This window comes from Acinetobacter sp. SAAs474 (genome assembly GCF_032823475.1).
Lineage (GTDB): Bacteria > Pseudomonadota > Gammaproteobacteria > Pseudomonadales > Moraxellaceae > Acinetobacter.
In genome coordinates, this window is record NZ_CP127915.1 from 2537545 (window position 1) to 2595215 (window position 57671).

Annotated in this window: 52 protein-coding genes (2 of these 52 only partly in view); 21 read left to right on the plus strand and 31 right to left on the minus strand. The window is 37.6% G+C overall.

All coding sequences use genetic code 11. The annotated features are described in order from the left end of the window. On the plus strand, positions 1-488 hold the 3' portion of the coding sequence (locus tag QSG86_RS12890) for a Maf family protein (RefSeq protein ID WP_317031867.1). It extends 106 nt beyond the left edge of the window; 488 of the gene's 594 nt are visible here — the last part of the coding sequence; the start codon falls outside the window, past its left edge; its stop codon occupies positions 486-488. Between the two features lie 130 nt (positions 489-618). Here QSG86_RS12890 and aceI read toward each other — a convergent pair whose 3' ends face one another. Next, entirely contained in the window at positions 619-1050 is a 432-nt protein-coding gene (gene aceI, locus QSG86_RS12895; protein ID WP_317031868.1) for a chlorhexidine efflux PACE transporter AceI, read from the minus strand. Positions 1051-1147: 97 nt separating this feature from the next. On the opposite strand from aceI, the gene QSG86_RS12900 reads away from it, so the two are divergent. The 4 genes from QSG86_RS12900 (at position 1148) to QSG86_RS12915 (ending at position 5066) form a co-directional block, all read left to right on the plus strand. Then, on the plus strand, positions 1148-2041 hold the full coding sequence (locus QSG86_RS12900; protein WP_317031869.1) for a LysR family transcriptional regulator: 894 nt from the start codon (positions 1148-1150) through the stop codon (positions 2039-2041). 84 nt (positions 2042-2125) lie between these two features. Beyond that, the gene (tal, locus tag QSG86_RS12905; protein ID WP_317031870.1) at positions 2126-3115 is read left to right on the plus strand and encodes a transaldolase; all 990 of its coding nucleotides are present in this window, start codon (positions 2126-2128) and stop codon (positions 3113-3115) included. 76 nt (positions 3116-3191) lie between these two features. Next, positions 3192-3839 (plus strand): leucine efflux protein LeuE, encoded by a 648-nt coding sequence (gene leuE, locus QSG86_RS12910; RefSeq protein WP_317031871.1) that lies wholly within the window; start codon positions 3192-3194, stop codon positions 3837-3839. 57 nt (positions 3840-3896) lie between these two features. Continuing rightward, entirely contained in the window at positions 3897-5066 is a 1170-nt protein-coding gene (locus tag QSG86_RS12915) for a benzoate/H(+) symporter BenE family transporter (RefSeq protein ID WP_317031872.1), read from the plus strand. A 92-nt stretch (positions 5067-5158) separates the two neighbouring features. Here QSG86_RS12915 and QSG86_RS12920 read toward each other — a convergent pair whose 3' ends face one another. Further along, complete coding sequence (locus QSG86_RS12920) at positions 5159-6874, minus strand: AAA family ATPase (protein WP_317031873.1); 1716 nt, start codon at positions 6872-6874, stop codon at positions 5159-5161. 226 nt (positions 6875-7100) lie between these two features. Here QSG86_RS12920 and QSG86_RS12925 point away from each other — a divergent pair, with 226 nt between their 5' ends. Further along, a complete protein-coding gene (locus QSG86_RS12925) occupies positions 7101-8066 on the plus strand; it encodes an alpha/beta hydrolase (protein ID WP_317031874.1) in 966 nt (321 codons plus the stop codon). A 157-nt stretch (positions 8067-8223) separates the two neighbouring features. Here the strand turns inward: QSG86_RS12925 and QSG86_RS12930 are convergent, their stop codons facing one another. Beyond that, positions 8224-8856 carry a hypothetical protein gene (locus QSG86_RS12930; RefSeq protein ID WP_317031875.1) on the minus strand — a complete coding sequence of 211 codons (633 nt, stop codon included), beginning with the start codon at positions 8854-8856 and terminating at the stop codon, positions 8224-8226. A gap of 113 nt (positions 8857-8969) precedes the next feature. On the opposite strand from QSG86_RS12930, the gene QSG86_RS12935 reads away from it, so the two are divergent. Continuing rightward, positions 8970-9353, plus strand: coding sequence for a DUF3144 domain-containing protein (locus QSG86_RS12935; RefSeq protein WP_317031876.1), 384 nt, complete (start codon positions 8970-8972; stop codon positions 9351-9353). A gap of 186 nt (positions 9354-9539) precedes the next feature. Here QSG86_RS12935 and QSG86_RS12940 read toward each other — a convergent pair whose 3' ends face one another. Together QSG86_RS12940 and QSG86_RS12945 are read right to left on the minus strand one after the other, a co-directional pair. Continuing rightward, positions 9540-12302 (minus strand): pitrilysin family protein, encoded by a 2763-nt coding sequence (locus QSG86_RS12940; RefSeq protein WP_317031877.1) that lies wholly within the window; start codon positions 12300-12302, stop codon positions 9540-9542. A gap of 439 nt (positions 12303-12741) precedes the next feature. Beyond that, positions 12742-13563, minus strand: a complete 822-nt coding sequence (locus QSG86_RS12945; RefSeq protein WP_317031878.1) for a PhzF family phenazine biosynthesis protein — start codon at positions 13561-13563, stop codon at positions 12742-12744. Positions 13564-13826: 263 nt separating this feature from the next. Here QSG86_RS12945 and QSG86_RS12950 point away from each other — a divergent pair, with 263 nt between their 5' ends. Beyond that, positions 13827-14309, plus strand: a complete 483-nt coding sequence (locus QSG86_RS12950; protein WP_317031879.1) for a peptidylprolyl isomerase — start codon at positions 13827-13829, stop codon at positions 14307-14309. A 144-nt stretch (positions 14310-14453) separates the two neighbouring features. After that, complete coding sequence (phrB, locus tag QSG86_RS12955) at positions 14454-15887, plus strand: deoxyribodipyrimidine photo-lyase (protein ID WP_317031880.1); 1434 nt, start codon at positions 14454-14456, stop codon at positions 15885-15887. A 129-nt stretch (positions 15888-16016) separates the two neighbouring features. Here the strand turns inward: phrB and yaaA are convergent, their stop codons facing one another. Next, positions 16017-16790, minus strand: coding sequence for a peroxide stress protein YaaA (yaaA, locus tag QSG86_RS12960; RefSeq protein WP_317031881.1), 774 nt, complete (start codon positions 16788-16790; stop codon positions 16017-16019). Positions 16791-16945: 155 nt separating this feature from the next. Here yaaA and QSG86_RS12965 point away from each other — a divergent pair, with 155 nt between their 5' ends. From QSG86_RS12965 to QSG86_RS12975, 3 genes are all read left to right on the plus strand, one after another. After that, a complete protein-coding gene (locus QSG86_RS12965) occupies positions 16946-17584 on the plus strand; it encodes a hydrolase (protein ID WP_317032574.1) in 639 nt (212 codons plus the stop codon). A gap of 157 nt (positions 17585-17741) precedes the next feature. Beyond that, a complete protein-coding gene (locus QSG86_RS12970; protein ID WP_317031882.1) occupies positions 17742-18245 on the plus strand; it encodes a DinB family protein in 504 nt (167 codons plus the stop codon). Between the two features lie 378 nt (positions 18246-18623). Then, positions 18624-19145, plus strand: coding sequence for a DUF1440 domain-containing protein (locus QSG86_RS12975; protein WP_317031883.1), 522 nt, complete (start codon positions 18624-18626; stop codon positions 19143-19145). Positions 19146-19643: 498 nt separating this feature from the next. Here the strand turns inward: QSG86_RS12975 and QSG86_RS12980 are convergent, their stop codons facing one another. From QSG86_RS12980 to pheA, 4 genes are all read right to left on the minus strand, one after another. Next, a complete protein-coding gene (locus QSG86_RS12980) occupies positions 19644-20012 on the minus strand; it encodes a hypothetical protein (RefSeq protein WP_317031884.1) in 369 nt (122 codons plus the stop codon). 130 nt (positions 20013-20142) lie between these two features. Continuing rightward, positions 20143-22392 (minus strand): bifunctional prephenate dehydrogenase/3-phosphoshikimate 1-carboxyvinyltransferase, encoded by a 2250-nt coding sequence (locus QSG86_RS12985; RefSeq protein WP_317031885.1) that lies wholly within the window; start codon positions 22390-22392, stop codon positions 20143-20145. Between the two features lie 3 nt (positions 22393-22395). Then, the gene (hisC, locus tag QSG86_RS12990) at positions 22396-23487 is read right to left on the minus strand and encodes a histidinol-phosphate transaminase (protein WP_317031886.1); all 1092 of its coding nucleotides are present in this window, start codon (positions 23485-23487) and stop codon (positions 22396-22398) included. A gap of 62 nt (positions 23488-23549) precedes the next feature. Further along, the gene (gene pheA, locus QSG86_RS12995) at positions 23550-24659 is read right to left on the minus strand and encodes a prephenate dehydratase (RefSeq protein ID WP_317031887.1); all 1110 of its coding nucleotides are present in this window, start codon (positions 24657-24659) and stop codon (positions 23550-23552) included. A 424-nt stretch (positions 24660-25083) separates the two neighbouring features. Here pheA and QSG86_RS13000 point away from each other — a divergent pair, with 424 nt between their 5' ends. Continuing rightward, positions 25084-26088, plus strand: coding sequence for a glycosyl transferase family protein (locus QSG86_RS13000; RefSeq protein WP_317031888.1), 1005 nt, complete (start codon positions 25084-25086; stop codon positions 26086-26088). 55 nt (positions 26089-26143) lie between these two features. Here the strand turns inward: QSG86_RS13000 and QSG86_RS13005 are convergent, their stop codons facing one another. Both QSG86_RS13005 and QSG86_RS13010 read right to left on the minus strand, forming a co-directional pair. Then, positions 26144-26410 (minus strand): YeaC family protein, encoded by a 267-nt coding sequence (locus QSG86_RS13005; RefSeq protein ID WP_317031889.1) that lies wholly within the window; start codon positions 26408-26410, stop codon positions 26144-26146. A 3-nt stretch (positions 26411-26413) separates the two neighbouring features. Continuing rightward, entirely contained in the window at positions 26414-27343 is a 930-nt protein-coding gene (locus tag QSG86_RS13010) for an NAD(+) kinase (protein WP_317031890.1), read from the minus strand. 244 nt (positions 27344-27587) lie between these two features. Between QSG86_RS13010 and mrcB the strand changes: the two genes are divergently transcribed. Together mrcB and QSG86_RS13020 are read left to right on the plus strand one after the other, a co-directional pair. Then, positions 27588-29951 (plus strand): penicillin-binding protein 1B, encoded by a 2364-nt coding sequence (mrcB, locus tag QSG86_RS13015; RefSeq protein WP_317031891.1) that lies wholly within the window; start codon positions 27588-27590, stop codon positions 29949-29951. Between the two features lie 42 nt (positions 29952-29993). Beyond that, positions 29994-30548, plus strand: a complete 555-nt coding sequence (locus QSG86_RS13020; protein WP_317031892.1) for a tetratricopeptide repeat protein — start codon at positions 29994-29996, stop codon at positions 30546-30548. 105 nt (positions 30549-30653) lie between these two features. On the opposite strand, the gene QSG86_RS13025 is transcribed toward QSG86_RS13020, so the two are convergent. Next, complete coding sequence (locus QSG86_RS13025) at positions 30654-31553, minus strand: NUDIX domain-containing protein (RefSeq protein ID WP_317031893.1); 900 nt, start codon at positions 31551-31553, stop codon at positions 30654-30656. 142 nt (positions 31554-31695) lie between these two features. Between QSG86_RS13025 and hemP the strand changes: the two genes are divergently transcribed. Then, positions 31696-31863 carry a hemin uptake protein HemP gene (gene hemP, locus QSG86_RS13030; RefSeq protein ID WP_317031894.1) on the plus strand — a complete coding sequence of 56 codons (168 nt, stop codon included), beginning with the start codon at positions 31696-31698 and terminating at the stop codon, positions 31861-31863. A gap of 93 nt (positions 31864-31956) precedes the next feature. Here the strand turns inward: hemP and QSG86_RS13035 are convergent, their stop codons facing one another. From QSG86_RS13035 to tsaA, 4 genes are all read right to left on the minus strand, one after another. After that, positions 31957-33327: a HAMP domain-containing sensor histidine kinase gene (locus tag QSG86_RS13035; protein ID WP_317031895.1), complete on the minus strand. Its 1371-nt coding sequence runs from the start codon at positions 33325-33327 to the stop codon at positions 31957-31959. Then, entirely contained in the window at positions 33327-33986 is a 660-nt protein-coding gene (locus QSG86_RS13040; protein ID WP_317031896.1) for a response regulator transcription factor, read from the minus strand. The genes QSG86_RS13035 and QSG86_RS13040 overlap by 1 nt, the downstream gene beginning before the upstream one ends. A 280-nt stretch (positions 33987-34266) precedes the next feature. Further along, positions 34267-34626, minus strand: coding sequence for a NirD/YgiW/YdeI family stress tolerance protein (locus QSG86_RS13045; protein ID WP_317031897.1), 360 nt, complete (start codon positions 34624-34626; stop codon positions 34267-34269). 584 nt (positions 34627-35210) lie between these two features. Further along, on the minus strand, positions 35211-35933 hold the full coding sequence (tsaA, locus tag QSG86_RS13050; RefSeq protein ID WP_317031898.1) for a tRNA (N6-threonylcarbamoyladenosine(37)-N6)-methyltransferase TrmO: 723 nt from the start codon (positions 35931-35933) through the stop codon (positions 35211-35213). 102 nt (positions 35934-36035) lie between these two features. Here tsaA and QSG86_RS13055 point away from each other — a divergent pair, with 102 nt between their 5' ends. After that, positions 36036-36815, plus strand: coding sequence for a ferredoxin--NADP reductase (locus QSG86_RS13055; RefSeq protein ID WP_317031899.1), 780 nt, complete (start codon positions 36036-36038; stop codon positions 36813-36815). Between the two features lie 136 nt (positions 36816-36951). On the opposite strand, the gene cueR is transcribed toward QSG86_RS13055, so the two are convergent. After that, positions 36952-37344 (minus strand): Cu(I)-responsive transcriptional regulator, encoded by a 393-nt coding sequence (gene cueR / locus QSG86_RS13060; RefSeq protein WP_317031900.1) that lies wholly within the window; start codon positions 37342-37344, stop codon positions 36952-36954. Positions 37345-37397: 53 nt separating this feature from the next. Beyond that, the gene (locus QSG86_RS13065; RefSeq protein ID WP_317031901.1) at positions 37398-39890 is read right to left on the minus strand and encodes a heavy metal translocating P-type ATPase; all 2493 of its coding nucleotides are present in this window, start codon (positions 39888-39890) and stop codon (positions 37398-37400) included. 152 nt (positions 39891-40042) lie between these two features. Here QSG86_RS13065 and QSG86_RS13070 point away from each other — a divergent pair, with 152 nt between their 5' ends. After that, positions 40043-40243: a heavy-metal-associated domain-containing protein gene (locus QSG86_RS13070; RefSeq protein WP_317031902.1), complete on the plus strand. Its 201-nt coding sequence runs from the start codon at positions 40043-40045 to the stop codon at positions 40241-40243. Positions 40244-40351: 108 nt separating this feature from the next. Here QSG86_RS13070 and QSG86_RS13075 read toward each other — a convergent pair whose 3' ends face one another. The 10 genes from QSG86_RS13075 to QSG86_RS13120 form a co-directional block, all read right to left on the minus strand. Continuing rightward, the gene (locus QSG86_RS13075; RefSeq protein ID WP_317031903.1) at positions 40352-42292 is read right to left on the minus strand and encodes an ABC transporter permease; all 1941 of its coding nucleotides are present in this window, start codon (positions 42290-42292) and stop codon (positions 40352-40354) included. After that, entirely contained in the window at positions 42289-43407 is a 1119-nt protein-coding gene (locus QSG86_RS13080) for an efflux RND transporter periplasmic adaptor subunit (protein WP_317031904.1), read from the minus strand. The genes QSG86_RS13075 and QSG86_RS13080 overlap by 4 nt, the downstream gene beginning before the upstream one ends. A gap of 1276 nt (positions 43408-44683) precedes the next feature. Continuing rightward, positions 44684-45028 carry a YcgJ family protein gene (locus QSG86_RS13085; protein ID WP_317031905.1) on the minus strand — a complete coding sequence of 115 codons (345 nt, stop codon included), beginning with the start codon at positions 45026-45028 and terminating at the stop codon, positions 44684-44686. Between the two features lie 155 nt (positions 45029-45183). Continuing rightward, the gene (locus QSG86_RS13090; RefSeq protein ID WP_317031906.1) at positions 45184-45639 is read right to left on the minus strand and encodes a 2-amino-4-hydroxy-6-hydroxymethyldihydropteridine diphosphokinase; all 456 of its coding nucleotides are present in this window, start codon (positions 45637-45639) and stop codon (positions 45184-45186) included. Further along, positions 45596-45976, minus strand: coding sequence for a dihydroneopterin aldolase (gene folB, locus QSG86_RS13095; protein ID WP_317031907.1), 381 nt, complete (start codon positions 45974-45976; stop codon positions 45596-45598). The genes QSG86_RS13090 and folB overlap by 44 nt, the downstream gene beginning before the upstream one ends. A 341-nt stretch (positions 45977-46317) precedes the next feature. After that, a complete protein-coding gene (locus tag QSG86_RS13100; protein ID WP_317032575.1) occupies positions 46318-47619 on the minus strand; it encodes an ABC1 kinase family protein in 1302 nt (433 codons plus the stop codon). A gap of 111 nt (positions 47620-47730) precedes the next feature. Beyond that, complete coding sequence (locus QSG86_RS13105) at positions 47731-48498, minus strand: HesA/MoeB/ThiF family protein (protein WP_410487469.1); 768 nt, start codon at positions 48496-48498, stop codon at positions 47731-47733. Positions 48499-48854: 356 nt separating this feature from the next. Then, positions 48855-50498, minus strand: coding sequence for an AMP-binding protein (locus QSG86_RS13110; protein WP_317031908.1), 1644 nt, complete (start codon positions 50496-50498; stop codon positions 48855-48857). A gap of 227 nt (positions 50499-50725) precedes the next feature. Beyond that, positions 50726-51862 (minus strand): acyl-CoA dehydrogenase family protein, encoded by a 1137-nt coding sequence (locus QSG86_RS13115; protein ID WP_317031909.1) that lies wholly within the window; start codon positions 51860-51862, stop codon positions 50726-50728. A 147-nt stretch (positions 51863-52009) separates the two neighbouring features. After that, positions 52010-52780 (minus strand): SDR family NAD(P)-dependent oxidoreductase, encoded by a 771-nt coding sequence (locus tag QSG86_RS13120; protein ID WP_317031910.1) that lies wholly within the window; start codon positions 52778-52780, stop codon positions 52010-52012. A gap of 151 nt (positions 52781-52931) precedes the next feature. Between QSG86_RS13120 and QSG86_RS13125 the strand changes: the two genes are divergently transcribed. Continuing rightward, positions 52932-53951: an AraC family transcriptional regulator gene (locus QSG86_RS13125; RefSeq protein ID WP_317031911.1), complete on the plus strand. Its 1020-nt coding sequence runs from the start codon at positions 52932-52934 to the stop codon at positions 53949-53951. A 109-nt stretch (positions 53952-54060) separates the two neighbouring features. Here QSG86_RS13125 and prmC read toward each other — a convergent pair whose 3' ends face one another. Continuing rightward, on the minus strand, positions 54061-54888 hold the full coding sequence (gene prmC / locus QSG86_RS13130) for a peptide chain release factor N(5)-glutamine methyltransferase (RefSeq protein WP_317031912.1): 828 nt from the start codon (positions 54886-54888) through the stop codon (positions 54061-54063). Further along, positions 54888-55976 carry a peptide chain release factor 1 gene (prfA, locus tag QSG86_RS13135; protein WP_317031913.1) on the minus strand — a complete coding sequence of 363 codons (1089 nt, stop codon included), beginning with the start codon at positions 55974-55976 and terminating at the stop codon, positions 54888-54890. Before prfA ends, prmC begins: the two co-directional genes overlap by 1 nt. Positions 55977-56625: 649 nt before the next feature. Between prfA and QSG86_RS13140 the strand changes: the two genes are divergently transcribed. Both QSG86_RS13140 and QSG86_RS13145 read left to right on the plus strand, forming a co-directional pair. Next, positions 56626-57042: a glycine zipper 2TM domain-containing protein gene (locus QSG86_RS13140; protein WP_317031914.1), complete on the plus strand. Its 417-nt coding sequence runs from the start codon at positions 56626-56628 to the stop codon at positions 57040-57042. 409 nt (positions 57043-57451) lie between these two features. Then, positions 57452-57671, plus strand: the 5' end (the start) of a protein-coding gene (locus QSG86_RS13145; protein ID WP_317031915.1) for an LLM class flavin-dependent oxidoreductase. The gene runs 782 nt beyond the window's last position; the window shows 220 of its 1002 coding nt (coding positions 1-220); its start codon is at positions 57452-57454; the stop codon falls past the right edge of the window.

The window sequence follows — 57671 nt, forward strand, 5'->3', positions numbered from 1 at the left end:
CTCCTCGCGATGACGCTCATGCTGACGATCTGGCAAAACGCTTGGCTTTTGAGAAAGCAGCACATATTTCACAACAATATCCAGATGCTATTGTGATTGGTTCAGATCAAGTCGCTTGGCGTGAAGGTGCACCAGATGTTTTTATTGGTAAACCGCTATCAGAAACGAAAGCCATTCAGCAGTTACAAGCCAACTCAGATAAAATTGTGTATTTTAGTACCGCACTTAGTGTACAACTACGCGCGCAACAGTTTGAACATACTATTGTTGAACATTATAAAGTTAAATTTAGAAAACTGAACTTAGATGAGATTCAACGCTATGTCGCCATTGAACAACCACTGCATTGTGCTGGAAGCTTTAAATGTGAAGGTTTGGGGATTAGCTTATTTGAAGAAATGAATGGTCTAGATCAAACCACACTAATGGGTATGCCCATGATTCAACTGTGTAATATTTTAAGAAAACTACATTTGGCCATACCTTAGAAAGGTTCTTCATCAATCCAAAAATTCATATGCTTAAAAATATTTATAAAAAAAGTGTATTGAATATCAGTACAATTTTACTCAGATTGATGCTTACAGAGCCTTATCTGAGTAAAATTCAAGCGGCTGATTAACTTTGACGATATTCAGGTTCATAACCTAATTTATATTCAATGTGGTCATAACACCATTGGAAAATGAACGTATAAATTAAAATACATAAGGTTAAACCAAAATCAAGTAATACCGCATCAAAAAATGACATATTCAATGCATAGGCAATCATGGGAATGGTCGCGATCATCAAACCACCTTCAAATCCAATCGCATGTAAAATACGTACAGCCAATGTTCTTTTTAATTTTCTACGTGCTTCAAATTTTTCAAAAAAATGGTTAAACAGCATATTCCAAAGTACCGAGGTCACTGCCATCGCAACACCTAATACACCGGTAACTTCCATTGGAATAGCAAAGATATAACTTAATGCAATAGCAATGATGACCAATAGGATAATCTCATAACTTAATGCATGAACAATCCTTCTTTTGGAAATCAACATTTAAAAACTCGCTTTATAATTTAATTAAGCCTTATTATATGTATATTTAATTGATAAATTAAGTTAGATTCTTTCAAAATAATTGATAGGTTGCACTATGAATATTCATCAAGAACAATTAATCATTTTTAAAACCGTCATGGAAACTGGCTCATTCTCAGCTGCTGCACGTGCTTTAGGTAAAGTACCATCAGCCGTAAGTATGTCGATTGCTAATTTAGAAATTGATTTAAATCTAAAACTCTTTCAACGTGTTGGTCGAGAGCCGGTTGCCACACCCGCAGCACAGATTCTATATGAAAAAACACAACATTTACTGATAGAGATGAATCAATGGAAACAACATGCTCAGTCATTAAGCCAAGGTCTAGAGGCTGAATTAAATATTGTCATCGTCTCTGAGCTGGTCCATACCGAGTGGACTAAATATATTGTATTATTGGCCACACAGTTTCCTGACTTACAAATTAATATTTTCTCTGCACCGCAAGAAGATGCTATGAAAATGCTTCTTAATAATTCAGCACAACTGGCTTTAATGTTTGAACGTGAACAATTAAATAACAGTGAACAATTTGTTGAGCTAAAAAGAGCAACCTTAATTCCTGTGGTTGCGATACAACATAAACTGGCACAATATGATCAAATTAGTTATGAACAACTACGACAAAGTCGACAAATTGTCGTCGCGAGTCGAGATCGTAATATTAAACCAGAATTACTTTTTTCCAAACAAGCATGGCGTACAGATAATCACCACTCTGCTTGCAGCCTAATTTTACAAGGTTTGGGCTGGGGTGTTTTACCTTCTGAGATGTTTAATGAAAATGCATATCTTCGAAAAAAACTGAAGATTTTAAACATTAGCGATTTTACCCCTGCATTTGAATATTTTGTCGATTTAGTATGGAATCGTGAACATGAACTTGGATTGGCTGCACACTTCTTAATCAATCACATCCGAAATCAAAGAAAACAGCAATTAATTTGATAGAAAACAATCCAGAAAGACTTTTACGCCAAAAAGTTTATGTTATAAGTAAATTAAAGTAACAACGCTTAAGAACTAAATAAAATGACATTATCCGCTTTAGATCAATTAAAAACACAGACCATCATTGTTGCCGACAGTAGCGACCTAAATGCCATTAAAAAGTTTCGTCCACGTGATGCAACAACCAACCCATCATTAATTACAGCCTCAGCCAGTCAACCTGAAAATATCAAATTAATTGAGGCGGCCTATCAACAAGCCAAAGACGAAGCTTATACTGATGATCAGCTCATTGAACGTACTATTGATATTCTCACTGTTCAATTCGGTATCGAAATTTTAAAGCTGATTGATGGACGGGTTTCAACTGAAGTGGATGCTGCACTGTCTTATGATACTGCTGCAACTGTGGCCAAGGCCAAAGATCTTCTTGCTATTTATCAATCACATGGTATTGATCAAGAGCGTATTCTAATCAAGATTGCGTCAACATGGGAAGGCATTCAAGCAGCCAGACAACTTGAAGCTGAAAATATTCATTGTAATCTCACTTTGTTATTTGGCATGCATCAAGCACAGGCTTGTGCCGATGCTAAAGTCACGTTAATTTCACCCTTTGTTGGAAGAATTTTAGATTGGCATAAAAAATTTGAAAAATTAGATCACTACCCAATCGAACAAGATCCGGGCGTACTCTCGGTTAAACAAATTTATTATTTCTATAAACAACATGAAATTAAAACGGAAATTATGGGGGCAAGCTTCCGCAGTATTGAACAAGTACTGGCTTTAGCAGGTTGTGACTTACTGACTGTTGCGCCAAATCTATTAGCTGAAATGCAACAAGATGATCGTCTTGTAACCCCACAGCTTTCTTTAAATCATATGAGTACTCCTCATCCTTATCAGGCACAATCTTTAAATGAAACTACATTTAAGATGCTGGTACAAAATGATTTAATGACCACTGAACTATTACAGGGTGGTATTGATGGCTTCATTAAGGCACGGGAGCAATTAAAAATTTTACTCCGCCAGTCTTGTGGTCTTGATGCTGAAATTAAAGTCTAATCGCTAAATATTCACTATGCATATCAGCCGATGAGGTTATAATATCTCTCGGCTTTTTATTTAGGATCATTGTCCTGTGTTGGGGATCACCGATTTAACCACATTTATCATTGGTACTATTTTAATTGTGATACTCCCTGGCCCTAATTCTTTATTTGTGATGTCAATTGCATCAAAACATGGGATAAAAGCAGGTTATCAAGGTGCTTTAGGCGTCTATACTGGTGATTTAATTCTCATTTTGTTAACAGCATTGGGAGCCGCCTCTTTACTGCATACCTTTCCTTGGTTATTTATTCTGCTGAAAATTATTGGCGCAATCTATCTCAGTTATTTAGGCGTGAAATTGTGTCTAGCTGCAATACATACTTGGAAGGCTGTTGCAACACCAGCACAACTTCGTCAACCGCCATCCTTGGAACAGCTTAAACCCTTTCGTACCGCGTTAACGATTAGTATTTTAAACCCCAAAGCCATTTTGTTTTATCTGTCATTTTTTGTACAGTTTGTTGATCCTGCTTATCCTTATCCTGCCATTACATTTGCCGCTTTAGCAACTGTATTACAAATCATTAGTATGGGCTATTTAACACTTTTGATCTTCTCAGGTGCAGCATTGGCACGCTATTTTTCATATCGTTATAAATTTACTGCAATCTGTGTGGCAAGTGTAGGCGTCTTATTTTGTGGCTTTGGTATAAAACTTGCAACTTCAACCTTATAAAAAGAAAGCGTATGATAGCAAAATCCTGTTATTTTTATCTGACCATGCAACGGAACTATGCCTAAAATAATTCAAGATTTATCAATCCCTGCCATTTTCGCTGGCTTTATTACCTTTCTTGTAGGAATTAGTGTTTCATCAGTACTGGTGATTCAAGCAGCACAGCTACTTGGCGCAAATCAAGCACAAATTACCTCATGGTTTTGGGCCTTAGGAATCGGCATTGGTTGTTGCGGCTTAATACTTTCTTGGAAATTTCGCTATCCTGTTGCCACATCATGGTCAACCGCAGGCCTCGCCTTAATCATTGCTTCAGCGCAAGGTTATAATTTATACGAAGCGATTGGTGCTTTTTTGTTATGTGGACTTATAACTGCCCTATTCGGTTTTATGGGCATCTTTACCAAAATTTTGCACTATATTCCGCAGAGTTTAACCAGTGCTATGCTGGCTGGTGTGCTACTCAAATTTGGTATTGATATTTTTATAGCCATGCAAACACATTGGGGATTTATTTTATCTCTATTAACTGCCTATATTCTCTCAAAACGTTTATGGCCTCGTTATAGTATTGTGATGACTGTTGTGGCTGCAATTATTTTAATTCCATTTTTTGTTGATTTTAAACTCGGACATATTCAGCTCAGCCCAGCAACGCCCATACTGATGCTACCACATTTTTCATGGTCCGCATTTTTTGGACTCGCATTACCTTTATTTGTCATTAACATGGCATCGCAATACTTACCTGGGCTGGCTATGATTAAAAGCTATCATTATGAACCCCATGTTAAGCATCTCATTGGTTGGACAGGTACTGCCCAAGCAATATTGGCACCTTTCGGCTGTTTTAGTGTGAATATTGCGGCAATTAGTGCAGCAATTAGTCTAGATGATCAGGCCCATCCAGATCCAACTAAACGTTATATTGCCGGTATCAGTTGTGGTTTTTTCTACATTATAATGGGTATTTTTGCTGCAACATTGACCAGTCTACTGCTCTCCTTTCCTAAAATTCTAATTATTGCACTGGCAGGTATCGCATTATTTGGTACGATTGGGCATAACATTGCTCTGGCATTTAAAGAACAAACAGAGCGTGAAGCAACTTTACTGACTTTTTTATTTAGTGCTTCTGGTGTGCAATTTTTTGGGATTGGATCTGCATTTTGGGGATTACTTTTTGGTTTAGTGGTGTATAAAATTCTTCAAGTTAAAAAGTACTAATGTTTTGTATTACCGTGAAATACTCATCATCAAGCGCCTCATCGCTTATATCAGGCGCTTGATCGATGATGAAATCAAAATAACCAACCACTCTATTCAACAAATAATAATGCTAAACGGACTTGATCATAAGCCATTTTAGGTTGTGTTAATTCAACAATCGGGCGTAATTTAATTGAACCATCATCATTAAAATGCTGGCCATCTTGACGTTTGATCAACCGTTTATAAATCTTGCGTACCTGTTCAACGATTTCGTCACCAGGACTGGCTACTGTAATATCCAATCCTTGCTCTTTATGTAAGCGGCCTAAATGATTAATAATCGTAGCAGGCGTTAAGCCACGTTCATGTGCAATATCTTGAATTTCATATCCTGCTTCAAATAAAGCCCGTGTTTCATCTAATGTGGCTGTTGCATAACTTTCTTTTGCTGCATTTTTTGCAATTTTACGTGCATTACGATCAATCTCAGCTTCATTTAGTGTTCCACCACAATGGCGAATAAATGCTTTATGTTGTAGCGTTAAATCAATATGCTGAAATTTTTCTTCAGCTTCAGCAGATAACTCTTGAAAACGACGATCCGCTTTAATGGCTAAACTGTCTAATTCTAATGCTTGCTCATTAAATCCTAATAAACGCAAACCATCTAAACACTTTAAGCGAGATAAAGCCACATAGCCTTGACCCTTTTCAAAAGTATGACTTAAATTAATTTCTGCTGCTGCTAAAGTCATCCCTTGTGATTTATGAATCGTAATAGCCCATGCCAATCGTAATGGAATTTGTTGAAAGCTAGCAATCGTTTTTCCAGCATCATTGTCTACAGACCAAGTTTCAGGCTCAACCAATAGAATACTGCCATCTGTTAATTTTACTTTAGGCAAACACCCATATTCATCATCATCCTCAAAGCCAATCACCTCACCCAAACTGCCATTGATATAGCCCAGATCAAAATTATTACGGACAAACATCACTTTGGCCTGTTTTTTTAAGACCAATACTTCAGGTGCTCGAATTGATGATTTAAGGGTCTCAATTAATTTATCATTCCCATCACATTGCGCATCAAACTGACGTATATCTTGATCAATTTCATTTAAATGTTTGAGATTCAGTGTATCCACATCCATGTTATGGGTATAAAGACGTGTAAACGTTTCACCAATATCCTGATGCCTAGTATTTTGTAAAGCAATAATATGTTGTTGTTGAATAGACTGATGACGAATCGCATTTAAAATATCATTTAAAATATCATTTCCTTGACGATATTGTTCTGTCAAATAACACACTCGAAATTTTGCCTCAACCCAAGCATCAGACATAAAACAGAACTTATCTCTATTTTTTTCATCATTTTTACCAACAGGAGGTAATTGGAAAAAATCACCTGCGACAATAACCTGAATTCCACCAAAGGCCTGATCACTTTCTTTAAAGTATTTTAAAACTTGATTGACCAGATTTAACTGTTTGGCATGAAGCATTGAAATTTCATCAATAATCAAGACTTGGGCATTTTCTAAATGTTCTTTTAAATATTTTCGTTCTTTCATACGCTTCAGATCATCATCTGTCAGCATATCTTTAATCCCAATACCTGCCCAAGTATGAATCGTCATTCCATTCATATGTGTCGCAGCAATTCCAGTCGATGCTGTAATCGCGACAGGAACCTTACGTGCTTTTAAATAATTAATATATTGATTTAAAGTATAGGTTTTTCCTGCACCAGCAGAGCCTGTTAAAAAAATATTTTCACCTGCTTTCATAAGCTTTAGTGCAGTTTCTTGTTTCATAAGACCTATACCATTCAAAAACTGTTATAGCCTACAATCTTTTGTTAAAAAAGTTAAGTCGAACTAATTTTCTCCTCATCTATTTTAAAAGAACAATACACCGCATATTCTCGACAATATGATGAGCAAGAGTTAGCAATTCATTACTTTTTATGGTTTTATTTTATAAAGCCAATTTGCTACAAATAAATATCCATACCATGTACTCTTTTTTATAGGCATTGCAATGATCAAGAAAAAAAATCGATCTTATCGTCAAGATATTTTAGGCGCAGAATATGAGCGGATGGATTTACCCTTTCCTGATGATGAGGATGGTCAAGTCATCGCAACACTGATTCGAAAAAAAGCAGTCACACCAACAAAAAAAGCAGTACTTTATCTACATGGTTTTATAGATTATTTTTTTCAGACTGAAATGGCTGAAGCTTTTAATCAACATCATTTTGACTTTTATGCACTCGATTTACGTAAATATGGTCGATCACACCTCGCTCATCAAAAATTTTATGCCGTCCGCAACTTATCTGAATATGATGCAGAAATTTCAACAGCACTAGCCATTATTGCAGAGGAACAGCATGATCAGGTTATATTGTCGGGCCATTCAACAGGTGGCTTAATTAGCACCTTATATATCGCACATCATATCAATCATCCCTTAATTAAAGGCTTATGGCTAAATAGTCCCTTTTATGACTTTAATTTACCTCACCTACAAAAAATGCTTGCTATTCCTGTTTTAAATCAATTGGGTAAAAAATTTCCTGACCTGCAAGTTCCCAATCCAATGAACCAATATTATATTGCAAGTTTACATCGACTATTTCATGGTGAATGGAATTTTAATCTTGAATGGAAAAAAGACAAAGTCCCCTATATTCCATTAAGTTTTATTCATGCAATTTATGAAGCACAACAAGAGATCCATCAAGGTCCTTATTTAAGTGTACCTACACTGGTGATGTATTCATCACAAACTACTGCACCAAAACAGTGGAATCAGCAAGCACAAACCAGTGATATTATATTAAACGTTAAAGATATTGAAAAATGGGCAGCCCATTTAAAAGGCCATGTCACTCTATGTGAAATTCAAAACGGTATACATGATTTAGTTCTTTCTAGTGCGCCTGTTCGAAAACAGGTTTATCAAGCTTTATTTGCATGGCTGCAATATCATCATCTTTGACATCCTCTCCGACCTCAAGGACGGAGATTCCTACTGCTAGACGCTTATGCCCTGAGAAACACTATTGTTCACGCATAGATGGGAAATTTAGCACAATTCGCTAAATACAAACTCTGCTTCAGTATATCTGGCAACATTTTTTATCGCTAACGTCCCATTAACGATATTTACCAAAGATTTTCCACGTCTGATTATCTGCAAGTGGATCACAATAACGATCATTACGCTGTTTACGAGGCTTATCTCGTGCATCAATTAATTTAAAATCATCCTCAACACTTAATACGATACCATTCACATAAAATCGTGTTCTGGTGTACTCACTTTGTCGATGTTGAAATACATAGGTTCTTAAATCAATAAACTCGCGATGTGCAACCAATACTGCAGATTCATCATGATCTAACCAATGATGCATCGCTGTGATTTGTTGAGCTTCAAATTGACCGCATTTATCTAACAATCTTGCCACACCACGAAATGTTTTTGATTCCTTGGCACGTGTTTTATTGATACGAATTCGATCTACATGAAAATAAAATAAGGGTAAATTTAAATGGCTCGGTAAATGAATTTCATCGAGAACCTCATCGTCCATAAAAGGTTGAAACAAATCTTGAGCACGTTCAATCAATCCTGTCCATTGTTTATAATAATCATCTACCTCAGATTTAAGTCCATAATAAATCGGTAAACCTTCCACATTGGCTAAATTGACTGGTGGCCAAATATTCTGACGTAATAAGGCAATATCACTTTTTAAAGTTTGTACCGCAATACTCTCTTGCATACTATCACCCATGACTTTTTTATATACTTAGGCTATTTAAGATTACGCGAAAGGTTTAGTTTCTGCAAGGCTTTGCCTATAATGCAGCATTGATTTTAGATTAGGAAAAGTTCATGGTGCAAAAAATTGAAGCAACGGATGTCACCGAAGAAGAAGCTTTAAATGCCATTTTTTTTGAACGTGCAGATGAGTTTATTCAACAAGCAAATGATTTTTCTCGTATTGAAAAAGGTAGTCAGGAAAATCCGAGTGACAAACGTGGACAAGTCAGTGCTGCTATGCTGTTTGCAACCGCACGTTTTAATACATGGGTCGCTGCCAATAATTTTAAAGATGGCAATGAAATGCGCGATGCGAAACAACAAGTGATGTCATATATTCTGCAGCAATTTCAAATGATGCTAGAAGATAATTATGATGAGTATTGTGAGCAATTCGAAAACTATTTACGTTTCCGTCATAATGAGGAATTTCACACCAATAAACACAATCATTGATTATCCTGCACGCTTTTGATAATGCCTGATTTGATGGTCGTCTGTGATTTATCCTCTTATCTATATGGATCAATCCATAAAGATCAAAATACACTCAAAAATGGCGTTTATCGTTAAACGCCATCATCAATCTAAACACTACATATAAGGACTGATCAATACCATCATCATCCGATACTAATCTCCCTAAGGCTGTGTGGTTCCATATTGGTCTGCCATCACTTCAACTAAATTGTTAGGTTGAATATATTTTTTAATCACAGCATCAATATCTGCTTTACTTAATCGTGCAATTGCGAGATCTCTCTGCTCACGAAATCGTAAATCACGATTTAACTTCAATTGCGGTACTAACATACGATGAATACGGCGCTCATCTTCTAATGCAGTAACACGCTTTTTCATAATATCTGCTTTTGCAGCAGCCAACTCTTGCTCAGTTACACCATTTTTAATCAAATCATTGAATACATCATGAATGCTTTGTGAAACTTGTGCTGCTTTACCTGCGGTATATTGTGCATCAATCGCTAAAGCACCTGAATCTTGATATTGATTAAAATTAATTGTACTGCTAAAGCCATAGACCAAGGCATTCTTTTCACGCAACTCTTTTGCTAGACGAGAAGATAATTGTGATTCGCCCAAAATATTACGCAAAACAGTCAATGCTGGCATATCTGGATGATCCGCACCGACTGGAAAAACCAATACTGCAGCATAGCTACCAAATTCACGCTGCTCCGCTAAAGCATGAATCTTTTGCCCCGGATAAGCTTGATAAGGTGAATCGAGTCGTTCATACGGCTCCTGCCCATTCCAATTGGCAAATTCTTGTTGCAGAAATTTTTGCATTTTCCGTGGATTAAAATCACCAGTAATTGCAATTTGCGCATGATTCATTGCAAAAAATTGCTGATAAAACTGTTTAACTTGTTCATTCGTCGCAGCATTAATCTGTGTTCTGACCAATTCTGGTTCGAAATGATAACGTAGATCACCTGGCTGATATTTCTCCAAAACACGAGATAATGTCATACCTGCCACAACAGCTGGTTCTGTATAAGGACGATCGAGACTGGATAATGTTTGCTGTTTAATTAAATCAAATTGACTCTGTTCAAATTTTGGATTTTTCATCACATCAATCATGAATTTAAAAAAACGGTCAAATTGATCTTTTTTAGCCACAATAGCAATATTCATACCATTTTGAGCAGAGGATGCGCTTGCACCACCACCGGCTTCAATTGACTGGTCTGCAATGTCTTGTAAACTATATTGATCAGAACCACGCAGTAACAAATATGCAGTTAAATCAATTAGTTCAGCCTTATTTATCAAACTTTTTGCCTGACCAAAATCAACATCAATAAAAGCATAAATTTTGTCGTCGCGAGTTGATGTTGGAAATAAAGCATATTTCATACCATTGGCCAATTCACCACGCTGAATTTTCTTTTCTGCATTCAATAAATGTTGCTTAGAAGTCACGACATTTTGTGCAATTTCTCGCTGATAGGTACTGATATCTTTTAATACTTCAGGCTGTTGTGGTGTTTGATCTAAAGTTTTAGTCAATATTGGCTGCTGCTGGGTTAACGCTTTTTTTTGTGCTTCAGGGGTTGGTTTAATATCGCCTTCAATACGATTTTGTGCTTGAATAAAATCATTCAGATTTTGATTAACTTGCTCTACAGTCAAACCTTGTAATTGCTGTTGATCCGTAAAATATTGTGCCCAATTACCTTGATATGAAACAACGTAATCACTGAGCATTTCTCCCACTGCTGTTGAATTGCTCAACATACTTTCCTGAGAATTTTTAATCAGATTTTTGACGCGTTTTAACTCACTCTCATTAAATGTTTGATGTTGTTCAACGCTTTGAATCAGTGTATCAGCAACTTTCTTCTCATCATCTGTTGGTGAAAATACAGCCCCCATAAATATCACATTAAAATCCCGATCTAAATAGGATGAGGCTAAAACATTGGTTGCTATTCCCGTTTCAACCATACGCTGATATAAATGACCACTTGGCTGTAAAGTATACAGTGCTGGTGCGATTGCTAAAGCAGTTTTAATCTTTTGATTTGGACCATTTAAATAGATATTAAATTTGGCCAAATCACTACCTTTTTCTACTAAAAATTGACGTTGTTTAATTTGATTTGTATCTAATGGAGGAACTTGTACTTGCGGTGGTACTGCCCTCGCAGGAATAGAACCAAATTGTTGATCAATCTGTTTTAAAACTTCAGCTTGATTAAATTTTCCAGCAATAATCATTACAGCATTATTGGGTGCATACCATGTTTGGTAAAATGAGTTTAACTCTTGCATATTAATCGATTGCAATTCATCTAGATCACCAATCGGTAGCCGACCAAAATACTGTTGACCATATGCCGATTTCCATACCTGATCCATTAAAACTGCAAATGGCTGATCCATACGTACTTCACGCTCACGTTTTACAATAGCGATTTCAGCCGGTACAAACTTTTCTTGTAGAATCAGTTTATCCATCCGTTCTGCTTCTAAATGAATCAGTGCATTAATTGACTTTTGTTCTGGACGAATGGTATTAATATATTTGGTTGCATAATAACTGGTGCTGGCATTATTGGATAAAGTATGCTGATCTAGGCGGCGCTGAAACTCTTCCCCCGGCACATTTTGGGTGCCTTTAAATGCTAAGTGCTCCAGTAAGTGCGCTAATCCTCCTTTACCGTTAGGATCATTTAAAGATCCCGTAAAATAGACTGTATTCATATACACTTTATTTTCTTTATCATTCGGTGCAAGAATCACCCTGAAGCCATTATCAAGTTGATATTCCTCAATTTTTTGTTGTTTTTTGACTAAAATAGGCTGTGCCAAAATGGGACTGCTTATTCCGATGATGAATAGTGAAATAACAACCTGATTAAAACCAAACAGCATAATGACTCCATATCAAAATAGTCATGGCAAAGTAAATATTCATGATGACTATAAATCTTAATTTAAATACATTAGAAACAAATGAGAATGATAACAATATTCATTTTATTTTACTTAAAAATTAAATTGATTTATGATCAATCAGTAAGAATAAAAGATGATCGGTCATCATAAAATCTGTATTTTATCTATTTTACTGCTGAATGCGTCCATTCAATTAATAATGACAAAATCAAGCCTGATCATAAGCCAATCATTAAAACTATCGTGTAATTAGCTACAATACAAGATGATTAATCTCATTATTCACCTATATCCTAGGATGTTTGCTTGAACTCAACTAGGAATTTGTAATCCCAATACGCTGATGATTTTATATCCATTGTTATGCCAACTATAGATGTAAAATCATCACCGGTGAATTTCATATCTCAATCAATTAAAGATACAGTTCAGCCTGTAAATATAATTGTGCATAACCTGAAATTTCAATACGATTATCTGCGAGAATTTCACAATATAATGTTCCACCTCGCGCAGAAGCCTGATAAGCCATAATCGATGTTTTCGCTAATTTTTCGGCCCATAAAGGTGCAATCGCGGTATGAATTGAGCCGGTGACAGGATCTTCATTAATCCCATTGGCTGGTGCAAAATATCGAGAGATACAATCATATTGTTGTGATTGAGCGGTGATGGCAAGATCCAAACGAGAAGCATCTGCAGTAATTGCTGTACGATACTGTGCCAATTGTTTTAATAACTCAAAATTAGGTTTCTCATCTAATACATCTTGTACGGTTTCATACTCAATAATATAAGCCTGTGCATTTAAATAAACGGCTTTAAATGGCTTACTCAATGCTTGTCTCAATAATGGCGGATAATCTGATAATTTTTCAGCAGGGCGAATTGGGAAATTCATACAAATTCGACCATCTTCAGCATGTGAAACGATAAAAACACCCAGTTGTTTAACATGAAAATAAATCGTTTCAGGCACAGCATAATATTGAAATAAAACAAAACTACTGGCCAAGGTTGCATGGCCACAAAAATCAACTTCTGTTGTTGGTGTAAACCAACGAATAGCAAAATTTTCTGCATCTATTTTCTTTACAAATGCCGTTTCTGCCAAATTATTTTCCAGTGCAATATTTTGCATCAACTCATCACTCAGCCATTCATCTAAAACCAACACAGCGGCTGGATTACCTTTGAATTTAACTTGTGTAAAAGCGTCTACTTGATACATTTTCATTAATTGTTCCCTTTTTCTAGATACACCTGATGTATTTGGTCATATCAGCGCTATGATCATCTATACACGAACACTCAGTCATTACAACCATTCACTCACAACAAATATAATAAAAAAACCAAGAAAGCATTGAATTAATTTATATAACCCCCATACAATGTAAAACATCAGTACTATAAAAGCACTTTAATAAAAATTTGCTTCTATAACATTGGCTTTTTGCCATTATGATGTCCAACTTAAGATTGAAATGGATCAATAACATGACTGCTATTGCAAATAACCACGTGGTTTCATTCCACTACACATTGACTAACGCAGAGGGTGAAACTCTCGACCAATCTCAAGGTGAACCACTTGCCTATTTGCATGGTGCTGGGAATATCATCCCTGGTTTAGAAAAAGCACTCGCAGGTAAAACAGTGGGTGAAAAATTTACTATCACGATTCCTGCTGCTGAAGCATATGGTGAATATAATCCTGATCTCGTACAAGAAGTTCCAGCACAAATGTTCCAAGGTGTAGAGAACATTCAGCCGGGCATGCAATTCCAAGCACAAACAGATGATGGTGTACAAATTGTAACTGTGAAAGCCGTAGAAGGTGACAACATTGTCGTTGATGCTAACTTCCCTCTTGCTGGCCAAGACTTAACGTTTGAAGTTGAAATCGTTGAAATTCGCGATGCTTCTGAAGAAGAGCTTGAGCACGGTCATGTTCATGGTGCAGGTGGTCATCACCACTAAGATCATATAGATCATTAAGGCCAAGTTTTTACTTGGCCTTTTTTATGTCACAATATTCTACTTATTTCTCATAAAATTCACATCATTTTGACGTGTTTAAAGACTAAAATAGCGATAGGTATTTGATCAAAGTACATAAATGCTATGCAAAAAAAATCATTAATATGGTTTAGACAAGACTTACGTGTGAGCGACAATAGTGCGCTTTGGTATGCACTACAAAACCAGACGACGATTGCCTTGGTGATTTTATCTCCAGCACAATGGCAACAGCATCATGATGCAGCCATTAAAATTGACTTTTATCTGCGACAATTGCAACAATTAAAACAGCAACTACAAAAACTGAATATTCCTTTGCAAATTGAAGTCATTCCATGGTGGCGCGATATCGCCAATTTTATCTGTGAGTTTTGTAGCAAACATGATATTCAAAATGTCTACGGCAATATTGATATCGGCATCAATGAGCTGCAACGTGATGCTATTGTACAAAAAAAGCTCAACAAAATCAATAAAGATTTTATTCTATATCATGACCGAACCATATTTCCTTTAGGTTCAATTCGCAATCAAAACCAACAACCTTATCAAGTTTTCAGTGCGTTTAAAAAAAAATGTATTGAACAACTGATTATTTCACTACCACAACCTTTTTTGCAACCTGAAGCTCAATCGAGCGTGCAGAATGCAGAACAATTCACGGCAGAGATTCCAACCCTAGAAGAATTAACAGGAAATACAATTCCAATCGAAAAACAGGCACTTTGGCCCGTAGGTGAGTCATATGCACAAGATATGCTCAACAATTTTATTCAAGATCATATTCAAGATTATCATCTCAAAAGAGACTTCCCTGCAAGCAAAGGTAGCAGTCTTCTTTCTCCATATTTAAATTCAGGACTACTCTCTATTCGTCAATGCTTAGCAGCACTGTTTAAAACAAACAATGCTCAATTTCATATTTATCATCAAGGTCAAGAAACTTGGTTAAATGAATTAATTTGGCGTGAATTCTATCAACATATCCTATACAGTTTTCCTCGATTATCTCGATACCAACCCTTTAAATTAAATACCCAACATATTCCATGGCGTCATGCCGATTTAGATTTTGAAGCATGGAAATTGGGACAAACGGGTATTCCAATTGTAGATGCTGGCATGCGTCAGTTATTAGCCACAGGTTGGATGCATAATCGAGTTCGAATGATTACTGCCATGTTTTTAACCAAAAACCTATTGATCGATTGGCGTCAAGGTGAGCAGTGGTTTATGCAAAATTTAATCGATGGTGATTTAGCGGCCAATAATGGCGGATGGCAATGGTGTGCTTCTACAGGAACAGATGCTGTGCCTTACTTCAGAATTTTTAATCCAATCAGTCAATCAGAAAAATTTGATCCTAATGGCGATTATATTCGCCAATGGTTACCAGAATTGGCCCATTTAAATGCCAAAACCATTCATCAACCTTATGCAAAAAACCCGCATATTGCGTTAAAATACCCACAGCCCATAGTTGATCTTAAACAAAGTCGTTTAAGGACTATCGATATTTTTAAAACCCATAGCTAAATTAAAGCGCTCATCTCAGCCATGGCCTTATGGTTTTTTAGTGCGACCTTGTCTGTTCTTCACCGACAAGGTACATTTGAGCAAGCATTGGTCAAAATGCAAATTTAATCCATAGCTCATCACGATGACTTATATTTCATCACGTTTAAAAACCAGCTCTCCGGCAAGTGAGCTTTCTGCTGCATAATAATAGCCTTCTGCTTGAAATGATTTTAAATCATCTAGATGGCTTAGTTGATTTTCAATGATATAGCGTGCCATTAAACCACGGGCTTTTTTAGCATAAAAACTAATGACTTTATATTTGCCATGCTTCTGATCCAAAAATACAGGCTTGATAATTTCTGCATTAATTTTTGATTCAATCACAGCTTTATAATATTCATCAGAGGCAAGATTGACCAATAATGATGAATTAGACTGGGCTAAATCAGCATTGATTAAATCTGTAATATATTCTCCCCAAAATGCATATAAATGAGGACCACGAATGTTATTTAAACGTGTACCCATTTCTAAACGATATGGCATCATTAAGTCCAATGGACGTAATAAACCATATAAACCCGAAAGCATCCGTAAATGCTGTTGCGCAAATTGAATAGATTTTTCATTTAAATCATAAGCATCTAAGCCAGTATAAACATCTCCTTTAAATGCAAATATGGCTTGACGTGCATTGGTAAGATTAAAATCAACATGCCAATCTTGAAAACGTGCATGATTAAGTAATGCTATTTTTTCACTGACTTTCATCAGTGCAGCAATTTCACTTACCGATAATTTTTGACAATCTTTAATCAATAATTGACTATGTTGTAAAAGTCGGGGCAAAGTAAAATGATCCGTTGGCAACGGCGTTTCATAGTCTAACGTTTTTGCTGGGGATATAAGGGCAAGCATAACAAACCTGTTTAAATTGTATGAATTACAATATCACGATACATAATGAATCAATCGCCAACTATAACAGCAGTATTATTTTAATACCAATTCATGTTTTTAGTGAAAATGATCGGTAAAATAGTTAAGTGTTACCTATTATGCTTACTCCCATGATGTCTAAACAAATTTTTATTTCTGGTGATGCTGGAAAAATTGAAGTCTTGGTCGATTACCCTTCACAAGAGATTAAAGGATTCGCAGTGGTGTGTCATCCTCATCCTTTAGAAGGGGGTACACCACAGCATAAAATACCCACCCTTTTGGCACAAACCTATCTCGCACATGACTGTGTTGTTTATCGCCCTAGTTTTAGAAGTTCAGGACAAACCGAGGGACATCATGACCATGGTATCGGAGAAACTGAGGATATCTTAGCGGTGATTGCCTATGCACGTCAGCAACACCAAGGATTATGCTTTTATGCGGCTGGTTTTAGTTTTGGTGCCCATATCATCGCCAAAACGCATGCACGACTTCCGGCTGAGTTACAAGCAAAACAAATGATTTTATGTGCTTTACCAACAGCAACTGTCGCCGATAGCCGCCATTATGTTACACCGGCAATTCAAGGAGATATCTTATTGATTCATGGCGAGGAAGATCGTATCACCACACTTCAAGATTTGATTCAATGGGCAAAGCCACAGCGACATTCAATCACTATTTTACCTGGTGCCAATCATTTCTTTACTGGCTATTTAAAAGTATTGCGCATTACGATGTCTCGTTTTTTAAGTCTACATGCTGATTAAAATATCCGATCCATATTTTTCATATTGATCGTCTTATACACATACTATGGCTCCACAATCAATTCAATGCGTTATATACAAGGCTGATCATAGATTTTTCGCCAACTCCTGATACAGTAGATCGCATTGATGGTATCTACTGCTCAGTGAGTCATTTATGGATTTAGCAATGTTTAAATTATTGGCACGGTACAATATTTGGGCAACCTATAAGTTAAATCAACAATTACGCCAATTGACCGAGCAACAATTTAATGCAGAATGTGGACTGTATTTTAAAAGTATTTCTGGCACATTAAATCATTTACTGGTCGGAGAACATTACTTATGGTTTGCCCGCTTTTGCTCCCAACCCACACCAGCCCTAGCATTAAATAGCATCATAGAAGCTGATAAAGATCAGCTTCTCAATCAATTAGAACAACGTGCCCAACATTGGCCAGATTTTTTAGCAACCGTAGATGTGAAGAAATTTAAACAGCAATTAACCTACACCACATCAAAAGGCCAAATCATTTCACTCCCCTATGCAGCAACATTACTTCACGTTTTCAACCATGCAACTCATCATAGAGGACAAATTACTGCTGCACTCAGTGGTATGGGCTATGATTGCCCTGAACTTGATTTGGTCTATATGCTGGTTGAAGAAAATACATGATTACTTTAGCGCAATGATCTACTACACGATCTAAATCTAAAGTCGTCATAACCATAGGTTGAGTTTTTTAGTCAGCATCACAATAGTACAACAACAAATGGATGATAAAACACCCTGATGCAAATCAACATTATAAAACCGCTATGATATGTGTATCACCAGCCTGAGCATCACAATACAGAGAAATTGCAAAGTGATTTGATCATTACAGCTAATCTCCTCAATTCATCATTGCTGTATTCAATCGCATTTGGCTACAAAAATACATCAGTTGAAATATTTATCTTTTTATACTGAATACGATATAAATCCTTTAAATACTAAATCGAATGATGACTAAAAAATCATCACCACAATAATACTAACTTGAGAATAATCATGTACAATTTATTTCAAACACGTGACAAAAATACTCGGCATATTTATCTAGCGATTTATATTGGTATTATTGCCGGCATTATTTCTGCACTGGTAAAATCAGGCTTTGAAGATTTAATTCCTCCAAGAACCCCAGAAACATTACCACCACCGATGGTATTACTGGATAAGTTAGGCTTTCATAGCAGTGATATGGTCTATCATTGGATGGATTACACGGTAAATTGGGGCGGTAATGGTGTTCATATTTTATTTTCAATTGTGATCGCTATTATTTATTGCGTACTAAATGAATATTTTGTTAAAGCAAGAATGCTACATGGTATTATTTTTGGTATTGGAGTATCTGTTTTTGCACATGGTTTAGTGGTGCCATTACTGGGCCTATCAGGTTGGTTATGGACAGCAGGTTCTGAAGCATTAATTTCTGAATTTGTCGGTACCGCTTTTTGGATATGGACCATTGAGGCAATCCGACAAAATCTACGCAGTCGTTTTACTCAACAACATAGCTACGATTAGTGGATATGGATTCAACTTAATGATCGGATGAGATAGGCACCTAAATTTAGTTATCATTGCCCTAACCCAATGCAGCATATCTATCAATCAATCGCTCATTTATAGCGTTTGATCTTTGCATGCAGCATTTTAAGACCACATGCCGATAGCATTGCACCAGATCACAACCAAATAACCATGTATATGTGCTCATAACATGGCTGTTATCCCTCAATCGCCTATCATTATTCTCGATCAAGTAGAAATATGGCAGATCTTCAATCATAAGAGCATCTTCATGTAAAATACAGTCACAGATCAATAGGCACTTTTAATTAAAGATGATGCGGTATTGATTCTTTTTTTCATACAGCAGCATGATGTGATGTTATACCGAGTCAATCCAGTGTTTCAGAAAAAGTCGCAACTGATCGACAACCTATGCTGCATGTTTTGCAGCAACATCGTGTTGTCCACCTGTAATAACAGATAACTGTGCTTGTTGACTTGGCGATTAAACTATACTGAAGACCATTCAAACTCACTCAAGGCTTGATTTTTCTTTAAGGTATTTTCTACAGCCTGCGCCAACTGGTTGAGCAAACTTTGCTCAGTAATACGCTCAAGCCAGTCTTGATCTTCTGCTGGATATGAGGCAATTTGACAGACCATATGACCATCTTCGCTACGAGCTTCACAGGTGATCGATAAAGGTAAAGCGCGTTCATCAACACTCACTGCAACCTGTGCACCACTTTGCGCCAATGTTGCAAAACCCTGTTGGCAAAGTTGCTCTGTCAAAAGATGGGCAATATATTGTTGTACATCATCTGGCGTATGATATTGATTTTTAATTTCGCTTTTGGCTACAAATTTTAATTTACGCATGACATAACCTATAGGCATTATTATAGTATGGTTTTAGCATATTTAAAAACAAATAGCCAAGTCAATACTTGGCTATTTCACAGAAAACGATGCATCATTTCGCCATCAGGGCGATGCCAATGATAAAGTATTATGCACTAACGTGGATTGCTAATCCGGCTTGGGTCGCTAATTCTGTAAAGGTTGGGAAACTCGTTGCCACAGTTTCAGTACCCAGAATATTAATTTCACCAGAAGTACGTAAACCAGCCATCGAAAAACTCATGGCGATACGATGATCATGATGCGATTCTATTTCGCCTCCTGTAAAAATATCACCCCACTCACCTGAGCGTCCCTTACCTTCAATGATAATACCATCAACGGTAGGCGTACAATCAATCCCCATAATTTTCAGCCCATCTGCCATTACCTGAATACGATCAGACTCTTTAACACGAAGTTCTGCAGCACCTGTCAGTACTGTTTGCCCTTCAGCACAAGCAGCAGCAATAAATAAAGCTGGAAATTCATCAATCGCCAATGGTACTTGATCTTCAGGAATATGAATGCCTTTTAAGGTTGTTGAACCTTTGATTCGGATATCCGCAATCGGTTCACCACCTGCAATACGCTCATTTTCAACAGATAAATCTGCACCCATCTGTTTTAAAATCTCAATAATACCTGTACGTGTTGGGTTAACACCCACTGCTTGCAAAGTAATATCCGCACCTTCAGTAATGGCAGCACCTACCATAAAAAATGCCGCAGATGAAATATCCGAAGGAACTTGAATATGAGTTGCCAACAGTTTACCGCCACCTTGTAATGAAATACGATTGGCATCTGTCTTCACATCATAACCAAATGCTCGTAACATACGTTCAGTGTGATCACGTGTAGGTTCTGGTTCAGTGACTGAGGTTTCCCCTTCTGCCCATAGACCAGCCAGTAAAATACCTGATTTTACTTGCGCAGAAGCCATGGGTAGATCGTAATGAATACCCGCCAAAGCTTGATTGCCCGTAATCGAAATTGGCGGTGTACCGCGCTCACCCGTGGTTTGAATATGTGCACCCATTTCACGCAATGGTTTTGCAATCCGCTCCATTGGACGCTTGGACAATGATGCGTCACCCGTCATCACTGAATCAAATTTTTGTGCAGCCAATAGTCCAGACAATAGGCGCATGGATGTTCCTGAGTTACCCATATACAATGCACTGGCAGGAGCTTTCAAGCCATGCATACCGACACCATGAATAGTGACTTCACCATTTTTAGGGCCTTCAATACTTACCCCCATATCACGAAATGCTTGTAATGTTGCTAAAGCATCTTCACCTTCCAGAAAACCTTGTACATGTGTGGTTCCTTCAGCAATTGCGCCAAACATAATCGAACGATGTGACACAGATTTATCGCCTGGCACACTAAATTGACCCTGAAAATGCTTTTTACCAGGTAAAATTTTAAATTGCTGTGTCGTCACTTTATTGTTCTCCATTAACGGTTTTTTTGCGAGCATATGATTAAAATGCTGGCGCGCAGCTTGCGCATGTCCTAACAAACCCATTAAAGCTTGCGAGTCTTCATTTTCAATTAATTTACGAATAATGGCCAATTGAGCTTCAAAACCATCTACAGCATTTAAAATGGCTTTTTTATTGGCAAAGAAAATATCATGCCACATTTGTGGGTCACTTGCGGCAATACGCGAAAAATCACGAAATCCGCCTGCGGCATAACGGAAAATATCGAGATTATCCTCACGATTTGCCAATTGCTCAACCAAATTAAATGCCATTAAATGCGGAAGATGACTGGTATGTGCAAGTACTTCATCATGTTTATCAACGGCCATACAAATAACTTCAGCCTTTGCTGCTTGCCACAGTTGAATCAGTTTTGTAATGGCCCAATCTGCACTGCTGTCCAAAGGCGTAAGAATGACTTTATGATTGACAAATAAATCTACTTTACCTGCATGTACACCGGTATGCTCAGAACCTGCAATTGGATGTCCTGGTACAAACCCTGGGGGGAGTGCATCACCATACACCGCTTTGGCAGCATCGACAACATTAGCTTTTGTACTGCCAACATCTGTAATGATGACATGTTCAGCTAAATAAGGGCGTATGGTTTGTAAAACCTGTTGCGTAGCACGTACAGGCAAAGCCAAGACCACCAAATCAGCCCCTTGAACTGCTTCAACTGGATCGCGATAACCCGCTTCAATTAATCCCAGTTTTTTTGCATCTTCAAGCGTTTTTGCTGAACGTGTCGAAGCCACAACATGATGCGCTAATTTTTCTGCCACAATGACACGGGCAAGACTTGAACCAATCAGTCCAAGCCCAATAAAAGCAACTTTTTCAAACAATGGTGCAGACATTTTTTAAGCTTTTGCCTCTAAACCCAACACCTTTGCTAAGGCGGTTAAGAATTTTGCATTTTCAGCTTCTGTACCAATAGAAACACGAAGATGATTCGCAATGCCAACAGGACGTACAATTACACCTTCTTGCAATAATGCATTAAAAGTTTGTACTGCATCTGTTTGTACATTGACTAAAATAAAATTAGCACGCGAAGGAACAAATTCTAAGCCTAAAGCCTGAAATCCTGCTTCAAGTTGAGCCATACCTTGTTTATTGACTAAGCGTGAACGTGCAATAAAAGCATCATCTTTTAATGCCGCAACTGCCGCAACCATAGCTAAATGGTTGACATTAAAGGGTTGACGAATACGATTTAAAAAGTCAGTAATCGCTACAGAAGACAGTGCAAAACCAACACGTAAAGCAGCCAAACCATAGCATTTTGACAAAGTACGACTAATAATTAAGTTGGGATACAAAGTTAAAAACGGTAAGCTATTAAAGTTTTCAGGGAAATACTCTACATAAGCTTCATCAAGTACGACCGGTATATGACGCGGAATTTTTTGCATAAATGCTTCAAACTCTGACTCTTCAAACCATGTCCCAGTTGGATTATTTGGATTTGCAATAAAGATCAATTTAGTATTGTCTTGCACGGCAGCAGCCATCGCATCCAAATCATGTGCAAAACCTTTGGCAGGAACTTCAATGGCTTGAGCTCCAATGGCTTGAGTAACCAAACCATATACAGCGAATGCATGCTGACTATAAACCACAGAATCCTGCTCTGAAACAAATGCACGTGCAAAAATTTCGAGCAGATCATTTGAACCATTACCCAATGTAATACGGTTATGCGCAATACCAAACGTCTTCTCGATTTGATCTTTTAAAATAAAACCGCCACCATCAGGATATCGGCCAATTTCAGTAAGTTCAGCAGCAACGGCTTTCTTCACTTGCTCCGAACATCCTAGCGGATTTTCATTTGAAGCAAGTTTAACAATATTGGTGATACCCAATTCGCGTTCAAGCTCACTAATCGGTTTACCAGGCTGATAAGGTTTTAATTGCGCAATACCCGCATTGGCTGGGACAAATGTCATGTTACAACTTCCAAGTTTTATAGGACAACAAAGGGTTAATCAATGATTAGCCACCATAAGCATTACAATACGGCAATTGGATAAGAACCCAAAACACGCACTTCTTTGACAAACGGACGAATCTCTTCAATGGCTGCTTTAACATTTTCTTGATCAATATGTCCTTCCAAATCAATGAAGAATACATAAGCCCATTTTTCTGGTAATGCTGGACGTGTTTCAATACTGGTCAAGCTAATATTATGTTTAGCAAATGGCGCTAAAATTTCAAGTAATGCACCTGCACGATCATGGGCTGAAATCAGCAATGATGTTTTATCATTACCACTTTGTGGTACTTTTTCGCGACCAATCACCAAGAAACGTGTTGTATTTTCCGGATTATCTTCAATATTGTGGTGTAAAATTTCGAGATTATAAATTTTTGCAGCAACTTCAGATGCGATTGCAGCTGAATGCCACTCATTACGAATACGACGTGCAGCTTCAGCATTTGAACTGAGTGCAACACGCTCTACACCAGGATAATGCGCATCCAACCAACTACGGCACTGCGCAAGCGTTTGCTGATGTGCATAAATCTGCTTAATACTGTCTTTGCGTGTATTTTCCGACACTAAGAATTGATGATGGATACGTAATTCTACCTCACCAATCACATTCAGATGAGAAGATTTAAAACAGTCTAAAGTATGATTCACAACACCTTCAGATGAATTTTCAACAGGAACTAAACCATAATGTGCACTTCCTGCTTCAACTTCACGGAAAACCTCATCAATTGTCGGTAAAGGACGTACAACTGCATCCTGTCCAAAATGCTTTAAGACAGCAGAATGGGTATAAGTACCAACAGGGCCTAAAAAGGCAATACTCTGTGGTGCTTCTAATGCGAGGCAAGCAGACATGATTTCACGGAATAAACGTGCCATGGTTGCATCAGATAAAGGACCTTCATTACGTTCCATAACATGACGTAAAACTTGTGCTTCACGCTCAGGACGGTAAAACAAAGGGTTCTCTTCTGCCGCAAATTTCGCCTTGGCAACGGCTTCTGCCAATTTTGCACGACGATTAATCAGCTGCTGAAGCTGTTGATCGACAGAGTCAATATCCTGACGAATTTGAGCAAGGTCAAGAGAAGGTGTAGTGTTTTGATCGTCGTTGATCATTGTTATGATGCCCTTTAAAACAGATTTTCAACAGTATAACAATAGTAAGCTTTGAATGGTTGCGCAACAAGACTTTGTTATTTAAAGTCTGAAAAACACCCAGTTGGATTATTCAACAATGCAGCACATGATGGCAACATACTGCTATCTTCAGATAATTCAAGACTTTTGTATATTGAAAACCATTTATGAATGTTAAAAATTTAAGTGATATCAAGCAAGCATGGCTGTTATGCGCATTAACTTTGCATATAGATTTGATCAAACTTGGTTAAAAGCATATGAATAAACTCATTTTTGTTTTAAATTTTATGGCATAGTAGTTCAAGATTGATCTTGCATCGAAAGCCTATCCTACTTAGGCAAGTTAATAAATTGTCAATCTCTCCTATTGGCCGCGTATCACACATGATGATTGAATTGAATGAATACTGAAAAGAATCTTTATAAAGACTTTGAACACCCTTTTGCACAGTTTATTCGAATTATTGGCAAGGGTAAAAATGGTGCACGTTCTTTAAGTTATGATGAAGCTTATCAAGCATTTACCATGATTCTCAAGCAAGAAGTCCTCGATGTGCAATTGGGTGCTTTTTTAATGCTGTTACGTGTAAAAGAAGAATCTGTTGATGAGCTAGCAGGTTTTGTTCAAGCCACCAAAGATCAGCTTGACTTTAAACCCCTAGCTGTGGATCTGGACTGGTCGTCTTATGCTGGTAAACGTAAACATTATCCGTGGTTCTTACTGTCCGCATTATGCCTAGCACAGCATGGTTATAAAATTGCTATGCATGGTGCGGCAGGCCATACCATTAATCGCCTCTATACCGAACAGGTTTTATCTTTTCTCGGTTATCCTATTTGTCACAATCAACAACAAATTGCACAGCAGTTAGAACAGCAAAACTTTGCCTATTTTCCTTTGGCGGTCATTTCTCCAGTATTAAGTGATTTAATGCTGTTACGTAATATTATGGGACTACGTTCTCCTATTCATACCCTTACACGTTTAATCAACCCCTTTAATGCCAAAGCAACGCTACAGGCTATTTTTCATCCAGCCTATCGTAGCTCACATCAACAGGCAGCTTTTCAGCTAGGTTATCATCATAGTGCTGTAATTAAAGGTGAAGGTGGCGAGTTTGAGCGCAATCCAGATGCAAGAACCCTAATTTGCGGCATTAGAGATGGGGTATTATATGAATATGAATTACCCAAATTAACCGAACAACGCAGTGCAGCAGAAGAACAACTTGATTTACAACAGTTTAAAGCGGTTTGGTTAGGTCAGCAACAACATGAATATGGTGAAATTGCGGTCATTGAAACCATGGGAATCGCGTTGTATACCATGGGTGTGTGTCAAAACTACCCAGATGCCATGCAACAAGCCCTACACTTATGGCAAAATCGCCTACACAACAAATAAAAAAATAAGGCATTGAAAATCAATGCCTTATATTAAAATTCATCATTAAACTGTATTAAACAAAACGAATTGGCTTAAATTCTGGCTCTTCTACGTGTGAATCACAGTGCTCATCTTCTTCTTTACTGCCACGATCAATATAACCACTACGTTCAGTTTCTGGTAAATGTTTAGCTTCCCATACATATACCGCTTGCATACAAATTTGACGCTGTTCTTGCGTCAATGCTACACCATTGGGCCATTTTCCAATTTCAATTGCTGTTTTTAAACGACTAACAATGTCAGGATCAAGTACCGCTAGCATTTGTTCAATATTCATAAATTAATCCTGCTGTTGATGCAAAGAGTCAAAATCTTGATTCCAGCCTAACTTTGTACGGCATGCCATATAAAAGTCATAGCCAGGTGGATGAAGTAAGTTTAATTTATAAGGATGTTTACGAATATGCAAACTATCACCCACACTTAATGACACACTATGCTGCCCATCGGCACTCACCATCGGCAACACACGATTTTCTTGGATTTCTATTTTAATTTCACTTTGCCCCCCCACCACAATTGGTCGTGAAGACAAGGTATGTGGATGCATCGGAACCAATGCTATCGCATCCATACTTGGATGTAATATAGGTCCACCACCCGATAAAGCATAGGCTGTTGAGCCTGTTGGTGTTGAAACGATTAATCCATCACTATGCTGCCGATAGACATATTGACCATCTATATGTAAATCGAAGTCAATCATATGTACCGATTTACCTGAATGCAATACAACATCATTTAAAGCAATTGCTTCATAGATAATTTCACCTTTAGAACGGATTTCCATCTCTAATAAAAAACGGCGATCTAATTGAAACTGCCCATGTAAAACTTGATCAAGTTTAAAAATCACTTCTGTAGGCTTAATATCGGTTAAAAAACCTAAACGGCCTCGATTAATACCAATCACGGGGGTATTAAACCGAACCAGTGCTCGTGCTGCATGTAACAATGATCCATCACCGCCGACCACAATAACCAGATCAACGACTTCGCCCAATAAAGAACGGCTGACGGTTTGTGTATTGCTATAAGAGACCAACTCAGCAGTTGCCATATCAAAAATAGGATGTAAGCCTAAACTTAATAAATGATCATGAATGAGACTTAATGTTTCTCCTACTGAAGATTTACCAGGTCGACCAATAAGTCCAATGTTTCTAAAGTTCTTATGTGAAATTTGCTGCACTGGTAATATCGCTCCCATACGACTTAGTGACTATCATAACATTAACCCACTTAATTTTAAAAAAAATTAAAATCATAAAATATCGCGATATTAAAGTTTAATGTCGCGCTATCATGAGTCGTGTGCTTAAAAATAGCGTGTTTTAAACAACAATGATGACTCAATAAAGCAAATGCTATTGCTAATATTCACAGATTAAATATTGCAAAATATCGAAAAGCTTCGCATGATTAGCAAAATGATTAGAGTTTGATTTATTAATATGAAGTCTGAACGTGGTATTGGCTTATTTGCACTTCTGTTTTCAATTATTGTCATTGGCGCATTTGTTGCCTTTAGTATTTACTTAATTCGGATGGATAATGTTGTCCGGGCAAAATTTGAAGGCAAACGTTGGGATATTCCTGCAAAAGTTTTTGCCCGTCCTTTAGAAATATTCAATAATGCGCCTATCAGTCAAGCTGATTTGATTGAAGAGCTTAAATTACTGGGATATAAAAGTTCAAGTAACTATGCACAAACCGGCCATTATTTTACCGATGCCAACACACTTTATATTCATACCCGTGGCTTTGACTTTGGTGATAGCGTAGAACCAGAACAAGTCCTCAAACTCACCTTTAATCAAGATCAAGTTGTTGAAGTCAGTGCAACCAAACCTTCGAGTACTGGAATTGCACGTCTAGAACCACTGTTAATTGGCGGAATTTATCCACAGCACAATGAAGACCGTGTATTAATTAAGTTAAATAAGGTTCCAAAAACACTGATTGAGGCTTTAATTGCGACCGAAGACCGTAATTTTTATCAGCATCATGGCATCTCCATTCGTGGTACTGCACGTGCTGTTGTCAGCAATATTACTGGTGGTAAACGTCAAGGAGGGTCAACACTCACCCAACAACTGGTTAAAAACTTTTATTTAACGCCTGAAAAAACTTTAAAACGAAAAGTAAATGAAGCACTTATGGCAGTATTAGTGGATTTTCATTATTCTAAAGATGAAATTCTAGAAGCCTATTTAAATGAAGTTAATTTAGGTCAAAATGGCAATTATTCAATTAATGGTTATGGCTTAGCCTCACAATTTTACTTTGGTTTACCACTTAAAGAATTAAATATTGCACAACAGGCTTTTTTAGTCGGATTGGTACAAGGTCCTTCCTTATATAATCCATGGCGCAATCCGGAAGCGGCACTTAAACGTCGTAATATCGTTTTAGACAATATGGTTGTTATGGGCTACCTTTCTGCTGAACAATACAATATTGAAGCTGCACGACCTTTAGGCGTTGTCAACAAACCTTCACTGAGTACTGCCCGTTTCCCTGATTTCCTCGATGTAGTACGACGTCAATTAAAGACAGAATACCAAGAAAGTGATCTCACCAATCAAGGTCTACGTATCTTTACCACCTTAGATCCAGTCACCCAAATTAAAGTCCAAACCTCATTTAAAGCAGCCGTGAATCGTTTATCGAATAGTCAGCCTAAACGATTAAAAGCATTACAAGGTGCGGTGGTACTGACACATCCAGAAAATGGTGAATTAGTTGCTGTTGTTGGCTCAACACAGGATTTTACTGGCTTTAACCGTGCTTTAGACGCAAGACGCCAAGTCGGTTCACTGTTAAAACCAGTGATTTATCTAAATGCCATTGATTCTGGTTTATACAATTGGGCAACACTGATTTCAGATAGTGCTATTTCAATTCCTGTTGAAGGAAAAGCGTGGACACCGAAAAACTATAGTGGTCGTGAACATGGTATGGTGCCAATGGTGCAAGCACTGGCTCACTCTTACAACCTTGCTGCTGTACGTTTAGGACAGGAATTTGGAACAAATGCTTTTAAAAATCAATTAGTCAAATTTGGTATTAATGCAGATCGTATCCCTAATTATCCATCTATCTTTTTAGGTGCTGTCGATTTAACCCCAATTCAGATGGCGACCATTTATGGTAATTTTGCAACTGGTGGTTTTAATTATCCAGTCAAAGCCATTCGCAGCGTTATCGATGCCAAAGGCAGAGTATTAGATCATTACGGCTTAAGTGTACAACAGACCATTAACCCATCTTCAGCGTATATTTTAAATTATGGCTTACAACAGGTCATGAATAGTGGTACAGGTCGTTCAGCTTATAATAGCCTACCAAATGACTTAAAATTAGCAGGTAAATCAGGTACCACCAATGATACCCGCGATTCTTGGTTTGCTGGTTATTCGGGTAATTATACTGCCGTGGTCTGGTTAGGTTTAGATAATAATGCCATTACTGGACTTACTGGCTCATCAGGTGCACTTCCTGTTTGGACCAGTGTCATGAAACAATTAAGACAAAAACCGGTTAACTTACGTCAACCAGATGATGTTGCATGGCATTGGATTGATGTATCTTCAGGTTTACTTTCTGCACAAAGTTGTGCTGGTGCACTTTACATTCCTTTACAAGTCAATAAAGTACCACGTCAAGCAACACCTTGTGGTTTACCTCATTATCAAGTTGATCCTGTCTATGATCCAAATACAGAACAACCCAATACCACTGAACCGGAGTCCGATAGTATTGAGAACTATATTCGTCAAAATGACAGTAATGCGACAGATGACAATCCATTTTAATGATTCAATCCATAATTAATTGAGTGATGACTTTTATAGACAATGAAAAAAATTATTTTAACCTCAGTGCTTAGCTTAACGATGGTCGGCTGTCAAAGCCTATCAACATCGCAGCTAGAAACTCAAAAACCGCCTGTGGCTGTGAGCACAGCACCCGCAGCAACACCGCCATCATCTGGGGTGAAAATTAAACCTTATGAGCAAGAAGAAATTCAACGTAAAAGTATTGCCTTACCGCCTAATGAGCCCAGTAAGGTGACACCACCTCAACCAACACCACCCAAAATTATTTTGCCACAACAACAACAAAATCAACAAAATTTTGATGATGGTCATCAGGTTCCTGCTGTGCGAGGATTATTGCAACAAGCTGAGATAGCCTTACAGCAAAAAAATATTAATCATGCGGAACGTTTAACGCTACAAGCACAGCGTCTAGCACCACAATCTGCACAAAGTTATTTGATTTTGGCGAAAATAGCCTTAATTAAAAATAATCCAGCCAATGCACGTTCACTGGCACAGCGAGGTTTAAGTTTTGCACAGGATAAAAATATACAACGTCAACTCAATCAAATGATTGAACAAACCCAGTAAAACATCCTTGTGTTGGTTGTGATGATCATCAACAAATATACCATTGCTGATGATCAACCATCTATCGATCAGCACTATTGGTGCTGATCGATTAACACTGATCACTTATAAATGTCGAATACCCGCAATACCATGGGCATAATGCTGTAGCGCAACATGTAAATCTTCCGCTTTTACACCACCTAATGCATATACCGCTAAATCAGCTTGCTGCGCTAACTGTGCAAAACCAGACCAACCTAACCCCTTACTATCTGGATGCGATTCGGTTGCCAAAACTGGACTGAGAAATGCTGCTTCACAACCTATTTGCTGCGCATAAGATAAACTGATCTGATCATGACATGATGCAATAGCAGGTATATCTCGTGATAAATCGCCCAACTTAAGCTGCATCAATTGATCATGCTTAATTTGTATTGCTGCAACCATATTTTGTTGTAATTCAGACAATTGTTTCCATACATCAATATTAACGATTAAACATGACAACTGTTCTGGACTATAATCTGCTAATAATTGAGCATATTTAATCTCAGTTGCAGGACGCCAATAAAAATATTGACCAGCATTTAACTGATTCAAGGCGCGAATATCTTCAGAAATTTTAATCTGTTTAGGCCAACTTAAACGCTTAATCATACGTTTATTGGCTGTAGGAAAATTTAAATCTACTAATTCATCACGGCGATACCAAGCCCATGGTGCTTGAATCACATCAAGATCTGCAGCGTGCAGATAACTTAAAAAGAAATGTAGATGTACAATAATATCTTCATATTCATGAGCAATACAATTTAAAGCAATCAACTGCTTTAATTGTACTCCTACTTCTTCAAATACTTCTCGAACACAAGCATCCCTAGGTGTTTCACCAACTTCCACTTTACCGCCGGGAAACTCATATTTATTTCCTTGATGCTGATCTGCTTTTCTCCAACCCACAAGAATGCGATTCTGATGTATCAAAATAGCGATTGATACATGTAAATCAGGCTTGGCCATATACTTTTCCAATTGCGATGAATGACCTTAGTTTAAGCGAATCTTATTTTTTTATAAATTATCTCAAGAATAGATTGACGATCTATTCGATAATGATTATCATTTAAATCGTTCAAATAACTATACCACGGAGCCAACAGCCATGAATACACCATTTAGCTTATTTACACGTAATACTTCTGCACATTCATTACCCATGCTACATTCTAATAACCTTTTTGCATTAGGTCGTGAAATCCGCATTATGCATGCAGGAGAAGAATATCGCTTACGTTTAACACGTAACAATCGTTTAATTCTCACTAAATAAACATCTAATAACTTTATATTTTATAATAATAATCGTGGGAATAAGCAGTATAGGATCACACTATACTGTTTTTTTTATTAAGATATCTGCTGATCACATCTCTGCGACATCACAAAGCGATGATCTCGGTAGACTCAATACCACTTTTAAGCCGCCATAAGATACTGAAGATTGAAATATGATATGGCCTTGGTGTAACTCCATAATCTTTTTACAAATTGATAATCCCAAACCAGAACCTGATGTTTTAGTCCCGAGAGCACGATAAAAGCGTTCACCTAAATGCTCTAGCACTTGCGCTGTTAACTGTGTTCCTGAATCTTCAATACATACTTCAACCTGATCTGCAGTTATATGAAAACTAACCACAATGTGTCCATCCTCATTTTCATAGCGTATCGCATTATCCAAAATATTACGGATACAGGTATAGATCAGTTCTTGATTGGCCACAATATGTAACTGTTGATCTTGTATGCTGTAACTCAGCCGTTTTTGCGTCATAAAAGGTTGTAAGCTTTTAAAAGCTTCCATTGTCACGTTATACAAGTTCACTGTACTCTTGGGTAATTTAGGCGATCCTGTTGGATCTAAACGGGCCAAAAGAAGCAAATTTTCAAGAATATGTTGACTGCGATTCATATCAGTTTGTATTTGCTTAATGTCATATTGCAAATCAGGATATTGTTGATATTTTCGTTGCAACAGCTGCAACCGCATTTGCATGGCAGACAGCGGAGAACGTAATTCATGTGAAGCATCTGCAGTAAAGCGCTGCTCTGCTAACATCGATGCTTTTAACTTGAGTAATAATTGATTTAACTGTGCGACTATCGGCTGTAATTCAACGATTTGAACTGGTTCCTGTACAATTGGTTCTAAATGTTCTGCATCTCTTTTAGCAATCTTATTTGATAAACCATGAATATTGGAAAAGTGTTTTTTAATTGCAAAATGTACAAAGGCCCATTGTAAAAACCAAAGTAAAATTAAAGCAAACAAATAGAGACTAATACTTTGCAATAACTCTTCAAACCGAAAACTCAAGGGTTGCATTGCCAATGCATAAAATTGTGGATCATCTTCATAATTCTTGTAGATTCGCCATAAACCATGCTCAAACCAGATATATGAATAGCCAGAATCTAACTGCGCTAACTTGGCCATCTCTTTATGATCAGGAAAATCTTTTGATGCTGTTAACAGATGATCTTGATGGATTAATTGATATGCAATTTCAAACTCATCACTTAAACCATCAATTTGTGTGCCCGTATGATCACTCAGGTCTGTCGTTAATAGCACATCTGTAATTTCATCCATAATTTCATCATTAATGGACATCATTTGATATGAACTAATCGCCAATAGCAAAATAAAAGCCACAAAACCAGCAGCAACAGAACTCAATACTGAGCTTTTGACCAGTTGTTTTTGTAGCGAAATTTTATGAATTCTGTGCATTATTCTAGACTCATCTGATAGCCTAACCCTCGAATGGTCTTAATTGCCTTTGCACCAATTTTCTTTCTTAGTTGATAAATAAATACTTCTATTGCATTACTTTCAATTTCACCCCCCCATGCATATAACGATTCTTCAAGCTGCTCTCGAGTAATGACATGTTGTGGTTTTTGCATTAATTTATATAAAATTTGAAACTCTTTGGCTGTTAAGCTCACCATCTGACCTGCAACAAAAACCTGTTTTGCTTGAGTGTCTAATACAATCGTGCCACATTGAATTTGTCTGGTTGGATGACTTTGTTTTTGTCTTAACTGGTTACGTATTCGAGCAGACAATTCTTCTAAACTAAAAGGTTTTACCAAATAATCATTGGCCCCGAGATCCAGACCTTGTACACGATCATGAATACTGTCTTTCGCTGTAATAAAGATGATGGCGACATCTGGTCTTTGATGGCGTAAATGCTGTATCACTTCATCACCTGTCAGTTTGGGCAATCCCCTATCTAATAAAACACAGTCATATTCATGTTGAGCTATAGCAGCTAATACATGATCACCCTGTTCAACCCAATCAACACTATAGCCATCCATTTCTAACCAATGTTTAATACTTTCAGCCTGTGATGGATCATCTTCTGCCAGTAATATTCTCATCACAATCCTCCTTTTTCACTGATATGACGTTCATCTTGATCGTATACAATCATCCAGTATGATTTTTATGATGATCTATCAGCGATTCCATCAACATCAAAACCAAAAGATAATGACTCACAGACCAAGCATAGTGCAGTAGTTCGAATAAATATAGATTTTTTGTCTATAGCGGATGCTGTTAAATAGTCTTTCTATTGTTTTAATAATAAAAAACCACATGCCAGACATGTGGTTTTTATGATCAAGGATTATATATCCTTAGATCACTCAGCATAATTTAGTCAAACTTGACAGCATCAACATCGATTTCAACGCGTTTAAGTGGTTTATAATCAACATCTACCTCTCCGATCAGTGTGACTGGCGTTTTGGCTGAAATAGGTTTACCCTGCCACAACTCATCATCGATATCCACTGTAATACTGCCCGTACGATCTTTAAACTGATACTTTTCATCACCCATCGATTTTACGACATAGCCTTTAAGTTCAACTTGACTATCATCTTGCATATTCAATGCTTGATTTACTGTCACTTTTTTATGTATAGCATTTTGGTTCACTACGGTATTTGCCAAAGTCAATGTGGTGACAGACACTAACGCCAAACTTAAAATCAATGTAGAAACTAATTTCATAATTGTTACCTCTTGTTATTGCATCATTTCAATAGCATCATTAAAACAAATTAAAATGAGGTGAATCTTAAGATTGAAAAAATAACTTGATCAATCTCACTACAACATAAAAAATTTCGTGCTTATTATTGAGCGTGTGCATTCAAGCGGTTTCTCTGTAGATTGAGTTGAGCTTCACTTGCCAAAAAATATAGATGATCTACGCTTAGCTCTTCAACGCCACACTCAGATCAATAAAAAAACGACTCACGCTAAGGGATAGCACTTCAATTGATGAATTTGATACGGGCTAGCCTGTATTAAAGATTGGGCTTTAAGTGAATTTTTTCAAGCTATCATTGTGCTAGTCATGCTGTAGTGTCGATTGCAAAATTTATATCGTGACGTATTATTTCTACTATTGCTACAGCATGATAGCGCATCTTTATGATCAAAATGGGGCAGCAACACCATGCCATACAATAAAAGAGATCACCATACACCATATTCACTTGATTAAGCTTTTGGTAAGCACTGCTATATCTCAATGCTGTGCAATGATAGCAGTGCTCGATCAGGACTCATGTGTTCAGCCATGCAAACCTTTAGCTAATGATATGCGTTAAGGCCACTACCTGAATCGTAGTTAAGGTACTCTTAAACTGGATGTTCACATTGGCAAACCGCATACCATAAATACGTTCTGGATCATGTTGATACGCTGGCTTGGGATCTAAAGATAAAATTTGTTCTATTTCATCCACCTCACGCAAATTGATCTGCTGTTGTTGTAACAATAATTGCCTGTCAGCAATCGCATCCTGTTGCCAAAGTACCTGTTTTCTCAATGGCTCCTGCTGAGCGTAAGCACTCTGTGCATCGATGACCGCATCTGAATATTGAATATAAGGTTTAATATCAAGAATTGGCGTACCATGTAATAAATCACTTCCTGATAGATAAACTCGTAAACGATTGCCAATCTTTTTAACCGCTTTAAGTTGAACAACAGATAATCCAATCGGTGATGGACGATACATACTGCGTGTAGCAAAAACGCCTATTTTTTTGTTTCCCCCTAAACGCGGTGGACGTACTTGAGGACGAAAACCTGTATCTTTTTGCGATTTATTATCGTGAAATTGCCAAATTAACCATAAATGGCTAAATTCGCTGATACCTTCAAATGCCAACATATCATCATAGGGAGCCGTCATTTCAATATAGGATTCTATATCCACTAAATTAGGTTGCCGAGGTATACCAAATTTTTCACGGTAAGGTGTATGCATATAGCCAATAATCGGTAAATTTACAACATTCATCATCAATTTTTCTGATAAGTTCAATTAAATATATTCAGTTTATCGGGAATGATTTTAGATTAGAATAGTACACTGTTCTAATTTGATAATTTATTGAGACCTTTCATGGCTGCTTTTAACGTCGAAAAGATTACTCACGTACACCACTGGAATGACACACTATTCTCTTTTAAAACAACTCGTGATGTGGCATTACGTTTTAAGAATGGTCAATTTGTCATGATCGGCCTTGAAGTGAATGGTAAGCCATTAATGCGTGCTTACTCAATTGCCAGTGCTAACTATGAAGAAGAATTAGAGTTCTTTTCTATTAAAGTACCTGATGGTCCACTGACTTCTATTTTACAGCAAGTTAAAGTTGGGGATGAAATTTTAATTTCTAAAAAACCAACAGGTACTTTAGTACTGGATGATTTAAATCCAGGTAAAAATTTATATCTATTGTCTTCTGGTACAGGTCTTGCACCATTCCTTTCGGTCATTCGTGATCCAGAAACTTACGACCGCTTTGAAAAAGTGATTGTGGTACATGGTACTCGTTTTATTTCTGAATTAGCATATCAAGACTTAATTCTAAATGAGTTACCTAATCATGAATTTTTTGAAGAATTAGGAATTAAAGATAAACTGGTTTATTACCCGACAGTGACACGTGAGGAATATCCAAATCAAGGGCGTGTTACCACCGTCATTGAATCTGGTGAACTATTTGAAAAAATAGGTTTACCACGCTTTAATCCTGAAACTGATCGTGCCATGTTATGTGGTAGTCCGGCATTCTTGGATGATGTTGCTGCACTGTTAGACCAACATGGTTTAAAAGAATCTCCACGTATGGGCGTTTTAGGGGATTATGTTATTGAACGTGCTTTTGTTGAAAAATAATTTCTGATCTCATCCTTATAGTGTTAAAGAGATCAATAGCACCAATAGCAGCGCATTTAAAAAAACCGAGATATGTCTCGGTTTTTTTAATGCTAGTTTTCAATATAATACTATTATTTTTAGTTACATCTGAAGGTTACTCACCCTGTTCGAGATGATTTAAAATTGCGCAATCTGCACGATGATCTCCTGAACAATGATCTACAGAATGCTGTAACCAATCCACCATCTGTTGTAATTGGTCAATTTTTTGCTTTAATGCTGCAATATGTTGTAATGCCAACTGTTTGACCTCAACACTTTGCCGCTGTGGATTTTTCCATAAAGATAGCAATGCTTTCATTTGCTCAGAGGAAAAATCTAATTCACGCGCGTGCTTTAAAAAACTCAATATTTTGACATCTTGTTCGCAATAGATACGATAACCTGCATCTGAACGTTTTACCGAATCAAGTAAACCAATCTGCTCATAATAACGAATCATTTTACGCGAAATACCTGATTGCTGAGCTACTTGACCAATATTCATGTCTCACCTCTTGATATGGAGCAGGTTAAAGTTCTGTCTTGATCCGATGGGTATCATTTCTCTGTCGTCATTATTTTGGGCTGAAAATACTTTAAGCGCAAAGCATTTGTTAAGACAAAAATTGAGGAAAATGCCATCGCTCCTGCCGCAAAAATAGGAGACAACAATAAACCAAATGCTGGATACAATACACCAGCAGCAATTGGAATTAAGGCAATATTATAGATAAATGCCCAAAATAAATTTTGCCGGATATTGCGAATAGTCGCTTGGCTTAAAGCAATTGCATTCGGTACACCTTGCAAACTACCCGACATTAATACCACTTCTGCTGCCTCAATGGCGACATCTGTTCCCGTACCAATCGCTAATCCAACATCTGCTTGTGCCAAAGCAGGTGCATCATTAATACCATCACCGACAAAAGCAACTCGACCATATTGCTGCTGTAATTGACGGACCGCATCAACTTTACCCTCTGGTAAAACCTCAGCCACCACGTGATCAATCGATAAACGTGAAGCAATCGCCTGTGCAGTATGGCGGTTGTCACCCGTAATCATTGCAACCTTTAAACCCAATTGATGTAATGCACGGATTGCCGCATAAGTGGTTTCTTTAATAGGGTCAGCCACTGCAATAATCGCTGCAAGTTTATGTTCGATGGCAACATAAATAGGCGTCTTACCCTCTTGTGCTAAACGTGTTGCCTCAGTTTGAAACTGTGCAATATCTAAACCTAATTTTTGCATATAACGATCGGCGCCAATTTGCACTGATTGTCCTGCAACGGTGGCATTAATACCAAATCCTGTAACACTTTCGAATGCATGAATAGGCAATAATGTTATATTTTGCTGTTGTGCAGCCTGTACAATTGCTAAGGCAATCGGATGTTCAGATTTCGCCTCAACTGAAGCAGTCAAAGCCAATACATGTTGTCGCTCGAAGTCTGCCAATACATAAAAATCACTTAAGGTCGGCTTACCTTCAGTTAAAGTGCCAGTTTTATCGACTGCAACCACCTGTACATCTTGTAAGAGCTGTAATGCTTCACCTTGACGAAATAAAATCCCCATTTCTGCACCACGCCCTGTACCCACCATAATTGATGTTGGGGTCGCCAATCCCATGGCACATGGACAAGCAATGATTAATACCGCAACCGCATTCACTAAGCTCAAACTTAAGGCTGGCTCAGGACCAAAAACAAACCAGACTACAAATGTTAAAGCAGCTAATAACATAACGACTGGCACAAACCACATCGTGACTTGATCAACTAAGGCCTGAATAGGGAGTTTAGATCCTTGGGCTTGCTCAACCATATGAATGATTTGTGCTAACACAGATGACTCACCTGTAGCGGTAACACGAATATTCAGTGTACCTTTTTGATTCACTGTACCACCGACAACACGATCACCTACACGTTTCGCAACAGGAATAGGCTCTCCTGTAATCATCGACTCATCAATATAACTCTTGCCTTCAATGACTTCACCATCCACAGGTATCCGTTCACCGGGACGAATTTCAACCACCATACCTGTCGTTACATCAGCAATTGCCATTTCAATGATTTGTCCATTTTGAGATACACGTGCTGTTTTGGCCTGCATACCAATTAAATGCTGAATGGCTTGAAATGTTCGACCTTTGGCTTTTGCCTCAAAATATCGCCCTAATAGAATAAGCGCCACGATAACAGCTGCCGCCTCATAATAAACATATACCGTTCCTACAGGCAGTAATGCTGGGCTAAAGGTTGCGATCACAGAGAAACCATAGGCTGCCAATGTTCCCACAGCAACCAGTGAATTCATATCTGGCGCGAATCGTAATAAGGCAGGAATACCCTTGAGATAAAAACGACGACCAGGAAACAGTAAAATCAATGTGGTTAAAACAAATTGAATCAACCAACTTTGTTGTGTTCCTAAATGCTGCATGATCCAAACATGAAAAGGCGGAATTAAATGAGCACCCATTTCTAAAATAAAAACAGGTAATGCTAAAATACACGCCAGTATTAAATCTCTTTTCAACTGTTGCTGTGCCAAAGCTTTTTGATTTTCTTGCGCCTGTTGATCGTGTTGATCCTGCTGTACAATTTTGGCTGTATAACCAATTTTTTCAACTGCTTGAATAAGTTGCTGAGGTTGTAAAGATGCTCCTGCTTGAATGGTTGCACGTTCAGTCGCGAGATTGACTGTTGCCTGCTGCACACCAGCCACTTTTTGCAATGCTTTTTCTACTCGTGCAACACAAGAAGCACACGTCATACCCTCAATCATCAACTCAATTGGCGCTGTAGTCACGACATCAAATCCTGCACGTTGAACAGCTTGGGTCAGGACTTGAATATCAATCGGATGCACCGCATAAATAACGGCTTTTTCTGTCGCGAGATTAACTTGAGCATCATTAACTCCCGGCACTTTTTTTAATGCCTTTTCAACGCGACCAACACAAGAAGCACAGGTCATGCCCTCAATTGATAATGTTTCAATATAAGGAGAGGATGTTTTTGATTTTTCGTTCATTATAACCTCTGTGATTATTGATGTAGTTGTCACAGCATATAGATTGACATCATGGTAAGGTCAAGTATTTGCTTTACAAAATAAACTTGACCTTACCATGATGACAAGGTTTAAACTCTTGCTGTCATCTTAAATAAAAATGGAATATTCACATGCAATTATTAATTGAAAGTATGACTTGTGGCGGCTGTGCACGTGGTGTAACGGCTATTATTCACGAGCTTGATCCCAACGCTCAAGTCAATATTGATGTCCCAAACAAAATCGTAACGATCGACAACACAACTTGTATTGAACAAATTTTATTGGCTTTAGCAGAAGATGGTTTTGCTGCGCAAGTTCAATCCAGCTAAAGTCTATTGCCACCTAAATTATTAGGTGGCCTATTTATATTCAACACATCTCAATCTTTGATTAGTCAAAACCCCATTATCAGCAAATAATCAGCAACTAAATAATGATTATTTATCCATTAAAGCTTCAACCGGTTTAAGATTTGCAGCACGGTTTGCAGGAAGATAGCCAAACATCAAGCCAATCACGGATGCAAAAATCAAAGCAGATAATGGAATCCACCATGAAAATATCATTTTATATTCGGAACTAAAAAAATTAAAAATCTGGCATGCAATAAAGGTCAGTGTCACACCAATGACTCCACCCAATAAGCATAAAACCATCGCTTCTATTAAAAATTGCATCCGTATATCATGCTTTTTAGCACCGATTGCCATTTTTAAACCAATTTCCTTAATTCTTTCAGTCACTGCAACCAGCATCATATTCATTACACCAATCCCGCCCACCACCAGTGAAATAAAAGCCACAGCGAATATAAAATAGCTGATGGTATTCATATATTTCTCTAGGGTTTTAAGTGCTTCATCGCTACTAAAAATCTGGAAGTCTTCAATTTGATGACGTGCAATTAATATTTTTCTGATCTGATCTTCTGCATGTTTAGATAGAGCATTTTCTCGAAGTACCACAATCATGCCACTTAATAAAGTTAATCTCGACATTTGCCTTTGTAATGTTGTATTCGGTATCCACACCGAAGGTGCACCATTGCTATAATTATTCTTTACAACCCCTACGACTTCATATAGCTGCTTGTTCAATAAAACTGTTTGATGTAATGCTGCCTTATGCTGTAAGAAAAGTTTTTGAGCCGCTTGCTCATCAATCACGATGACCTTTGCAGCTGTTTTGACATCATTTTGAGTAATAAATCGGCCATGTGCCAAAGACAAATCAAAAATTTTAAGCCCATAATCATCAGCACCCTGTGCACTTATCGCCAAACTTCTATTGGCATAAATTAATTTACCTGAGGTACCGATATAAGGTGAAATATGCATGACTTCAGCCACATCTTTAAGTGCAGTAATATCATCAAAATTCAAACGACTGGATGATGCATCTAAATCATTTTGACCTGGATAGATTGTTAAAGTAGTTTGTGTAAATCCATTCCAATCATGTAGAAATTTTTGACGTGTGCCATTACCCAGCGCAACAATCATCGTTACTGAACAAATGCCGATAATCATACCCAGCATGGTTAAAAATGCCCGTAATCGATTTAACCAGATCGAATGAATGGACATTTTTACCACGGCAAAAAACTGTGTCAGCCAACTGAATTTCCTGACTGGTCGCAATTTATCGATCCTTGCCGCTGCAGGAATCTGATCTGATTTTTTTTGGTCTGATAAAAGTGTACCATCTTTAATTTCAATCACCCGATTTGCACGTTTAGCAACCTGCGGATCATGCGTGACCAGAATAATCGTATGGCCCTGCTGATGCAGTTTTTCTAAAATTTGTAGTACTATTTCACCACTTTTAGAATCTAAAGCACCGGTAGGTTCATCAGCCAGAATCACCTCGCCTCCATTCATTAATGCACGAGCAATACTGATCCGTTGCTGTTGCCCACCAGATAACTGATTGGATCTACTGTTATATTTATCTGGCAAATCTAATGCCTTAAGCAGCTTCATTGCACGCGCTTGGCGCGTCTGTACATCAAGATTTAGATAAACCGCTGGTAATAACACATTTTCCAGTGCACTGAGTGAATTTAATAAGTTATATCTTTGAAATACAAAACCAAAACTTTTTAATCTTAATTCAGCTAGATCATCAGGACAAAGTCGGCTAATTGCTTGACCGCGAAAAAAAATTTCACCTGAAGTCGCTAAATCTAAACAGCCCAATAAGTTCATCAGGGTAGACTTACCTGACCCCGATTGTCCAATAATCGCAATATATTCTCCCTGCTCAATCGATAAATTAATATCTTTTAAAACATGTTGCTGATTGTGCTGTGGGCCCATGAACTGATTAATATTTTTAAGCTCTATCAGCACAGCGTTCGTTGTAGTACTGCAACTCATAGCGTACTGCCTTTGCTTTCCAAGTTTTCTTCTTGCTGAAAGTCAGTCAATACGCTTTCGCCTGCTTTTAATCCATCAAGCACTTCAATTTGATTGAGATTTGATATCCCAGTTTTAATTTTTCTCAAGCTAATTTTGTGATTTTCTCCATACATAGCAACCAAAGCTTGATCTGCACTGGTTGCAAAAATTGCACTTTTAGGAATTGTCAGGATATTTTTCTTTTGCTGAAGAATAATTTCATTTTGAGTTGTCATACCAATGCTTAATATGTGATGCGGATTTTTAACAATCATTCGCGCATAGTAATAAACGGCTACATCGGCATTTTCAGTTTTATGGTCATAAATGCCTTTACTCAATGCAGTTAATGCCGGATCAATACTAATAATTTTCCCATTCAGTTTTATATCTGGATTTGCAAGCGTACTAAAAATCACAGGCATATTGGGCTTAAGCTTAGTATAATCACCTTCAGCGATCTGCATACGTACTTCCATCTGTTGTAAATTTGCAATTACTGCAATCAGTGGTGTTGTTTGCGCAAAATTAATCGTTTGTCCTTCTTTAATCGGCAGAGAAACAATCGTACCTGTCAGTGGCGATTTGATCTGGGTATAAGCCAATTCTGTTTTTGCTGTATTTACATTAATTTGCAATTGTTTAATGCGCAATTTCGCCATTTGTACGGCCATTTCTTGTTGTTTTAAATGATTTTCGGCTTGTTCAAGTAATTCTTTAGATTCAGCCTGAACTTGATAAAGTGTCTTCTTCCGGATGAAACTCTTTTCTGCTGTCAGTAATAACATGTTTTTAGCCACTAAATCTGCTTGTGCAGATTCCAGTTCGGCTTTACTCATGTTCAATTTGTCATACTGAGTCTTGGCGTCAATTTCAACCAGAAGATCACCTTTTTTCACAGCTTGGCCCAATTGAACATGTAGTTTTAAAATTTGACCAGAAACCTGAGCACCCACAGAGACCAGCTCAGTTGCATAAACTTCACCAATGGCTTTTACCGATTCAGTGATATCATGACGCTGCACCAGACTTGTACTTGGCGGGATTTTATTTGCCTGCTTTTTTTGATCATAATAGCCAAAAATGATAACCACACTTAATACCAGCAAAAACACCAGCAAAACTAAAATTAATTTTTTTCTTATCATCATAAAGTCATATAAATAAATTATTAAAAATAAATACTTTAAAGTTAATTAAACCCCAAAGTAACCGAAATATCATTTCATCAATTTCAGCCAATATGTTATTCAAGCGCGTCAAAAAACAAGATCCAATTCAAATCAAACGATCCTTAATAGCGTGTAATCTGATGCACGTGTTTTATCGCTGTTTTATCGTATTTAAATCAGTTACTTGATATATTATTGGTCAATATTTAGAAATAAATTCCTTGATTATTTGAGTTTTATTTTTCTCATCTAATTTAAGCAACATCGCATCATCAACACTATTCACTTATTTGACATACTGCCATCACTTCCGGCTCGCTCAAGTGAAAGATGCTAAAAGCAATCCTGCTTAGCTGCTTCCTTACGGATTTCGTTTGCGTTCTGCTTTATAGAACAACCTTTAGCGCATTCTCGCTAAAACCATACTCAATCTAGTTAAATCTCTCCTGTGTTTGTTGATTTTCTTTTGCAACATGACTACATAAGTTAAAAATTTAACTTGTATATCCAGGCTCAAACTTAAGCTGTAAACCAACTCGCCAAGTTTGCTGATCCCTCAATCTACAGACAAGTATCGACCAACTCTAATCTGGCATAAATTTATTTAAGTCTGATTTGACTTTAATATGATTACCCTATTGCTCAATTACGCCTTTTGCTAATTTCGATATATTGTCTACTTTGATATCATCAACAATAATCATGGCGTGATGGTGGCTAAATGTTATCGTGATTTGATGCAAGTCGTCATCGCGAATATATTCTGCTTGGGCAAACAACTGAAAAGACTGAGCTAATATCTTGTTTCAGACAAAACGAGTAGAACTTATGGCTGGATTAAGCAATATTTCCTATTCTTTATAAGATCAAAGTCTCTACTTCTAATGTGGATATATTTTTATTAAGTTATTATTTATAAAAGAATTAATAGAATTATTTTTAGTATAAAATCGGCTAAAACACAACGTTTTATGGTTTACATCACTCGCCTATTTACCCCAACTGACTGTTGCTGGGAGGCTTGTGCTCAATAAAGATCAAAGCCAATCCTTTGAGATCACAATGGACAAAAGTAAATATCGACAGGATCTATTGCTATACACAGATAAATACGAGAAAAAATCAATATATTTTCACTGATGAACTGATTTTTTTATGATCGCTAAAATCACGAATAATGATGGAATAATATTAAAAATTATTGACCAAATAGCTGCTGAGTCGTCTTAGGTTCAATTGCACTATCAGTATAACGATCGACATAACATTGCTGCTTTTTAATATCACAATAGACGCCATTTGCAAATGTAAATGCTGAAGTATCAAAGGTACCTTGAGAAAACGTTTTCTGCGCTTGCTTTTGACCTAAATATTTTGCTGTTAATCTTTTAGATACCCCCTCTTGACGACTAACACACATATACTGATCACATAACACACCAGGCAACGGATTTTTTAAAATAAGCGCTGGTTTTTTTGCAAAACTTAGCTGACTACATAGAAGTAGTCCTAGGCAACATATAGAGAATATCGTTTTCATCATTAAAATTTTATCATTATTAGAGTTAAATTCTAGCTGAAATGATCCTGATAAACAATAACCGAATCAACCGTTCATCGGTGATATTACGATTATTGCTGGTCTAGTCGCTTGAGATCTTATTTTAAATCTGATCATAAATTGCGATTAACATATCATTATGATGATAAAGAGAGCATCTCTTCAAAAGAGATCACAGGATAAATATGTGCCTGATGCGATAGATCAGGGTGTGACCATAATTCACTTAATGGAATTTGCACATCTAAGGGCAAGGGCAGTTTTTTCGGATTAAATTGCATCGTGGTTAAATCTTTGCCCCATGCAATCAAGTCAATGTCTAATGAGATTTTATGTGAGGGTCTGATACGCCCAGAACGTTGCTCCAAATCTTTTAAATCAGACATGATCTGTAGCACACTACGCTGACTTTTCAGTAAACATGCAGAATTCCAATAATCTTCCCCGACACCATCACGACATGGAATTAAGTAAATTTTTGAAAAAAATACCTGACCTAAAGATTGCAGTTGTACATAGGCATGATCAAAATTAAGCTGTGGTTTAAAATTACTCGCCAGTGCTAAGGCGAAAATTGTTTCGGTGGCGTTCAAGACGAATTCCTACAGAATTTGCTTGCGGAAGAATAGCAGGCTTACGAATGGTAATAACAATTGACTCAATGGCAGAAAAGGTCGTCAACAAGGCATCAATGACTAATTTTGCCGCATGTTCAATCAGTTTAGGTTGAGCTTGTTGAATCACTTGTGCACAGATTTGACAAATTTCTGCATAATTTAACGTATCTTCAAGCAAATCTGAATGGGCAGCTTGTTCAAGATTGGTCGACAAAATCAGATCCAGCATTAAAGGTTGAATAATTTGACGTTCCCACTCAAAGCATCCCACCACAGTCTCTACTTTTAACCCTTCAACAAGGATGGCATCCATTATTTAGCGCTCCATTCATTTCGTGATCAATTATCTTGGTTCATACTCATATTTTTCTTTGCTATATACAAAGTCCAGCAACGTACTCATAGATGAATGTTTTTTAAACAGATCATATTTATCATCATTTTAATACCCCTGTTGATCAGATGATCACCTTGATCAAGATGGTGTATTCAATGTAAATTTATCTTCAATCGGCATAGAGTTCAATAAAGAACCCTATGACAGAGTGTAATGGTTAAACCATAACATTGGATTGAACTAGGCTGTCTTTTTAACCTCACCATAATTCTAAAGCAGATCATCATGTAATAAAAAAACCAGCAACATGCTTAATTTTACTCATGCTTTAACAATAGTTCAGAATCCATGCTTTGTAGCATTTGTAAGCGCTGATCGGCATAAACATCCGTATAAGGTGCAAGAATACGCATAAAACGATCAAAATATAACATTTGCTTAAACAGTAAAGCAAAATCTCGAGGGAAACGAATACCATGACGCTCACCCATTGCGACCATATCCAGCATGATGTCATTTAAATCAGCCGGATTAGTAGAAAGCATTTGCTGCGGATCAGCCAGTAGCACCCCACCAAATAAACGTTCTAAATCTTTGGCCAACACATTGACATCGACTTCACCATCCGTCATGCCCATTTTTAGCATGTTTTCTGCCATAACAGCAAAATCAGTTTTTTGCATGGCATCAATAAAGGCCATCGCAGCAGTCCAAACTTCTGGTTTAAGCTGTCCCACAATACCAAAATCAATAAATCCAACTCGGCCATCTTCGAGTAACATCAAGTTACCAGCATGTAAATCGGCATGAAAACTTTCACACATCATTAAACTACCAAACCATGTATTCATCGCGGTAATTAAGACTTGTGATGGATCGGCCGCGACACGCTTGACCACCTCAAAATCGGTCAATGGCACACCATAAAAACGCTGCATGGTCAAAACACGGCGGGTAGAATATTGATGATAAACTTTAGGCGCAACAGCTGCCTGATTATGTGTAATATTTAAATATTGAGTAAAATCATCAATGTTTTTTGCTTCTTCAATAAAATCAACTTCACGCACCATACGTGTTTTAATTTCTTCTACGATATCGGCTAAAGAAGCAAATTTAACCTTTGGCACTGCTTTTTCTAAAACTTTAGTGGCCCAATGTAATACATTTAAATCGGTATAAAGAATCGTTTCAACACCCGGTTTTTGCACCTTGATCACCACATCTTCGCCACTGACCAATTGAGCAGCATGCACTTGAGCAATCGATGCCGAAGCTAAAGGCTCTTCTTCAATAAAAGCAAAAATTTCATCTAAAGAACGACCTGCAAACTCACGCGCCAAAACCGCCTGAATTTCACTAAAAGGTAGTTTTGGTGTTTGATCCAGACAGCCTTGAAACTCTTCAACAAATTCTCTTGGAAATAAAGAAGGTGTACTGGCAATAAACTGCCCCAACTTAATATATGTTGAACCCAAGTCTTCAAAAGTTTCACGCATTAATTTAGCATGACTCGGTTTTTCAGTCGCATATTTAAAGCCGGCTTTGGCAGTGACAACAGCAGTTTCACCCATACGGCGTATTGAGCGAAATCCATCTAACCAAACATTATTTTTCATCATCTGCTTTTGATTAATTGCTTGGCCCACAGTTTAACAAAAAATGATGACCTGTCGATAATTGATTTATACAAATAAATAATATAACTTTTTACTGGACTAAAAATTATTTTATGAGCAAATTGAACATGTTAAATCTTTATCAAAACTTAAAATTTTCTGTGTCATATTGAGACCGTTCCACAGTAAAATTTTTTGTCTTAATGGCATTTTCGCTAAACCTAAATATAAAAGCGCATGATGTGCCTGTAAATTCGCCATGACATTGGGTGTAGTGGCCAATACACCAGAATCGGCACATCTTAAACTTTCATTGGCATGTGCTTCTTGGGGAAACAAACATTCATAACAAGCCGATGTGCCTTCCACCATAAATAACTGTCCCTGAAAACCAATTGCTGAAGCACTAATCAATGCAACATCTGCTTGTTTACATACTTTATTCACCAAATAACGCGTAGTAAAATTATCACAACCATCTAAAACCAAATCCTGTTTGGCTATAAGTGTGTGTGCATTATGTTGTTGTAGTTTTTCTGTATAATGATCTACTTGTATATAGGGATTAATCTGCTGTAATCGTCGTGCTAAAACATCTGCTTTATAAAAGCCAATATCATGTGGTAGATAGGCTATTTGCCGCTGTAAATTACTCATTTCAATGCTATCTGCATCAATCAGTGTAATTTTACCAACACCTGCACGTGCCAAAAGTTCAGCAGTTGTACAGCCAATTCCGCCACAGCCCACAATTAACACATTGGCTAATTTCAAACGCTCTTGGGCTTCAATATCCCAGCCATCTAATAAAATTTGCCGTGCATAAAGCTGCATTTCAGCATCACTAAGTTCCCAATCTATATCTAAGGTACGATTCACAACGGCGGCTCACATGTGATGATTTACGATAAAGAAAAGGACAGCCAACACAAAAAACCAATGCATTTAGAGTTAGATCAGGGCGCTAACCCCATATCATCATGATCTTGATAAAAATGATATTCGTTGCAATAGATCGACTGTCGTAACTCACTCAAAAAATGGATACTAACAATTCCCTATCTACATCGCAATATCCATCCTATCTTTAGCTGCAATGTGTATGGCTTTTAGTATGATCATCATGATCAATGATATTTTGCTTGAATAGAGGCATACCTTTATATCTAAAAAAAACCCCTGCTATAAATAACAAAGGTTTACTGTTTCATCTATATCGACTGTATCGGCCAAATTTAGCTAACCTCCTGAATCTGCTGTGCTTTGGCAATTTCCTGTTGCTTCAATAAATTACGTTGAATTTTACCACTTGATGTTTTGGGCAATTGTACGACAAATTCAATTTCTTTCGGATAGGCATGTTTGGATAAGCGCGAACGCACATAGCTTTGAAGTTGTATCATCAATTGCTCAGAAGCCTGATATTGTGGTTTTAATACCACAAATGCTTTTACAATCTCTGTACGCTCAGGATCTGGTTTACCAATTACTGCAGATTCCAATACTTCTGGGCATTCAAGCAAAGTACTCTCGACATCAAAAGGACCAACGCGATAACCAGAAGTGGTAATGACATCATCAGCACGCCCAATAAAATCAATACCGCCCAACTCATTTAACTTTACCGTATCTCCTGTTAAATAATAATGACCGACAAAGGATTTACGATTATGTCCAGCATAACCCTGAAACCAGAACAATGGTGATTGTGAACAGTCAATAGATAAAATTCCGATACCGCCTTGCTCGACTTCTTGATGATCTTTATTTAAAACGGCAAAACGATGGCCCGGTATTGCATAACCTGCAGAACCTACTTTTTTATGATGATCTAAGCCATGGTGATTGGCAATTACCATGCCTAACTCGGTCTGTCCATATTGATCATAGATATTGACGTCAAAATCTTGCTTAAACCAATGAATCACTTCAGGTGTCAGTGGCTCACCCGCACTACTGACTACACGTAAATGTGTTTTAATCGAGGCATCAAATTTTTCTTTAAAACCAAAAAACATCCGAAATGCAGTCGGCGACCCAGTTAAGTTAGTGACTTTATATTTTTTAATCACTTCAATTGCGTGATCAACACTAAAAGGACGTTCATCCATAATAATCGACTGGCCTAAACTTAATGGACCAGTAATGCCATAATACAATCCATACGCCCAACCCGGATCAGCTAAATTCCAAAAAGAATCATCTGCCTGTAAACCGACCGCATGGGTCATATACCCTTTAAATGCCAACATTGCACGAAGAGGAACAGGAACCGATTTCGCCAAACCCGTTGTACCTGACGTGAACATCATTAAAAAATAATCATCAAAACTTCTTGCTATCGGTGAAAATTCAGTGGACTGTGTCGAAAGCACTGTCCAAAAATCTGGATCTTGCTGCGGTGTTTCTGGATGATGCAGGGTTAAAATATGGGGAATCTTAATCCCATTCAATTTACTACGCTGTTCTTGATTGGTCACAATCAACTTTGTTTGTGCACTATCAATACGATGTTCTATGGCTTTGGACTCAAAGGCCGTAAACAAAGGCTGATAAACTGCACCAATGCGCCATGTTGCTAAAATCGTAATTAACAACTCTGGCGTACGGGGCAATAATCCTGCAATACAATCACCTGCCTGAATACCGATGTGTTGCAGATAATTAGCCATTTGGCCTGAAGCCTGTGCCAATTGCTCAAAAGTCCATTGTTCAGATACTGCATTTTTTCCTTGCCAAATTAAAGCAGTACGTTGCTGACCAACATAACGCTCACAGCACTCTACATAAGCGTTAATATGATTAACTGAACCGATCAATTGTTCAGCAACAACTTGATCAAAATCAAATTCCTGATATGCCTGTGCTAAAGTTTTCATTTTAATACCTCTATCCTTTTTTCACAAAATCATCCAATGATTTTGTATATCCATCTGTATTTTTGTTATGACATCATCAATGTGCCGATCACTCATCGGAGTATTGCTTGAAACTGCTTCTGTACTGAGATTCTGTACTGAGATAATCATATTGAAACCTCAGACACAATTTCCAAATACCTCAATTGCATATCCGTATTTGAACAGCAGCATTTGCTTTAAAGTGTTTAAACTTGACACACCTCTCTTGCGATGACCAAACGTTGAATATCTGAAGTACCTTCATAAATTTGACTGACCCGCACATCTCGATAAATACGCTCTACAGGGAAATCAGCAACATAACCATAACCACCATGAATTTGAATCGCATCAGAACAGACGCGCTCTGCCATGGTAGAAGCAAAGAGTTTTGCCATAGATGCTTCTTTTAAACAAGGTAAGCCCGCATCTTTTAAACTGGCCGCATGTAAGGTTAATTGTCGTGCCGCTTCAATTTGGGTGGCCATATCAGCCAAACGAAATGCAATTGCCTGATGCTGCACCAGCTCTACACCAAAAGCTTGACGTTGATTTGCATATGCTACCGCTGCATCTAATGCAGCACGTGCCATACCTAAAGATTGTGCAGCAATACCAATTCGTCCTGAGGCCAGATTAGATAAGGCAATTTTATAGCCTTCACCGATTTTCCCCAGTAAATGATCTGCTGGAATACGACAATTGTCCAAGATAATGGTGGCGGTATCTGAGCAATGTTGTCCCATTTTGTCTTCCAGCCCTGCGACCACATAGCCAGGATTATCTGTCGGCACCAAAAAACATGAAATCCCTTTTTTACCTGCAGCCTTATCTGTCACGGCAAGTACTAAAGCAATTTGAGCGTACTTACCTGTGGTAATAAACTGTTTAGTACCATTGAGTACCCACTCATCACCCTCTTTAGTCGCTTTGCATGTAATTGCACTTGCATCTGATCCCGTTTGAGGTTCAGTTAAACAAAAACACCCCAACCACTCTCCTGTAGCCAATTTGGTTAAGTACTGTTGTTTTTGTTGTACTGTGCCATAAGATTGTAAAATGCCACAAGGCAATGAATTCTGTACACTAACAATGGTTGAAATTGCACCATCACCTGCAGCAATTTCCTCTAGCGCCAACACCAAGGAAACATAATCCAGTGCCGCACCACCCCATTCTTCAGCAACGGTCATTCCCAATGCACCCAATTGGCCCAACTCTTGTAGCTGCTGTGCAGGAAACTGTGCCGTTTTATCACGTGCTGCGGCAGTAGGTTTAAGTTGATGTTGCGCATATTCACGCATCATCTCCTGTACCATTTTTTGTTGTTCATTTAAAATCATGGCTCGTCCTTATTTTTTGAGCTCATCCATTACAAGCAATATACTGGTGAAAATTCAATCAATATTCAAATTAACTAACTGTATAATCAAGATATAAAGTAAATTTTCATATCCATGATTGAGCGGGTAGATAAATTGCTAGCGTGATTATTTGGCTTGCATACGGATTGCACCATCTAAACGAATGACTTCACCATTTAAATAGGCATTTTCAACAATATGACCGACCAAATGTGCAAACTCTTGCGGTTTAGCTAACCGTTTAGGAAAAGGTACCATCTCTCCCAAAGCATCTTGTACATGTTGTGGCATGGCCTGTAGCATCGGAGTTTCCATAATGCCGGGCGCAATGGTCATGACTCTAATTTTTTCACGCGCTAATTCACGTGCTAGTGGTAAAGTCATGGCAACAATCGCACCCTTAGATGCAGCATACGCTGCTTGGCCAATTTGCCCATCAAATGCAGCAATAGAAGCGGTATTTACAATAACCCCACGCTCTTCTTCATCAGCCATCAATTGATATTTTGCCATGAGACTGGCTGCAAAACGCAACATATTCAATGTACCAGTAACATTGATTTTCATAACCTTTTCAAAGAGTGCCAAGTCATGTACACCATCACGTCCAAGAACTTTGGCTGATGGTGCTATACCCGCACAATTCACCAAACCATTCAGTTGACCATAACGCTGTTCTACATGGCTAAAAAATGCGGCAACCGCCTGTTCATCAGTGACATCAAGTGCAACAAACTCCGCCTGCTCACCCAACTGTTGTTGTAAGGCTTGACCCAATGCCTGATTCATATCAACGATAATGACTTGGGCATGCTGATCTACCAAATATTGTGCCGTAGCTGCACCAAGACCTGATGCACCTCCCGTCACCACAAATACTTTGCCTTGAATTTTCATGGTATTGTCCTTATACATTAAAATGAAAATGCGACTTAAGATGAAGATTAATCACAGATCATCTTGAGTACAATTTCCAAATCAAGCATTCTAAATGATGTATTTAGCCACTTTACCGTTTAATCCCATACTATTTATAAGATCATGCCATATGGATTTGCTCGATTTAGATTACCTAAAAGGAACCATTTCAATCACTTTGGTGCAAGAAGCACTCATTTGTGCCTGTCAGCAAGGTTATCAGCGTGATGATTTATTAATTCAATCTGGCATTCAACCCGAACTACTACTATCCGCTAAAGCACGCGTCTCCATATCTCAATATGCTGCACTTTGGGTAACACTTGCCAACACGATGAACGATGAATTTTTTGGTATGGACAGTCATGCCATGCGTCGAGGAAGTTATCAATTGCTGTCTAAAGCAGTATTGTATATGGATAATTTAAATCAAGCGCTTGAATATATTGTGCAATTTTTAAATCTTATTTTAGATGATTTTTCAGGCAAGGTTTTTCAACAAGAAAATTATGCTTTTATTGTCATTCAAGATTTAAAAGCCACCAAAAGAATGTTTAGTTATGCCACTTACTTAATGCTGATTCATAGTTTAATGTGCTGGCTCACTGGACAACGATTATTAATTCAAAAGATTCAACTAAAATGTACCGCACCAGAGGATGATCATGATTATAAAGTGCGCTTTTGTGAAAATATTCAATATGAAGCAGATGAAAATTACATCCAATTCGATGTCCATTATTTAAAGCTTAAAATTAAGCAAAATCAAACATCGTGGTATCAATTTATTCGTCAAACACCCGATAATTTATTGGTCCGTTTTCGTAATCCCTATGCCCTAAATCAACAAATTCGTAAATATCTCAGTCAACATCGCCCATCTGAGTGGCCAGAGTTATATGAACTTGCGCAACAATTACATATGTCAGAAGCAACGATTCAACGGCGTTTAAAAAATGAATCCACAAGCTATCAGCAGCTTAAAAATGATATTCGTCGTGATACCGCAATAGAATTACTCACACGCAGTGATGATTCATTACAACAGATTAGCGATATCTTATGTTTTCATGATGTCAGCGCCTTTCACCGCGCATTTAAAAAATGGACAGGCGTTAGTCCTGGTGCTTATAGAGCTTCTCAAGATTAAGTCTATTGACTATCGCGTTAAAAAAATAAAGTGCCGCTTATTGGCACTTTATTTCTAAATCAATTACTGAATCAATCACGAATCTCTTGTTCAGAGCTCTATCGAAAAATCAACCGATCCATTGTCCAAGGCTAACACGATCATTACCACCATAGTCTTTAATGGTACGTATATGTTGATAACCTGCCGACTTAAATTGTTGCTGTACGGCTTGAGCCTGATCATAACCATGCTCAACAACCAACCACGCCTTGTGTTTTAACCAATATTGCGCTTGATCAATAATCAATTCTAAATCCGCTAAACCCTGCTTTGCTGCAACCAAAGCACGTTGTGGCTCGGTGGCTAATGATGGCATATGCTGATCTGCTGCATCGATATACGGTGGATTAGACACAATCAAATCAAATCGATGCTGAGAATCGTTGGCTAAAGCCTCAAACCAGCTTCCCAATTTAAATTGTACTTGCGTCAGTGCATGCTGCTGAGCATTATGCTGTGCAACCTGTAAAGTTGGTAAATAGACATCAGTAGCAATGAATTGCCAATCTGGCCGTTCAGATGCTAAGGCTAAGGCGATTGCACCTGTTCCTGTGCCTAAATCCAATACATCCGCATGCGAATGTAATGACAAATCCAGTACAGTTTGCACCAAAATCTCAGTATCTGGTCGTGGTACTAAGGTATCTGATGTCACTTTTAAATCTAAAGTCCAAAAGGGTTGAGAGCCGATAATATAAGCCAAAGGCTCGCCCCCATCTAAACGCTGCAGTGCATTTAAATAATCCTGTTGCTGCTGGACACTCAGTTCCCGAACATGATCATATTTAAATGCTAAAGCAGTTTGCTGCAACAGATGTTCAAGTAACCAAATCGCTTCTTGCCGTTCATAACTATCAATCTCACCACGTAACGACAATGCTTGAGCAATATTCATTAACCACCATTTTGCTGTGCTAATAATGCCAACTGATCCGCCTGATATTCACGATGCAAACTATCTAACAATTCAGTTAAATCACCTTCCATCACGGCATCTAATTTATATAAAGTCAAATTAATACGATGATCAGTCATACGACCTTGCGGATAGTTGTAGGTACGAATACGTTCTGAACGATCACCAGATCCCACTAAATCACGACGCATTTCAGAGGTTGCTGCATCTGCTGCTGCACGTTTTGCATTTTCCAAACGTGAAGCAAGTAATGCCATGGCTTTGGCTTTATTTTTATGCTGTGAACGCTCATCCTGACATTCAACCACAGTACCTGTAGGCAAATGGGTAATACGAACTGCAGAGTCGGTTTTGTTAATGTGCTGACCACCAGCACCTGAGGCACGATAGGTATCTATTCGCAAATCAGATGGATTAATATCCACCGTGGTATCGACATCAATTTCAGGTAAAATCGCCACCGTACATGCAGACGTATGTACACGGCCCTGTGATTCTGTTGCAGGAACACGCTGTACACGATGTGCACCACTTTCAAATTTTAAACGACCATATACACCATCGCCATTCACTAAAGAAATGACTTCCTTATAACCACCATGCTCACCTTCATTTTCTGACAAAATCTCAATACGCCACCCCTGAGACTCTGCATATTTACTGTACATTCGGAATAAATCGCCAGCAAAAATAGCGGCCTCGTCACCGCCAGTTCCTGCACGGATTTCCAAATAAGCAGAGTTCGCATCGTTTGGATCCTTAGGAATCATTAAAATATTAAGATCGGACTCCAATTGAGTAATCAATGCTTTATTTTGCTGAATTTCATCCTGCGCCATTTCTTTAAAATCAGGATCTGTCAACATTGCTTCAGCAGTGACAATATCTTCTTCTGCTTGTCTGTATTTGTTCCAAACTTCAGTAATTTCTGTTAAATCATTATGTTCGCGAGAAAGTTGACGAAAGCGCTTATTATCGGAAATGACTTCTACATCTGCCAATAATGCGGTTAATTCTTCATGACGGTCAGAAAGCTGATCTAATCGTAAACGTAACGATTCTTTCATGGTATAAAATATCTCTTATGCATAGGCCTGACTAAGGCGGGTCAATCATGAGAATAAATTTACATGCCCATCATATTGTCGCTACAATGCCATAACGGTTGATTTGACATCAAGCTTAATGAACACTGCTACGCTCATTGTTGTAAAAATATCCATGCGCTACGGATTGACATTCAGCATAAAATGACAAAATCCAAATAACCATGCATCAAACATTGTCATTAAATTAAGTCTGGCTAGGCCATCATCTCCATTTTACGTCGCTGTCTATTTACCCCCGCAATATGGTTGACATCTTACATGTCTACCGCCTTAGTATTTAAAGCAAAATCAAAAACTCGCCATAGTTTACCGATTATCATGATTAAAAGACATATTTATTCGCTATATCCAAGCAGTTCAATGATGTCATTCCATATGCGGATAAACAGCAGTCTATGACTATAGATAATTATGCTAGATAATTCACAATTTCACCTTAAAGTTTGCTTTATTTATATAAAAAAACAATATTTACACAATATTACATAAAAATACGTTCAGAAACACAAGTCCCCCCCCTTGCTTCATATTTCCAGCCGCTTTGCTTGTTAAAGTGCCCACATTGTTTTTATGTAATATCGTCACCTTGTGACATGGAGTCCATTTAATGAAACTTAAATCTTTATTATTCAGTACTGCAATACTCTCTAGCATGTTCAGTGCCCATTTATATGCAGATAATACCACACGTGTGGCTGCTGCCAGTGCACTGGGTAGTGTAGCGGGTACTGCCTTAGGTAAAAATATGGCTGGAAATACTGGCGCAACGATCGGAGCTGCATTAGGAGGTGCAGCAGGTGGTGCGGTGGCAAGTGATCGTAGAAACCGAACTGAATCTGCAATTGGTGGTGCGATTGGCGGTGGTGCAGGTTATGCCGTTGGTCAAAATATGGGTGGAACCAGTGGTGGTTATATTGGTTCAGCACTCGGTGCAGCAGGTGGTGCGGCATTAGGAAATAAAATTTCCAAAGATAAGTCAAGTTCATCTAAACCAAGAAAATATAAACATCGTCACTATCGCTAAGCATACAGGCGATTGATCATTGTTAGCACTATAAAGATATGATGTCATACACTGTCTACTCTAAATCTTTGATCAATCATCAATGCTGATGATTAATCGCAACGAACAAATAAGATATTTGTATCTGATCTAATTTGAAATCAATCAAAATTTTATTTTATGATCGCAGTTAAAATATCTAAGATTATCTATAGTTACCTCTAGCTCTAGCTATCATAAAGGCACTTTTTCATTATTTATTTACAGCAGCATTTTGCTGCTGTATTGCTGATCGGATTAATGAAATCAGCTGATCTTCAGCTTAAAGTCGATTATGATAAATCATATGAATTGTTTATATCGTATTTTTTCGATATACAAAACATCCAGATCATCGTATGCTGTAGAAAAGATTATCTTTGAGTATGTTATGCCAAAATTATCAGATACAGCCTTTTCCATTCTTGAACTTGCCCCAATCAGAGCAGATAAAGATGCTGAATTCTCACTCAAACACAGTCTAGAACTGGCTCAACTGGCTGAAAAATTAAATTATACCCGGCTTTGGTTGGCCGAACATCATAATATGGATGGTATTGCCAGTTCCGCTACAGCAGTTTTATTAGGCTATTTATTGGCCAATACGCAAT

Excerpts from the sequence above, each read along its gene's own strand:
- QSG86_RS12970 (WP_317031882.1), top strand. The coding sequence starts at position 17,742 with ATGGATTTAGCAATGTTTAAATTATTGGCACGGTACAATATTTGGGCA.
- QSG86_RS12915 (WP_317031872.1), top strand. The coding sequence starts at position 3,897 with ATGCCTAAAATAATTCAAGATTTATCAATCCCTGCCATTTTCGCTGGC.
- hisC (WP_317031886.1), bottom strand. The coding sequence starts at position 23,487 with ATGACATTTGTCCCAGCCAATGCGGGTATTGCGCAATTAAAACCTTAT.
- QSG86_RS12975 (WP_317031883.1), top strand. The coding sequence starts at position 18,624 with ATGTACAATTTATTTCAAACACGTGACAAAAATACTCGGCATATTTAT.
- QSG86_RS13020 (WP_317031892.1), top strand. The coding sequence starts at position 29,994 with ATGAAAAAAATTATTTTAACCTCAGTGCTTAGCTTAACGATGGTCGGC.
- QSG86_RS13140 (WP_317031914.1), top strand. The coding sequence starts at position 56,626 with ATGAAACTTAAATCTTTATTATTCAGTACTGCAATACTCTCTAGCATG.
- QSG86_RS13040 (WP_317031896.1), bottom strand. The coding sequence starts at position 33,986 with ATGAGAATATTACTGGCAGAAGATGATCCATCACAGGCTGAAAGTATT.
- tsaA (WP_317031898.1), bottom strand. The coding sequence starts at position 35,933 with ATGATGAATGTTGTAAATTTACCGATTATTGGCTATATGCATACACCT.
- QSG86_RS12920 (WP_317031873.1), bottom strand. The coding sequence starts at position 6,874 with ATGAAACAAGAAACTGCACTAAAGCTTATGAAAGCAGGTGAAAATATT.
- QSG86_RS13085 (WP_317031905.1), bottom strand. The coding sequence starts at position 45,028 with ATGATGAAAACGATATTCTCTATATGTTGCCTAGGACTACTTCTATGT.
- QSG86_RS12935 (WP_317031876.1), top strand. The coding sequence starts at position 8,970 with ATGGTGCAAAAAATTGAAGCAACGGATGTCACCGAAGAAGAAGCTTTA.
- QSG86_RS12980 (WP_317031884.1), bottom strand. The coding sequence starts at position 20,012 with ATGCGTAAATTAAAATTTGTAGCCAAAAGCGAAATTAAAAATCAATAT.
- QSG86_RS12945 (WP_317031878.1), bottom strand. The coding sequence starts at position 13,563 with ATGAAAATGTATCAAGTAGACGCTTTTACACAAGTTAAATTCAAAGGT.
- QSG86_RS13120 (WP_317031910.1), bottom strand. The coding sequence starts at position 52,780 with ATGAAAATTCAAGGCAAAGTATTTGTGGTGACGGGAGGTGCATCAGGT.
- aceI (WP_317031868.1), bottom strand. The coding sequence starts at position 1,050 with ATGTTGATTTCCAAAAGAAGGATTGTTCATGCATTAAGTTATGAGATT.
- prmC (WP_317031912.1), bottom strand. The coding sequence starts at position 54,888 with ATGAATATTGCTCAAGCATTGTCGTTACGTGGTGAGATTGATAGTTAT.
- QSG86_RS13065 (WP_317031901.1), bottom strand. The coding sequence starts at position 39,890 with ATGAACGAAAAATCAAAAACATCCTCTCCTTATATTGAAACATTATCA.
- QSG86_RS12925 (WP_317031874.1), top strand. The coding sequence starts at position 7,101 with ATGATCAAGAAAAAAAATCGATCTTATCGTCAAGATATTTTAGGCGCA.
- QSG86_RS13110 (WP_317031908.1), bottom strand. The coding sequence starts at position 50,498 with ATGAAAACTTTAGCACAGGCATATCAGGAATTTGATTTTGATCAAGTT.
- yaaA (WP_317031881.1), bottom strand. The coding sequence starts at position 16,790 with ATGCTTGCCCTTATATCCCCAGCAAAAACGTTAGACTATGAAACGCCG.
- pheA (WP_317031887.1), bottom strand. The coding sequence starts at position 24,659 with ATGATCAACGACGATCAAAACACTACACCTTCTCTTGACCTTGCTCAA.
- QSG86_RS13125 (WP_317031911.1), top strand. The coding sequence starts at position 52,932 with ATGGATTTGCTCGATTTAGATTACCTAAAAGGAACCATTTCAATCACT.
- QSG86_RS12985 (WP_317031885.1), bottom strand. The coding sequence starts at position 22,392 with ATGTCTGCACCATTGTTTGAAAAAGTTGCTTTTATTGGGCTTGGACTG.
- QSG86_RS12900 (WP_317031869.1), top strand. The coding sequence starts at position 1,148 with ATGAATATTCATCAAGAACAATTAATCATTTTTAAAACCGTCATGGAA.
- QSG86_RS13035 (WP_317031895.1), bottom strand. The coding sequence starts at position 33,327 with ATGCACAGAATTCATAAAATTTCGCTACAAAAACAACTGGTCAAAAGC.
- QSG86_RS12940 (WP_317031877.1), bottom strand. The coding sequence starts at position 12,302 with ATGCTGTTTGGTTTTAATCAGGTTGTTATTTCACTATTCATCATCGGA.
- prfA (WP_317031913.1), bottom strand. The coding sequence starts at position 55,976 with ATGAAAGAATCGTTACGTTTACGATTAGATCAGCTTTCTGACCGTCAT.
- mrcB (WP_317031891.1), top strand. The coding sequence starts at position 27,588 with ATGAAGTCTGAACGTGGTATTGGCTTATTTGCACTTCTGTTTTCAATT.
- QSG86_RS12930 (WP_317031875.1), bottom strand. The coding sequence starts at position 8,856 with ATGCAAGAGAGTATTGCGGTACAAACTTTAAAAAGTGATATTGCCTTA.
- cueR (WP_317031900.1), bottom strand. The coding sequence starts at position 37,344 with ATGAATATTGGTCAAGTAGCTCAGCAATCAGGTATTTCGCGTAAAATG.
- QSG86_RS13005 (WP_317031889.1), bottom strand. The coding sequence starts at position 26,410 with ATGAATATTGAACAAATGCTAGCGGTACTTGATCCTGACATTGTTAGT.
- QSG86_RS13010 (WP_317031890.1), bottom strand. The coding sequence starts at position 27,343 with ATGGGAGCGATATTACCAGTGCAGCAAATTTCACATAAGAACTTTAGA.
- QSG86_RS13100 (WP_317032575.1), bottom strand. The coding sequence starts at position 47,619 with ATGAAAAATAATGTTTGGTTAGATGGATTTCGCTCAATACGCCGTATG.
- folB (WP_317031907.1), bottom strand. The coding sequence starts at position 45,976 with ATGGATGCCATCCTTGTTGAAGGGTTAAAAGTAGAGACTGTGGTGGGA.
- QSG86_RS13070 (WP_317031902.1), top strand. The coding sequence starts at position 40,043 with ATGCAATTATTAATTGAAAGTATGACTTGTGGCGGCTGTGCACGTGGT.
- QSG86_RS13115 (WP_317031909.1), bottom strand. The coding sequence starts at position 51,862 with ATGATTTTAAATGAACAACAAAAAATGGTACAGGAGATGATGCGTGAA.
- tal (WP_317031870.1), top strand. The coding sequence starts at position 2,126 with ATGACATTATCCGCTTTAGATCAATTAAAAACACAGACCATCATTGTT.
- phrB (WP_317031880.1), top strand. The coding sequence starts at position 14,454 with ATGCAAAAAAAATCATTAATATGGTTTAGACAAGACTTACGTGTGAGC.
- QSG86_RS13045 (WP_317031897.1), bottom strand. The coding sequence starts at position 34,626 with ATGAAATTAGTTTCTACATTGATTTTAAGTTTGGCGTTAGTGTCTGTC.
- QSG86_RS12950 (WP_317031879.1), top strand. The coding sequence starts at position 13,827 with ATGACTGCTATTGCAAATAACCACGTGGTTTCATTCCACTACACATTG.
- hemP (WP_317031894.1), top strand. The coding sequence starts at position 31,696 with ATGAATACACCATTTAGCTTATTTACACGTAATACTTCTGCACATTCA.
- QSG86_RS13075 (WP_317031903.1), bottom strand. The coding sequence starts at position 42,292 with ATGAGTTGCAGTACTACAACGAACGCTGTGCTGATAGAGCTTAAAAAT.
- QSG86_RS12965 (WP_317032574.1), top strand. The coding sequence starts at position 16,946 with ATGTCTAAACAAATTTTTATTTCTGGTGATGCTGGAAAAATTGAAGTC.
- QSG86_RS13025 (WP_317031893.1), bottom strand. The coding sequence starts at position 31,553 with ATGGCCAAGCCTGATTTACATGTATCAATCGCTATTTTGATACATCAG.
- QSG86_RS13055 (WP_317031899.1), top strand. The coding sequence starts at position 36,036 with ATGGCTGCTTTTAACGTCGAAAAGATTACTCACGTACACCACTGGAAT.
- QSG86_RS13000 (WP_317031888.1), top strand. The coding sequence starts at position 25,084 with ATGAATACTGAAAAGAATCTTTATAAAGACTTTGAACACCCTTTTGCA.